Origin of the sequence: Streptomyces sp. NPDC006235 (assembly GCF_040613735.1) — a bacterium.
GTDB lineage: Bacteria > Actinomycetota > Actinomycetes > Streptomycetales > Streptomycetaceae > Streptomyces.
Genome location: NZ_JBEXSR010000005.1, coordinates 229980 through 286130, shown reverse-complemented (window position 1 = coordinate 286130; position 56151 = coordinate 229980). Strand labels below are relative to the sequence as shown.

Genomic DNA, 56151 nt, shown 5'->3' with positions numbered 1-56151 from the left:
GAAGAGCCGGCCGGACGCCATCGGCTCGACCACGTAGTCGTGCATGTCCAGCACGCGCTTCTCGATCAGCCGCCCCTCGGTCAGCGGCGGCGCACCGGACGCCCCGAGCCGCTCCTGGAGCTCCGCCCAGACGCGCTCGTGCGGCCAGTTGTCCGGGTCGTCGCCCGGCGGGCACTGGAGGTAGTAGCGGGTCACCTCCGGGCTGCGGGGCATCTGCCCGGCGAACCCCCTGGCGTGACAGCCGAACAGCACGCAGTCGGCGGACGGCGGTGCTTCGGCGAGCAGGGCCAGCCAGCCGATGCCGTAGTCGTGCCGCACGACACGGACCCGCTCCGGGGGCAGGGCGGCCCGGGTCACCCCGCGCGCCCCGTCGCAGCCGGCCACGAAGTCGCAGTGCACGACGCGGTGTTCACCCGTCTCCGGGCAGGTGTAGGACACCGACGGTCGGTCGGAGTCGATGTCGTGCACCCGCACGTCCCGCACCCCGAAGCGGATCTGCCCGCCGCGGACGTCGGCGTACTCGCGCACCAGGTCGGTCACCAGCAACGGCTGCGGATAGACAAAGTGGTGACTGCCCGTCAGCTCGGCGTAGGGGAACCGGTACCGCTCGCCGTCGAAGCGGAACTCGCACGCCGTGTGCAGCTCCGCGCGGTCCAGCAGGTTCCGGGCGAGGCCCCGCTTCTCCAGGCCCCGCACGGCCCATTCCTCGATGACTCCGGCCCGGGGCCGCTGTTCGATGAACTCCCGGGTCCCCGTCTCCAGCACGAGGCAGTCCACGGCTGCGGCCCGCAGGACGTTGCCGACGGTCAGCCCCGCGGGACCGGCGCCCACGACGACGACCGGAACGCGGTGCGGGGACGGCGAGTCGGCGCCGGGGGCTGTCGAGGTCACCCGCACATTATGCCGACCCGACCGCCGGGCGAGGAGGATGCCGCAGCGGTAGTGTGGTGTGCCCTGACGACAGCGAGGATCGGTTGCCGCCATGACGGACCTGCTCCCCCTGGCGGCACTGTCCGCCGCAGCCCTCACCGAGGGCGTCAGATTCCTCTACGACCAGGCAGGCGAGCTGCTCAGAGCCCGCCGTGAACGCCGCGCGGAGCAGTCCGCCGCGGACACCCCCGCCGTCGTCGCCGAACCGGCCGTCCTGCCCGCGGCCGACTCCGCCGCCGTGGAGCGGCTCTCCGGGGAACTGCGCGCGCTGCGCGCCGATCTGCACGAAGTCGCCTCCGGAGTCGACGAGATCGACCCGACGGACGAGGCGCTGGTCCGGCGCGTCGACGCCCTGCGCCGCGTCCTGGAGGCCGTGTACGGCACCGCCGTGACGTTCGACGGGGAGACAGGAGCGCAGGACGTGCCGCGCACCCACGGACGGATCGACGTCGACGCCGTCGCCGGTTACGTCGCGGCCGTCCGGGCCGACCGGCCCTCCGGGTGGATCAAGGGCGACGTCCGGGCCGGGCGGGTCGAGGCGGGCGGCGAGGCGATCGGCGTCGACCTCCGCGACCAGCGGTGACGGCTCCGGCCACGGGCGCCGGCGGCAGCGGTCCCGGACTGCACTTCCAGGACCTGATCACGGACCGCGCCGCGGCTTTCGTACCGCGACCCTGGCTGGCCGGCGACATCGAGCGCTGCCTGTCGGACGCCACCACACGCCTCGTGCTCGTCACGGGCGAACCGGGGGCGGGCAAGACCAGCCTGCTCGCCGGCCTGGCCCGTGCTCACCCCGAGTGGCAGCACTACTTCATCCGCAAGGACAGCCGGACCGCGCTCGCCGGCAGCGACCTCCAGTCGTTCCTGCTCACCATCGGTCACCAACTGGCCCTTGCCCGGCCGGAGTTGTTCGAGCCCCAGCGGCTGGAGGTCACCGTCGACCAGCGCATCGGCACGGTGGAGGCGGGAGCCAGGGCGGTCGGCATCCGCATCGACGACCTGCGTGCCTCCCCGTTCCACCGGACCGCGTCCCTGCGCGTCCGGCAGGACGTCCTCCGGGTGTCGGGCAGCGCCCTCGGCGTCGAGATCGGGACCGCGACCGTGGAGCCGCGACTGCTCGAACCGGCAGTCCTCGCCCACCTCGCGCTGATCGGTCCCGCGCAGGTGCTGCTGTCCGACGCGCCGGACGAGCGGATCGTGCTCCTCGTCGACGCCCTCGACGAGGGCGCCCACGAACCCGGCGCGACCCTGCTGGACTGGCTCGCCACGGGCCCGCAACTCCCGGCGAACGTACGGGTCGTCGTCACCTCGCGCCCGCACGCCGCGCTCGACCGGCTCCGCTCCGCCCGCGGCGCCGGTCTCGCCGAGATCACCATCGACCCGTCGTCGCCGCAGGTGCGGGACGACCTGCTCGCCTACGCCGACCAGGAACTGGCGCCGGAGACGGTCGCCAAGGCACTGCGCGCGAACGGACGCGACCCGGTGGAGTTCGCCCGCGCACTCGTCCGGCGCGCGAGCGGCAACTTCCTGTACGTGGCGATGTATCTGAGGGCCCTGCGCCAGGCGATCGACCAGGACGACGCACCGCTCACCGCCCGTCTGACCAAGGCCGACGCCGTTCCGGACGGCCTCCACGGCCTCTACGCGTTCTTCGTCGAGACCGCGCGCACGGACCTCGAACGCCTCGGCATGCTCGACATCAGCGACCCCCTGACCCCCACCGACCTGGTCACTCCCGCCTGGGAGGGAGCCGCCCAGCCCCTCCTCGGCGTCCTGACCGTCGCGCGCGAGCCACTGACTCCCGAACAACTGCGCACGCTGGCCGGGGTCCGGGTCTGGCCGCGTGCCGTTCTCTCGGTGCTGGGCCGGATCCGCTGGCTGCTGTCCGTCCGGAACGGCCGGTACGCCTTCTACCACTCGTCCGTCGCCCAGTTCCTGACGGATCCCCAGGTCGCCCGGGAGCACCCCGGCTGGGGCGTCGCCGAGCAGGAGTGGCACGAGCGCATCGTGCGCCACTACCGTGCCGGGGCCCCGTCCTGGGCGGACGTCGACTGGCCGGCCGTGGACCGGTACGGCCTGGCCCACCTCGCCCACCACCTCGTACAGTGCCGGCCCGCGATCGCCGCCGAGGCGCCGGACCTCGTGTGCCCGGGGCTGCGTCTGGCCGGCCGGGCCGCGTTCGGCTCCGACCGGTACTTCACCAGGGTCGTCGAGACGGCCGCCGACCACCTCCTCGACGGCGCTCCCACACCGTCGGACACCCCGACGGTGCTCTTCCTGGCCACCGTACGGCGCCAGTTACGGCGGGCGACCTCCATGGCGGCGCCCGCCGTGTACGGCCTGCTGGCCCGGCTCGGCCGGGTCGACGAGGCCATGACGCGGCTCAGCGCGCTGGCGCCCTCCGGACAGCTGGTGGCCGCCCTGCTCGAGGTGCACCGCCACACCGCGCACCCGGTGCGCCGGGCGGCCGTGCGCGAACTGCTGGGCGAAGCCGCGTCCGTGGCGCCGCTCGACCCCCACGGCCTGACGCGGCCCTTCGTGGAGGAGGCGGCACGCAGGCTCGCTCCCCACGACCTGCGGCTCGCCCTTCACCTCTGGGAGCGGGCCCAGCACGAGGCCTGGAAACCGGCTCCGCCCGACGACGTGCTGCGGGCCGCGGCCGACGAGGCCGGCCACGGCGACGCCATCGAACTCGTGGCGCAGATGAGCTCCGGGCGTTGTGGCGCCTACCTCGACCTCGCGGACCGGGCCCACGGCGGTGACCGGGACGAGCTGCTGGCGTGGACCGGGCGCGCCCTGCGCCACGCCGCTCCCGCGGAACGTCTGACGTCCCTCGTGCGCCTCGCCGGCACCCTGCGGGCCACGCGCCCCGAACACGCCGACCGCCTCACCGAGGAGGCGCTGCGCGAACTGGCCGAAGCCTGGCCCGGGGAGGACGGCGCGCTCGCCCAGGCGGTGGCCGAGGCGGCCGAACACGCCGCGGGACCGTACCCGGCGCTGTCGCGAGAGCTGCTGCGCCGTCTGGACACCGTGGAGGTGACGGGGCTCGTCGTCGACGCCTTCTTGCACGCCGCACGCGTCTGGGCGGCCCTCGGCGACGTCCGCGCCGCGCACCGGATGATCGACCGGGTCCTGCGCTTCGGCAACGGAGTCTGGTACGCGAAGAAGGCCGCGAAGGTACTCGCCGCCTTCGACGGCGAGGCGGCGACCGCGGTGATCGACGCCGCCTGCGCCCGTTTTCCCCCCGAGCCGTCGCTGCGGGACATGATCACCCGGCTGCACCACGACGGGAACCTGGAGACGCTCGCCGAGGCCCTGGCCGACCGCGCCCCGGAGCGGGCCGTGGCCTACGCCCGCGCGATCGCCACCACCGAGTGGCAGCCGCTCTCCAAGGACCGCTACTCGGCCCTCGCGCTCGTCGCCCACCGGCGCGCCGACGCAGGCGACCTCGCCATGGCCCGCGCGATCCTGGACGAGTCGCTGCACGCCGCCGAGGAGGTACCGCCCGTGGCCGACCCGCCGCTGTGGGGCTTCTACCACCTGGCGGGGGAAGGGGGCGCCGCGGCCCGGGGGAACGCCGTCAGCGACCCCGTGGCCGAGCTCCCCATGGTGATGAACCACACCAACGACTGGCAGCGGCTCGTCGAACAGCGTTTCCACAGCGACCCGTCGGACGTCCTGCGCGCCATGACGCCCAGTACCTGGTCGGTCGGCCACCCGTACTCCTGGGCCCGCACGATCCGCTGCTTCGCGGAGGCCGTCGCCGTACGGGACCTGGACCGCGCCCGCACGCTCGTGCACGCCCTGACCGATCCCGGCGAGCGGGTCATCGGACTCGCCGGGCTCTTCGGGACCGCCGCCGCCGGAGCGGACCGGGCGGTGGCCGACCGGCTGTGGGCCGAGTTCGGACAGGCGTACGCCGCGATACCCCGGTACGAGTGGAACCTGCCGCAGCAGCAGGACGGGCCCCTGGCCTATGTCCGCCCCGACCACCGCAGCAGATTCGAGGCCGCGGTGCGGCTCCTGCCGTGGGAGGCCGACCCGGCCATGGCCTTCCTCGGCGCCGACGGCACTCCCTACCTGCTGTCCATGTTCCACTTCGCCTTCGGCGCCGACGCCTCCCGCCGCTACGCGGTCGACGTGCTGAACGGCCGGCAGCCCTACCCGCCGTTCGCCCATACGCACCGCTCCCTGCTCCGGATGCCCCTGGACGTCCACGGACCGCTGCTCACCGGTGTGATGCTCGCCCCGGCCCTCGTCAACGAGCACCTCGCGACCGCGTCCGGCGCGCCCCCGGCCGTCGCGTCCCCGCCGGTCCTGGAGGACGAGCTCTACGCGGCCTACGTGGACATGGCTCTCCTCGGCCCGGAGGCCGGCGCGGCACGCCTGCGGCCGCTGCTGGATTCGCCGAGGCTTCCGGCCGTGGCGGCGCTGGTGGCCCGCACGGCCGAGATCCACGGTGCGGGCCATCCGGCCGTTGCCGTGCTGTGCGCCGACGTCGTGGCCGCGGCGGAGCGGGCCGAACCCGCCCGGCAGGCGGTGACGTTGCTGCAACTGGCCCGGTCCCCGGCCACGGCCGGCCTGGTCGACGCGGAGGACCTGCTGGAGCGGACGCTCGCCCTCTCCGCGGATCCCTGGGAACGCGTGGAGCGCGACGAAGCGCTGCGCGAGCTGTTCGCCATCCTCCTCGGCAGGTCTCCCGCGACCGCGCTGCGACTGCTGTACGACCGGACTGCCGACGCCTGGGCCATGGTGACGGCGATGCTGGAGAACGCCGTCGTCCCGCTCCTCGATGCCCTGGGACCGGACGCTCCGCTGCTGCTCCACCGGGCCCTGCGGCGTGCCGTGGCCTGCGTGTCGGCGCGGGGCCGCACGGACGTGCCGTCGATCGACGGTGTCCGTACGGCCCTCGGCGACTGACTAGGGCAGGCGGTCAGTGGACGGTCACCTCGGTGACGGCCACCTCCCCGATGCTCCGCTCGATCTCCTCCGGGCGGGACGCCGACGCCCGGGCCCAGTAGTAGATCGCCAGGGAGAACACCGTGATGACCGCCATGTCCCACCACAGTCCGATGTGTCCCTGGCCGCCGAAGCCGCCCTGCCAGGAGATGACGCCCATGCCCAGCAGGTAGGCCGGCAGCCACTGGGCGGCCCTCCAGTCGAGCCGGGGCGCGTCGGTCAGGCCCTTGCGGGTGGCGTACCAGGCGTATCCGCCGAGCAGGACGTAGCCGAGGACGATGGCCACACCGAGCCGCCACAGCGTGTCCCAGGTCGACCAGTAGATGATGAGGTTGGCCACCACGAAGGACAGCGGGGAGACGACGTTCCCGCCGGGCAGCCGGTAGGGCCGGGCGCGGTGCGGCAGCCGGTCGGCGAAGACGCCGTACGCCAGCGGGGCGCCCGCGTACATCAGCACGCTCGCCGAGGTGATGAAGCCGACCAGCTGCTGCCAGCTCGGGAACGGCAGGAAGCAGACCACGCCGGTCACGAAGGACACGATCAGCCCGAACCACGGCACGCCGCGCGCGTCGGTGCGCGTGAAGATCTTCGGCGCGTAGCCGTTGCGGGCCAGACCGTACGAGACGCGGGAGGTGGCGGTGGTGTAGATCAGACCGGTGCCGCCCGGGGAGACGACCGCGTCCAGGTACAGCACCACGCTCAGCCAGCCCAGCCCCAGCAGGGTGGCCAGTCCCGCCCAAGGGCCGCTGATACCGGGGTAGTCGAGCTTGGTCCAGCCGTGCGCGAAGGAGGCCAGCGGCAGGGCGGCGATGAAGACGATCTGGAGCAGGACGTAGATCCCGGCTCCGATGGCGACCGAGCCGAGCGTCGCGCGGGGCAGGTCACGGGCCGGGTCGCGGCTCTCGCCCGCCAGCTGGATCGCCTGCTCGAAGCCCAGCAGGGCGAAGATGATGCCGCTGGAACTGACGGCGCTCAGCACGCCGTGGGCGCCGAACGGGGCGAAGCCGTGCTCGGTGAAGTTGCCCGGGTGGAAGTTGCCCGCCGCGATGATGAAGATGGCGGCCAGCGGCACGGCCACCTTCCACCAGGTGGCGGCGCTGTTGGTGTGCGCCAGGAGCCGCACACCGAGGAAGTTGATCACGACGAAGACCGCCATGAGGAGCACGGCGACGACGAACCCGCTGGTCGTCAGTGTGCCGTCCTTGGCGTGCTGGAAGCCCTGCGCCCAGTGCCAGTGCCCGGCATAACCGATCATGGCCTCGACCTCGATCGGTGCCACGGTCGCCGCCTGGAGCCAGGAGAACCAGCCGAAGGACATGCCGGCCAGTCCGCCGAACGCGTAGTGCGGATACCGCGCCGTGCCTCCCGCGACCGGGAACATGCCGCCGAGTTCCGCGTGCACCAGGGCCAGCAGCACGATCCCGACCGCGCCGATCAGCCACGACAGGATCGCCGCGGGGCCGGCCGCCACGACCGCCTTCTCGGCTCCGTACAGCCACCCGGAGCCGATGATGGAACCGACCGACGCCCACATGAGCCCGATCAGTCCGACGTCCCGGCGCAATCCGCCGGGCCCCCCTTTTACCCCCGCTGCTGCCTGGTCGACGCTCACCATGAATCAAGGGGCCTCTCGTAAAAGAACTCGGTGAGTTCTGCGAGCAAGAGGCCTCAGATTAGGAATCGGTCAACCGGCGGCAGAAGGCGCGTTGTGCAGCCTTGACCGGGCGCGGGCATTTCCTGGAAAGCGCTTCAGGAATTCTGTACGCGGTGATGAGGAAGTCGTGGGATCTCGATCGCCGGGCAGCGGTCCATCACCATCTCCAGGCCCGCGGCACGGGTCCGGTCGTAAGCCGCCTCGTCGATGACGCCGAGCTGGAACCACACGGCCCGCGCGCCCTTCGCGACCGCCTCGTCCGCCACCGCTCCGGCGAGATCGCTGTTCACGAACACGTCCACGACGTCCACGTCGAAGGGGATGTCCGCGAGACTGGCGTACCCCTGCTCGCCGTGCACCGTCTCCGCCTTCGGATGCACGGGCACGACGCGCTTGCCGTAACGCTGGAGCACCTCGGCCACGCCGTAGGCCGCGCGCCGCTGGTTCGACGACAGGCCCACCACGGCCCAGGTGTCGCCGAGCTCGGTGAGGATCCTGCGGACCGTTGCCTCGTCGCCGTACACCGGTGGCCTCCTGGAGAGTCGCGGAAGAACTGTTGTCCGCACAACGACGTACGGTGCGCGGTGATTCCCGCGCAGTCCCCGTGATAGCTTGCCGAGGCCAGTCGAACCCATGTAGGTGGGTCAGGGAATCCGGTGCGAATCCGGAACTGACGCGCAGCGGTGAGGGGGACGGGCGGGGCCTCGGCCACTGGACGTCGCGTGTGACGTCCGGGAAGGCGCTCCGCACCGGACGAACCCGAGTCCGAAGACCTGCTGGCGGCCCCCGCGGCCGTACGCGGCGGGGGAGCACCGTACGACCGGGCTCCGCGATCGAGCCCTCGACGACTGAGGACTGGTTTCCGTGCCCCTCGCCCCACCCGCCCGTGCCACCGTCCTGCTCGCGGCCGGCGCCCTGCTCCTGGCCGGCTGCGGCGACCCGCCGGCCACCACGACGAAAGCCGCCGTCACGCTCGACAACTGCGGCCACGAGGTGCGCGTCGAGGCCCCGCCGAAGCACGCCGTCTCCCTCAACCAGGGCACCACCGAGATCCTGCTCTCCCTCGGCCTCGCCGACCGTCTCGCGGGCACCGCCACCTGGACCGACCCCGTGATGAAGGGGCTGGCGAAGGCCAACGCGAAGGTGCCGCGCATCGCCGAGAACAACCCGTCCTTCGAACGGGTCCTGGACACCGGCCCCGACTTCGTCGCGGCGTCCTTCGTCTCCACCCTCGGCCGGGGCGGCGTCGCCACCCGCGAGCAGTTCGAGAAGCTCGGCGTCCCCACGTACGTCTCCCCGTCGGACTGCGCCGGCAAGGACAACTCCGGTGACGGGGACGGCGCGCGCGACAAGGCGCTGGGCATCGACACCATCTACGGCGAAGTGCGCGACCTGGCCACCGTGTTCGGGGTGCCGGAACGGGGCGACCAGCTCGTGGCCTCCCTCCAGCGGCGCATGGCGAAGGCCACGCGGGGCGTCCACGCCTCCGACGTCACCCTCCTGTACTGGTTCGCCAACTCCGAGTCGCCCTACATGGCGGGCTGTTGCGGAGCGCCCGGCATCATCACCCGGGCCCTCGGGGCGAAGAACGTCTTCGACGACACGCACGAGGAGTGGCCGCAGATCAACTGGGAGACGGTCGCCGAACGCGACCCCGACGTCCTCGTCATCGGCGACCTCACCCGCAAGTCGCAGACCGCCGAGTCGGCCGCGAAGAAGATCGCCTTCCTGGAGTCCAACCCGGTCACCAGAAACATGGACGCGGTCAGGCACAAGCGGTACGTGCTGCTCAGCGGTCAGGCCATGAACCCGACCATCCGCACGGTCGAGGGCGTGGAACAGGTCGCCGCCAAGCTGCGCGCGTTCGGGCTCGTGAAGTGACCGTCCGCGGGCTCGGGTTCGGCGCCGCTGGGGTCCTGCTGCTGGCCGTCTCCCTGGCCCTGGCGATCACCGTCGGCCCGGCCGACATACGGATCGCGGACGTCTGGTCCGCAGTGGCGGCCCATCTCGGACTCGGCAGCTCGGACCTGACGCCGATCCGCGACGGGATCGTCTGGCAGCTGCGGCTGCCGCGCACGCTGCTCGCGGCCGTGTGCGGGGCCGGACTGGCCGTCTGCGGGGCGGTGATGCAGTCGCTGCTGCGCAACCCGCTCGCCGACCCGTTCGTGCTCGGGGTGTCCTCCGGCGCCTCCACCGGCGCGGTCGTGGTCGTCGTCCTGGGCGTGGGCGGCGGCGCCGTCTCGGTGTCCGCGGGCGCGTTCCTCGGCGCCCTGGTGTCCTTCGCCCTGGTGCTGCTGCTCAGCCACACCCTCGGCGGCACCACCGACCGGGTCGTCCTCGCGGGCGTCGCCGCCATGCAGCTCTTCTCCGCGCTCACCTCCTTCGTCGTGATGACCGCCGCCGACGCCGAGACGACCCGGGGCGTGCTGTTCTGGCTCCTCGGCTCGCTCGGCGGCGCGGGCTGGACCGACGTGTGGCTGTGCCTGGCCGTCCTTGCCGTGGCGCTGGTGGTGTGCCTGTCGTATGCCCGTACCCTCGACGCCTTCGCCTTCGGGCAGGACGCGGCGGCCGCGCTCGGGGTGTCCGTGGCCCGCACCCGCCTGGTGCTGCTGTGCGTCACGGCCCTGCTCACGGCCGCGCTGGTCAGCTCGGCCGGGGCGATCGGCTTCGTCGGACTGGTCCTGCCGCACGCCGCGCGGGCCCTGGCCGGTCCCGGGCACGCCCGGCTGCTGCCGGTCACGGCCCTCGCCGGAGCGGTGTTCCTGGTGTGGGTGGACACCCTCGCCCGTACGGTGCTGGATCCCCAGGAGGTGCCGGTGGGAGTCGTGACGTCGCTGATCGGGGTGCCGGCGTTCGTGGTGGTCCTGTACCGGACGCGGAGGGTGCGGTGAGCGGGGTGGGCGCGGCGAAGAGCGGTGCCGGGTTGCGGGCCGACCGGGTCGGTCGCCGTGCCGACGGGCGTCTCATCCTCGACGGTGTCGTCCTCGCGCCCGAGACCGGCTCCACCGTCGGCGTCCTCGGTCCCAACGGCTCCGGCAAGTCCACGCTGCTGCGGCTGCTGGCGGGGCTGCTCACGCCGACCGCCGGAGTCGTCACCCTCGACGGCACGCCACTGGGCGACCTGCCCCGCCGCACCGTCGCCCGCCGCCTCGCCGTGGTCGAGCAGCAGTCCGGCACGCAGGTCGAGTTGACGGTGGTGGACGTCGTACGGCTGGGCCGCGTGCCGCACCGCCGTGCCTGGACGCCCGGCTCGGCGGACGACGAACGGGCCGTGCGCGAGGCCCTGGAGCGCACCGGCCTCGCCGACCGCGCCGACCAGCCCTGGCACACCCTCTCGGGCGGCGAACGCCAGCGAGTGCAGATCGCCCGCGCGCTCGCCCAGGAACCCCGCGAACTCCTCCTGGACGAGCCGACGAACCACCTCGACATCCACCACCAGCTCGGTCTGCTCGCCCTGGTCACCGGCCTGCCGGTCACCACCGTCGTCGCCCTCCACGACCTCAACCTCGCGGCGATGTACTGCGACGAGGTCGTCGTCCTGAGCGCGGGGCGGGTCGTGGCGGGTGGCCCTCCCGGCGATGTCCTGACGGAGGAACTCATCGCCGAGGTGTACGGCGTACGGGCCGCCGTCACCCGTGACGGCCCCCAGCAGCGGCCGCATGTGCGGTTCCTGGGGACGGTGGGCTGAGGGGCCGGGCGAGCCGGCGGGCTGGTGGCCGGCGGGCTGGGCGGGCGATTCACGCCACGGTGGTTCAAGCGACCGGGTGACGGGCGGCCGGGCGGCGGACGGCCGGTGCGTTGTGGGCGGGGCGTTCGCGTCACGGTGGCCAACCGGCCGGCGTGTCTGGCCGGGCACTTCTGGGCGCGGTGGTCGGGTTCGGCGGGTGGGGCGTCGGTGGGGTCGGCTTCCGCCGTGGTGGCCTGGCCTGGTGGGTGGGCTGTTGGTGGGCGGCTTCCGGCGTGGTGGTCGGGTTCGATGGGGGCCTCGCCGGTGGCCCGGTCCGGCGAGTGGTTGGTGGTGGGCGGTTCAAGGGCGGCGTGGCCCGACAGACCGGCGCGCCGGTCGTGGGGCGATGCCCGCCCAGGTGACCTGGTCCGTCCGGCACGCCATTGGTGGGGTGTTCCCGCCACGGTGGCCGGAAAAAGCCGCACATGCCTGCGTGTGCCCGCCCACCCGGCCTACGCTCGCCTCGTGCTGCGCATCATCGACGCCCGGACCGGCGAGCCGGTCGACGCCGCCCCGGCCCGCCGGGGCCTGACCCGTGTCGAAGTGCACGCGCCCGGCTCCGATCTGACCGATCTGCGGGTGCTGCTCGTGGCGGACCTGCTCGTGCGGGCGCTGGAGCTCGGCGGCACACCGGTGTGGGCCCTGCTGACCGGCGGGCGCCGCCGGGCCGAGCTGCGCGCGGACGCCACGGCCCTCGGCATCCGCCCCTTCGAGGACAGCCCCGATGTCAGCGCCGGACTCGGCGAGGCCCAGGTCGTCCATGTCACCGCCGAGGGCGGGGCCACCCCGGACGGGGTGCGGATCGCTGTCGCGCCTGTGGAGACGGCCGGACCGGCCACGTCGGTCGGCGCGTCGGTGGGATCGGACCTGCCGCTGAGCGAATCGGCGACGCGCGAGTCGGTGACGTCGGGCCCGCCGGCCGGTGAGCCGGCGGAGTCGGACCCGCCGAGCGGCCAGTCGGTGGGACCAGGACCGCTGGGCGGTGTCGAACCCGCCGTCCTGCGCCTCGCCCTGTTCACCCGGCACCACAACGCCCCCGTCCGGCTGGAGGCGGACGTCCTCCGCGAGGCCGAGGCCACCCTCGCCCGGTGGCGCGGCGCGGTCGCCCGCTGGGCCCGGCGGGCCTCCCGGCCCGTGCCCGACGACGTGCGCGGGCGGCTGCGCGCCGCCTGGGACGACGATCTGGACATGCCCCGGGTGCTGGACGTGCTGCGAGACGTGGAGAACGAACCGGACCTGCCGGACGGTGCCCGGTTCGAGACGTACGCCTACGCCGACCGGCTCCTCGCCCTCGAACTCACCCGCGACCTGGGAGCCCCGTCGTGATGGAGCGCGCCGGAGCCGGCCCGCTGCGCCGCCTGGTCGTGCTGCGGCACGCCAAGTCCGCCTGGCCCCTGGACGTCGCCGACCACGAGCGCCCGCTGGCCCCGCGCGGCCGCCGCGACGCCCCCGCGGCCGGGCGGGCCCTGGCCGAGGCCGACTGCCTGCCCGACCTCGCGCTGTGCTCCACCGCCGTACGCGCCCGCCGGACCTGGGAACTGGCCGCCGCCGAGTGGGGCACGCCCCCGCCGGTCCGGTTCGACCGGCGCCTGTACGCCGCGAGTCCCGCCGGTCTGCTGGCCGTCGTGCAGGAGGTGTCCGCCGAGGTGGAGACACTGCTGCTGATCGGGCACAACCCGGGCCTGGAGGAACTCGTCCTGGCGCTCGCCGGTGACGGCCTCGACGACACGCTGGAGCGGCTCCGCACCAAGTTCCCGACGTCGGCCGTCGCCGTCCTGACCTGGTACGGCACGTCCTGGCGGACCCTCACCCCGGGCACCGCGCTGCTCACCTCCATGACCGTGCCGCGGGGCGAGAAGAAGTAGCCACGGGCCGGTCCGGCCCGTCCCCGGGACCGCGCATAGGGTGGCCGGATGCAGGACGAATACCGCACGGTCGCCCGCGCCGGCGTGCACGAGACCGAGGTCAACCGCTCCCGCTTCCTGTGCGCCCTCGCCCCGGCGGCCACCGAGCAGGAGGCGCAGGACTTCATCGCCACGGTCCGCAAGGAGCACGCCGACGCGTCCCACAACTGCTGGGCCTACGTCATCGGCGCCGACGCCTCCGTCCAGAAGGCGAGCGACGACGGCGAACCCGGCGGCACCGCCGGCGTCCCCATGCTCCAGATGCTGCTGCGCCGCGACATGCGGTACGTCGTCGCCGTCGTCACGCGCTACTTCGGCGGGGTCAAACTCGGCGCGGGCGGACTCATCCGGGCGTACGGCGGGGCGGTCGGTGAGGCTCTGGACACCCTCGGCACGCGCACCCGCCGCCGGTTCCGGCTGGCCACGGTCACCGTCGACCACCAGCGGGCCGGCAAGCTGGAGAACGACCTGCGGACCACGGGGCGCGAGGTGCGGGACGTCCGCTACGGGGAGGCGGTCACGATCGAGATCGCCCTCCCGGACGCCGATGTGGAGGCCTTCCGGGCGTGGCTCGCCGACGCGACCGCCGGAACGGCCGGCTTCGAACCGGGCGGGGAGGCGTACGGCGACGCCTGACGCACGGTCGGCCTCGCGCACGGCACCCGGGAGCCGGCCCGGCGCGTGCCGGACCGGCTCCCGCGGACGGTGGCTATCGGCCGGTGTCGGTGACTGCGGGAGCCTCTGCGCCGGTGGGTTCTTCTACGCCGGTGGGCTTCTCCACGTCTGCGGGCTTCCCCACGCCTGTGGGGCCTCGGCCGCTCTCGGCGCCCGCGCCCGCCGCTTCCACGCCCGCGCCCGCCGTTTCCGCGCTCGCGGGGACGCGGCCCAGCCGGACGGCGAGCAGAGCCGTGCCGACGGCGAGTGCCGCGAGGACGGAGGCGGTGAGGTCGAAGGCGTCCGCGAAGTCCGCCATGCCGGTGTCCGGACCCGGTGCCTGGGGATTGGTCCCCAGGAAGCCGCGGTACAGGGCCCCGATGACGGCTACCCCGAAGGCCATGCCCGCCTGGGTGACGGTGTTCAGCACACCCGACCCGGCGCCCGCGTCGTCCGGGTGGACCCGGGAGAGGACGGTGTCCACCAGCGGTGCGACGACCAGGCCCTGCCCGAATCCGGAGACCCCCATCACCGCGGCGAGCCCGATCGCCTGGCTCGTGCTGTCCAGGCCGGTGACGGCGGGCACGGCGGCGAGACCGGCCGCCATGACCAGGCCGCCCGCCACCGACACCCCGATGCCGAACCGGGCGGCGAGCCTGCGGCAGGCCGCGGAGGCGGCGATGAAGCCGAGGCCGAGCGGCACGAAGACCATGCTCGCGGCCAGCGGCGTCAGCCTGAGGCCCGACTGGAGGTGGTAGGTGAGGACCAGGAACAGCCCGGCGTTGCCGGAGAAGAACAGCAGTACCGTGCCCATGCTGAGCGGGAAACCCCTGGCCCGCAGCAGCCGGCTCGGCAGCAGCGGGTCGTTGCCCCGGGACTCCGTCCGGCGCTCCCACCGCAGGAAGGCCACGGCGCCGACCGCGCTGAGGGCGAAGCAGACGTACGTCCACCAGGGCCAGCCGTGTTCACCGCCGAGGATCAGCGGGATGAGCACGAGGGGCAGCAGCACGGCGGTGAAGACGGCGCCGGTGATGTCGAGCCGGGGCAGATCGGCGCTGCGGCTCTCGGTGACGGCGGGCACGGCCGCGCACAGGATCGCCGCGCCGATCGGCACGTTGATCAGGAAGATCATGCGCCAGCCCAGGCCGGCCACGTCGAGGTCGAGCAGCAGACCGCCGCCGACGAGGCCGGCGATGACACCCGCGCCGATGGAGGCACCGTAGGCGCCGACGGCCCGGGCGCGGTCACGCTCGTCCACGAAGACGGCCCGGATGAGCGAGAGCACCTGCGGAGTCATCACCGCGGCCGACAGGCCCTGGAGCACCCGGGCCGCGATCAGCGTGGCCGGGCTGGGCGCGAGCGCGCACAGCAGGGACGTCAGGGTGAAGGTGGCCACGCCGTACTGGAAGGTGCGCTTGCGGCCGATCCGGTCGCCGAGCCGGCCGCCGGTTACCATGCCCGCTGCGTAGGCGATCACGTAACCGTCGATCACGAACTGGAGTTGGCCGAACCCGGCGTTCAGGTCCGCCTGGATGCCCGGAGCCGCGACGTTCACGATGAACATGTCGATCTGGCTCATGAACATCGCGAGCAGGACCACGGTGAGTCCCGCCCAGTCCCGCCGGGAGGCTCGGGGCGGGCCGGTCGCGGTGGCGGTCCCGGCCTCGCCCCCTGCCGTCGGACTCGCTTTCCGTGTCTCTGTGCGCATCTCACCACTCGGTTTCGAACGTGCGCTGAAGCGCGCTCGTTTAGTGCTAAATTCAGGTCTAAATGTAGCAGGTCAGTGTGGAGGGTGAGCCCATGACGGCATCAGAGGACAGCGATCGCCGGCCCGCGGGGGAGGACCCGGCGGACGCCATCGCGGCTGCCTGGAGCCGCGAGCGGCCCCAGACTCCGGTCGGCTCCATCGGCGTGGTCACGAGAATCTGGCAGCTCGCCAAGCACTTCGGCGACGACCGGCGGCGGGTCCTCGCTGAGGCGGGAGTCGATCCGGCCACGCTCGACCTGCTCAGCGTGCTGCGCCGCAGCGGGCCCCCTTACACCCTGAGCACCCGGGACCTGGCCGGGCACTCCCTGGTGACCGCGGGCGCCATCTCCCAGCGGGTCGCGCGCGCCGAGCGCGACAACCTGGTGACCCGTCGCCCCGCCCCCGGCCGCAGCCGCGCCGTGCTGGTCGAACTGACCCCGGCGGGACACGCGTTGGTGGAGCGCACGGTCGACAAGGTGCTCGCCCGTGAGGCGCAGCTGCTGGAACGCCTCGGCCCGGAGCGGCGCGAGGCACTCGCCGAGTTGCTGCGCGAACTGCTCGACGACGTGCAGGACGAGCTGAACGTGCGGGGTGTTTCCCACGTGGGGCACGAGGGCCTCGACCCCGCGGGGCAGGGCTGAGCAGGACCGTCGTCGGCAAGCGAGCCGGACCGTCGTCGGCACGGCTCTCCCGGGTGTCCTCGGGGGAGCCGTGCCGCGTCCGGTACGGCTCAGTATCCGTATGCGCTGGGCGCGTTCTGGCCGCCGTCCACCGGGATGTTGGCGCCGTTGACGGCCCGCGCCCCGTCCGAGAGCAGGAAGGCGATCACCTCGGCGACGTCCCGCGGATCGACCAGGCGGCCGCCGGGGAACTCCATCTCGAACTCGCGGTAGGCCCGCGGGTCCTCGTCCCGGAGCCTCGCCCAGCCCTTGCCCTCGATCAGCATGGAACCGGGTGACACACAGTTGACCCGGACACCTCGTGGCCCCAGCTCGCGGGCCAGGGACGAGGCGATGTGGATCTGCGCGGCCTTGGCCGCCGCGTACTGCGCGGGCGGTGCGGGCTTCCAGCCGGAGACGGAGGAGACCAGCACGGCGCTGCCCCCTGTCCCGGCCAGGTGATCGGCGGCCTCGCGCAGCGCGATCGCCGGATGGGTGACGTTGAGCCGGCACGTCAGGTCCCAGTCGGACGCTTCCGTGCCGCGCAGATCCGCGCCGCGCGCGCCGCCCGCGACGGTCACCAGGCCGTCCAACCGGCCCAGCCGGGCCGCCGAGTCCCGCACGAACGCCGCGAGGGCGGACTCGTCGAGCACGTCCAGCCGCGCGGTGTGGAGGGAGCGCCCGTACCGGGCACGCACCTCCTTGGCCACCGCCTCCAGCGAGGCGGCGTCACGGCCGCACACGGCGAGGTCGCACCCCTGCGCGGCGAGCCGGAGCGTCGTCTCCCGCCAGCCCGCGGCTGCCGCCGGTCACGATCACCGCCCGCCCGGCCGACCCGGGCGCGCCGGACGCCCGTGCGGCGTTCCGCTCGTTCGTGACACTCACGTCGCTGGTGTCCGTGCCGTCGGGGCCTCCTGTTCCGCCTGGGCGATGCGTGTCGTTCAAGCCGTGCTGCTCCTCTCCTCGCTCTTGAGCCCCCTGCGGCGCCGTGTTCAGCCCGTCCTCGCGGGGTCGCGCACGACGTACGCCGAGAGGATCTCGTCGATGCGGTCCAGTACCGCCTGCTCCAGGCGTACGCCGGAGGCCTCGGCGTTCTCCTTGACCTGCTCGGGGCGGCTCGCGCCGATGATGGCCGCGGAGACGGACGGGTTCTGCAGGACCCACGCGATCGCGAGCTGGCTCATCGTCAGGCCGAGGTCCGAGGCGACCGGGCCCAGCTCCTGAACGGCACGCAGGGCTCCCTCGTCCTTCAGCCAGTGGCCGACCAGCATGTCGACGAAGCCCTTGCCGGCCTCGGTGCCCGCCCGGGAGTCCGAGGGCGCCGCGGTGCCCGGCCGGTACTTGCCGCTCAGGATGCCCTGGGCCAGGGGCGACCAGACGACCTGCCCCAGGCCCTCCCGCTCGCAGGCGGGCACGACCTGCGACTCGATGACCCGCCACAGCATCGAGTACTGCGGCTGGCTGGCGACCAGCGGGACGCGCAGCTCCCGGGCGAGGCCGGCCGCGCGGCTGATCTGCTCGGCGGTCCACTCGCTCACCCCGACGTAGAGGACCTTGCCCGAGCGGACCAGGTCCGCGAAGGCGAGCATGGTCTCCTCCAGCGGAACGGCCGGGTCGTAGCGGTGCGCGTAGTAGACGTCGACGTAGTCGGTGCCGAGACGGCGCAGTGACCCCTCGCAGCCCTCGATGACGTGCTTGCGGGACAGGCCGCGGTCGTTGGGGCCGGGGCCCACCGGGTGGCAGACTTTGGTGGAGAGCACCAGGCCCTCGCGCCGCTGACCGGCGAGCGCCTTGCCGAGCACGGTCTCGGCGCGGGTCTCGGAATACACGTCGGCCGTGTCGAACGTGGTGATGCCCGCGTCGAGCGCGGCCCGCACGCAGGCGTGCGCCGCCTCCTCGTCGATCTGGGCACCGTGGGTGATCCAGTTGCCGTAGGCGATCTCGCTGATCACGAGGCCGCTCTGGCCGAGCCGGCGGAACTCCATGTGCTGTGTCCTCTTCTCTGGTTCTCTGCGGTTCTGGTTGGCGGTTTCTCTCGGGGGTCTCGGGTGCCGCGGCGGTGCGCGGGCGGGGGCGGCGGGACGGCCTGCGCGGCGCCTCACAGCAGTGCCGCCGTGCGGGCCACCACCTGGCGGGCCTGACGCGGGCTCAGCCGCGGGTCGCAGGCCGACTCGTAGTGGGGCAGCGGCGTGGGCGAGGCCAGTTCCGCCGCCGTGTCGACGCACTCGGTGACGGGGCAATGGGCCGTCTCCAGCATCAGACCGGCCGGCCGCAGGCCGTGGGCGTGCAGGGCCGACACGAAGCCCTCGATCTCCGTCATGACGTCGTCGACCGCACGGCTCTTGTGGCCGGCGCCGTTGGTCCGGGTGTTGCCGTGCATCGGATCGCAGAACCAGGCGACACCGGCGGCATCGTCGCCGAGCGCCCTCAGCACGGAGGACAGCCGCGGGACGATCTGCTCCCGGCCCATGCGCATGATCAGGGACAGCCTGCCGGGTCGGCGCGGGTCACCGAGCATCCGCACGTGCGGATCTCCTCGGGCGATGCCTTGGGGCCGATCTTGACGCCGACCGGGTTGCTGACCGACGCCGCGAACTGCACGTGCTGGTGGTCCGGTTGGCGCGTCCGGTCGCCGATCCACAGGAAGTGGCCGGAGGAGCCGTAACGGCCCCCGCCCGCGTCGGAGCACACCAGGGCCTGCTCGTACTCCAGGAGGAGCGCCTGCCGGCGTTCCAGTACGCCAGCAGCAGCCGGGACGGCAGCGCGGCGCGGGCCGCCGGGGTGGGCTCGGGGGCGTTGACCGCGTCCCCGCGGTAGACGGGCAGCCCCGTGCCGTCGGAGAGGGTCTCGGTCGGGTTCGAGCGCGGTTTGGCGTACTGCCCGGCGATCCGCCCCATCCGGACAGTGAGAAGACCGCAGGCGCCCGTGAACTCGTCCGCCAGCCGGCGCAGTTGGTCGGCCTTGGCGAGGACGGTCTCGGGGTTGGCGTCGGTGAACCCCTCGGCGCACTCCCCGGCCTGGAGCACGAAGACCTCACCCCGGGCGGCCCGCCCGAGTTCGGCGGTGAGGTCGGTGCAGGCAGTGGCGTCCACCAGGGGAGGCCTCGCCTCCAGGGAGAGCAGGACGTCCTTGAGTTCGTCGAGCGAGGCCCACTCGGGCTGCTGAAGGGCCCGGGCCGGCAGCAGCAGTGTAGGTGTAGCCGCCCCCGGAACAGGCCAGCCGGTCGACCGAGGAGCTGAGTTCGTCCAGCTGCCCGCGCTGCGCCAGCAGCCGGGTGAACTGCAGGGCCACGCCGGGGGCGACGAAGACGGTCGTGGGGCGGAAGGTCCGCCACATCGCCTCCAGCCGGTCCCAGCCGGTGATGCCGGTGGCGAACGGGTAGGCCCGGATGTGTGCGAGGTCCAGGTACTCGCAGACGCCGGAGACCAGATCCGCCACCGGAACGACGTCGGACGGCAGGAGGATCACCACGCGTTCGTCGGCTCCGAGCAACGGACGCCATGCCTCGGCGACCGAGACGGTGTTCCAGATGGTGTCCTCGGCCAGGCGCGGGGTGGGCGTGGGCTGTCCCGTCGTGCCGGTGGTCTCGTAGTACTCCGAGGCCTCGGTGGGTGTCACGGCCGCATAGCGCAGGGGCTGCGCCTTGAGCGACTCTCGCGGCGTCACGGGCAGGTCCCGGAAACGCTCCAGGGAGAACTCCCCGATATCGTCCTGGTCCTCACCGGGGCCGTATGCCCTTGTTCCGCGCGCGCGTCGCCAGGCCGCGGAGAGCTTTCTGGCGTAGAAGTCACCGGCCGGGATGCGGCCCTGATTCTCCCGTATCTCGGCCTGTGCCTCACGAAGTAATGCCTGGCGTTTGTCGGTGTGCAGGATCACACGAACCTCGCTCATTAATCGCTTATCGCGCCCATGGCGTCGGTCTCCACGGGCAGCCTTGCGAGGGGTCGGGAAGCCACAGCTCAGGGCTTGTAGGCGGGACCGAGGAGCCCGACCCGCAGCGAACGTATAGCACTAAAGGTGGGCGGTGCAACCGCCCTTGGGTGGCTCAACCAGCCATATGCGACCGAAAATCGACGACCTCGGTTGTGACGTAAAGCGCCTACTACTCAGTACGTTGCCCGAGTTGATTTTCCGGCCTAGTCTCGACGAGCGCCGAGGTGAATCCGGCAGCGTTTTGAAGTCGCGGTTAATCGAACCCGAACAGCAGGTTTCACTCCTAGTCGGAGCGCATACCGCACGCCGTTTTCCCCGGCAGTCCGCAACCCTCATCCGAATCCGGTTGGAGCTTTCTCATGTGCGGAATCGCAGGCTGGGCCGACGTCGGCCATGACCTCACCCAGGAGGTGGACGGCGTCGAACCCATGGTGCGGACCATGGCCTGCCGAGGCCCCGACGCCGCCGGAATCCACGCCGGTTCGCACGCGGTCCTCGGACACCGCCGACTGGCGATCATCGATCTCGAAGGTGGCAGGCAGCCGATGACGGCCCCCGCGGAGCCGGACACATCGTCGACGCGGGCGCGCTCACCCGCATGCTCGACCTCCCGCAGGGCCACTACCACGCCCAGCTGCACCGCAACCGCCTGGAGACCGCGCTGTACCTGGACCGGTGGACGCGGGAGTACGGCATCGCGCCGGAGTGACCTCTTCCACGGCATTCGTGCGGACATTTCCCCTGATTCGATGCCCGATCAGTGGTCCATCCCGAGGTTCGTGAGGGACCAGGGGCCCGCACGGGTTAGCGTGGTGGCTGCTGACAGAGAGCCGGGCCGGCTCGTGCGGGTCGTGAAGCGGTAGCAGGGGGAGTCATGCAGGTCGGAGCGGCGTCGTGAGACTGCTGCACACGTCCGACTGGCACCTCGGCCGGTCGTTCCACCGGGTGAACATGCTCGCCGCCCAGGCCGAGTTCATCGGCCACCTCGTCACGGCCGTGCGGGAGCGGGCCGTGGACGCGGTGGTGGTGTCGGGGGACGTCTACGACCGGGCCGTGCCGCCGCTCGCCGCGGTCGAGCTGTTCGACGACGCCCTGCACCGCCTCGCGGACCTCGGCGTGCCGACGGTGATGATCTCCGGGAACCACGACTCGGCCCGCCGGCTGGGCGTCGGCGCGGGCCTCATCGGGCGGGCCGGCATCCACCTGCGGACCGAGCCGTCGGCGGCCGGTACCCCCGTGGTGCTGGCCGACGCCCACGGGGACGTCGCCTTCTACGGCCTGCCCTACCTCGAACCGGCCCTGGTGAAGGACGAGTTCGGCGTGGAGAAGGCCGGGCACGAGGCCGTGCTCGCCGCCGCCATGGACCGGGTCCGCGCCGACCTCGCCGCGCGAGCGCCCGGCACGCGTTCCGTCGTCCTCGCGCACGCCTTCGTGACCGGCGGCGAACCCAGCGACAGCGAACGGGACATCACCGTCGGCGGCGTGGCCGCGGTGCCCGTCGGTGTCTTCGACGGCGTCGACTACGTGGCGCTCGGGCATCTGCACGGCTGCCAGACCCTCACCGACCGCGTCCGCTACTCCGGCTCCCCGCTGCCCTACTCCTTCTCGGAGGCCGCTCACCGCAAGAGCATGTGGCTCGTCGACCTGGCCGCCGACGGCTCGATCGAGGCCGAGCGCCTCGACTGCCCGGTGCCGCGCGCCCTGGCCCGGATCCGGGGCACCCTGGAGGACCTGCTCGCCGACCCGGAGCTGGCACGGCACGAGGAGGCCTGGGTCGAGGCGACGCTCACCGACCCGGTCCGCCCGGCCGACCCCATGGCCCGGCTCACCGAGCGGTTCCCGCACACCCTCAGCCTCGTCTTCGACCCCGACCGGACCGAGGACGACCCCGAGGTGTCGTACGCCCGGCGCCTGGCCGGCCGCAGCGACCAGCAGATCGCGGAGGACTTCGTCGCCCACGTACGCGGCGCCGGACCCGACGCGCACGAACAGGACGTACTGCGGGACGCGTTCGACGCCGTGCGCGCCGACGAGACCGTACGGGAGGTCGCCCGGTGAGGCTCCACCGGCTGACGGTCACCGCCTTCGGGCCCTTCGGAGGCACCCAGACCGTCGACTTCGACGAGCTGTCCGCGGCCGGGCTGTTCCTGCTGCACGGACCCACCGGCGCGGGCAAGACCTCCGTCCTCGACGCCGTGTGCTACGCCCTGTACGGCTCGGTGCCCGGCGCCCGGCAAGGCGGGGCACAGGGCACGGCGCTGCGCAGCGACCACGCCGCACCGGCGACCCGCACGGAGGTCACCCTCGACCTCACCGTGGCCGGACGCCGCCTGGAGATCACCCGCCAGCCGCCCTGGGAACGCCCCAAGAAGCGCGGCACCGGCACGACCCTCGACAAGGCCCAGACCTGGCTCCGCGCGTACGACGCCACGGCCGGGACCTGGAAGGACCTCAGCCGCTCCCACCAGGAGATCGGCGAGGAGATCACCCAACTGCTCGGCATGAGCCGGGAGCAGTTCTGCCAGGTCGTGCTGTTGCCGCAGGGCGACTTCGCACGGTTCCTGCGCGCCGACGCCGAGGCCCGCGGCAAGCTGCTGGGCCGCCTGTTCGACACCCGCCGCTTCGCCGACGTCGAAAAGCGCCTGGCCGAGCGCCGCCGCGCCACCGAGGCCCAGGTCCGTGACGGGGACGCCGCACTGCTGGCCGACGCCCACCGCATGCAGCAGGCCGCGGGCGACGCCATGCGCCTGCCGGACCTGGCACCCGGCGAACCGGGACTCGCCGAAGCCGTGCTGGGCGCCGCCGCCGTCGCCCGCAGCACCGCCCGCGAACAGCTCACCGTCGCCGAGTGCACGCTCGCCGCCGCCGAGTCCGCGCAGGCCGCCGCCGGCCGCACCCTCGACGAGGTACGCGAACTCGCCCGGCTCCAGAGGCGGTTCACCGAGGCGCGGGAGCGAGCGGCGCGCCTGGAGGAAGGAGCCGGCGCCTGCCGGGAAGCGCAGGCGCTCATGGAGCGGGCCCGCAAGGCCGAGGCGGTCGCGCCCGCCCTGGACCTGCGGGAGACCGCCGAGGCCGAACACCGGCGGGCGGCCGCCGCCGAGGCACGCGCGCGTGCCCAGCTGCCCGAGACCTTCGCCGACGCCGGCGCGGCAGGACTCGCGGCAGCCGCCCGCCGGGCCGCCGAGGAACTGGGCGGACTGGACTCGGCCCGCCGCGCCGAACGGCGTCTGGCCGAACTCCTCGACGAGCGCGCAGGCCTGGACCGCCAGGAGCGCGCCGACGCCGACGTCCTTCAGGAAGCGGACGCCTGGCTCGACGGCTGGGAGGAGACCCGTACCGCCCTCCAGGCCGGTGTCGACTCCGCGCAGCAGGCCGCCTCCCGCGCCGAACAGCTCGCCGTACGGCGTGAACCTGCGCGGCAGCGGCTGAAGGCAGCCCGGTTGCGCGACCAGCTCGCCGAGGACACGAACCAGGCCGTCGAGCAGGTCCGCACCGCGCAGGAGGAGGCGCTGCGCGCCCAGCAGCACTGGCTCGACCTCAAGGAACAGCGCCTGACCGGCATCGCCGCCGAACTGGCCGCGCACCTCACCGACGGCGAGCCCTGCGCCGTCTGCGGCGCCACCGAACACCCCGCCCCCGCCCGCAAGGTCGCCGGGCACGTCGACCGCGAGGCCGAGGAGCAGGCCCTCGCCGCCTACCGCCGCGCCGACGAGCAGCGCGCCGAGCACGAGCGGCGCCTCGGTGCCGTACGCGAGGCCTTGGCCGCCGCCACCGCCGAGGCCGGTGACACGCCCACCGAGCAACTCGCCCGTGAGGCCGAGGCGTTGGAGGAGCAGTACGCGCAGGCCCGCCGGGGCGCCGCCGAGCTGCACGCCGCGCAGGAGCGGCTGCGGCAGGCCGGGCACGAACACGAGCGGCGCGTCGCCGCCCGGCAGGAAGCCGCCGTGCGCAGCGCCGCCCGGGTCGGACACCGGGAGCGACTGGAGAGCGAACGCGCCGCCCTGGAGGAGGAACTGGACCGGGCGCGGGGCGCCCTGGACAGCGTCGCCGCCCGGGCCGCGCAACTGGAGCGCCGGACCGCGCTGCTCACGGACGCCGCCGACGCCGCCCGCGCCGCCGAGGACACCGCCCAGCGGCTCAAGGACGCCGATGCCCGGCTCGCCGACGCCGCCTTCCGTGCCGGCTTCGACACCCCGCGGGACGCGGCCGCCGCCCTCCTCGACGCCTCCGCCCACCGCGAACTGCAACGCCGCCTGGACGCCTGGCAGAACGAGGAAGCCGCCGTACGGGCCGTCCTCGCCGAGGCCGACACCACGGCCGCCGCCCGGCAGCAGCCCGCCGACCTCGCGTCGGCGCGGCTCGCCGCCGACACCGCGGCCCGCCGGCTGCGCGAGGCCGCCTCCGCGCACGACGCCGCAGCCCGGCGCTGCGCCGAACTCGACCGGCTCTCCGCCCGGGCGACCGCCTCCGTGCGCCGGTTGGCGCCGCTGCGCGAGGAGTACGACCGGGTCGCCCGCATGGCCGGCCTCACCGCCGGTACCTCGGCCGACAACGAACGCAGAATGCGCCTGGAGTCGTACGTGCTGGCGGCCCGCCTGGAACAGGTCGCCGCCGCCGCGACCGTACGGCTGCGGCGCATGTCGTCCGGCCGCTACACCCTGGTCCACTCCGACGACCGCACCGGACGCGGCCGCAGCGGACTCGGACTGCATGTCGTCGACGCCTGGACCGGCCGCGAACGGGACACGGCGACGCTGTCGGGCGGCGAGACCTTCTTCGCCTCGCTCGCCCTCGCCCTCGGCCTCGCGGACGTCGTCACGGACGAGGCGGGCGGGGTGCGGCTGGACACCCTCTTCATCGACGAGGGCTTCGGCAGTCTCGACGACCAGACCCTCGACGAGGTCCTCGACGTCCTCGACTCCCTGCGCGAACGTGACCGCAGCGTCGGCATCGTCAGCCACGTGCCCGACCTGCGGCGGCGGATCCACGCGCAACTCGAGGTCGTCAAGGGCAGGTCCGGGTCGGTGCTGCGGCAGCGCGGTGTGGGCTGAGATCAGCCTGCTGACCCCCCGGACTTTTGGGGAAGTTGACCCTGTAGGTTCTTGCGCCATGGTGCGATACGCGGAGCCGGGCGTCGTGGAGTGGGTGGAATCGGGCGGCGGGCCGCTGATAGCGGTGCCGGAGACGGTTCTGCCGTTCTGGGCGGGTGCCGACGGCGAGGAGACGGCGTCGGACTACGACCGGGCCTGTGAGGTGGACGGGCACGTCGGGCTCCTGCCGGTCGGCGACTGCACGGCGCTGGTGCTGGGTGACGAGCCTGCCTCGACCGCGTATCTGCCCGACCAGGGGATGTTCGTCCGGTGGTGCGCGGGGAATTCCGAGGACGAGTTGCTGGCGAGTGTGCCGGTGGCTGTCGATGCGGCGGAGTGGGAGCCGGAGGTTGTCTGGGAGGTGCCAGGCGCTGTGCTGCTGTTTGACGCGGCGTGGCCTGGGGCTTCGGGGAGTGAGCGGGTTCGGGTGGGTCTGGAGCCGGGGCGCTACGCGGTTCGGGCGGCTCGGGTGGAGCCAGGGCCTGAAACATGGCTGGGCTTGGTTCAGTTGCGGTTGCTTGCGCCTAGGTGACCGTGGGGGTGTTGGCTGTTCGGCGTGTGCGGGTTGATTGTGGCTGGTCGCGCCCACGCGGCGGAGCCGCACATCGGCACAGCCCCGCGCCCCTGGAGGGGCGATATTCGCGTGCATCAGTCATTGGGCCCGGCCACGATGATCGTATGCCTCTACTTCCTCAGCCCGGTCCCGAAGAACTGCGCCGTGATCCCCTGCCCTTGCGGGGGCGTACTGCCCTGGTGACCGGGGCCAGTCGGCGTGGGGGGATCGGGCATGCCGTGGCCCGGCGGCTTGCCGCCTACGGAGCCAGTGTCTATCTGCATCACCATGTGCCGCACGACGCCGACAAGCCCTGGGGCGCGGACCGTCCCGAGGACGTCGTCGCGTCCGTGCGCGAGGCGCTCGGGGATCCGGGGGCCCGGGTCGTCGACGGCCCCGGTGACCTGGGTGATCCGTCCGTGCCCGGCGAACTCGTCGGCAGGGCCGCCGAAGCGCTCGGCGGGCGGCTCGACATCCTCGTCGCCAATCACGCGCAGAGCGGGTTCGACGGCTCCCTGGACGAGATCGACACGGCGATGCTCGACCGGCACTGGGCGGTCGACACCCGCTCCGTGATCCTGCTGATCCAGGCCTATGCGCGGTTGCGGTCCGCACTGCCGCCGCGCAGCCCGGGCGGACGCGTGATGATGATGACCTCCGGCCAGGACATCGCGGGCGGCATGCCCTGGGAGCTCGCCTACGCCCTCCAGAAGGGCGCCCTCGCTTCCGTCACCCGCTCCCTGGCGACCGCCCTCGCCGACCACGCCGTCACCGTGAACACCGTCAACCCGGGACCGGTCGACACGGACTACATGACCGGCGAGGACTACGAGGCCGTCGCGGAGCGCTTCCCCGCCGGGCGGTGGGGCATGCCCGACGACCCGGCCCGCCTCATCGCATGGCTCGCCACGGACGAGGCGGAGTGGGTCACCGGGCAGGTCATCGACTCCGAGGGCGGCTTCCGCCGCTGACTGCCCCTGGAGACTGACTTCCCCTAGAGCCGGGACAGTTCGTCGACCAGGTCGTCCAGGCCCAGCGAACCCTGTGAGAGGGCCGCCATGTGCCAGGCCTTCGGGTCGAAGGCGTCACCGCGCCGGGCGCGGGCCTTCTCGCGGCCCAGGAGCCAGGCCCGCTCGCCGAGCTTGTAGCCGATGGCCTGGCCCGGCATGGAGAGGTAGCGGGTCAGCTCGCTCTCCACGAAGTCCGCGGGCCGGCTGCTGTGCGAGCCGAAGAACTCCTGCGCCAGCCCGGGCGTCCAGAGCTCGCCCGGGTGGAAGGGCGAGTCGTCCGGGATCGTCAGCTCCAGGTGCATGCCGATGTCGATGATGACGCGCACGGCACGCATCATCTGCGCGTCCAGGTAACCGAGCCGGCGCTCCGGGTCCGTCAGGAAGCCCAGCTCGTCCATCAGCCGCTCGGCGTACAGCGCCCAGCCCTCGGCGTTGGCGCTCACCATGCCGACACTCGCCTGGTAGCGGGAGAGGTTCTGCGCCACGTGCTTCCACTGGGCCAGCTGGAGGTGGTGACCGGGCACACCCTCGTGGTACCAGGTCGAGACCAGGTCGTAGACGGGGAAGCGCGTCTCGCCCATGGTCGGCAGCCAGGTGCAGCCCGGGCGCGTGAAGTCGTCCGACGGCGGCGTGTAGTAGGGGGCCGCGGCACTGCCCGGAGGAGCGATGCGCGACTCCACCCGGCGCACCCGCTCGGCCAGGTCGAAGTGGGTGCCGTCGAGCGCGTCGATCGCCTCGTCCATCAGGGACTGCAGCCAGTCGCGGACCTCGTCGACGCCCTCGATGTGCGTGCCGTGCTCGTCCAGGTGCGCCAGCGCCACCCACGGCGTGGCGGCACCCGGCAGGATCTTCTCGGCCTCCGCCTTCATCTCGCCGAGGAGGCGGTGGTACTCGGACCAGCCGTACGCGTACGCCTCGTCCAGGTCGAGGTCCGTGCCGTTGTAGTAGCGCACCCAGCGCGCGTACCGCTCCCGGCCCACCACGTCCGGCGCGCCCTCGACCGCCGGTGCGTACACGTCCCGCATCCAGTCGCGCAGCCGCACGACCGCCTCGGTGGCCGAGCGGGCCGCCGTGTCCAGCTCGGACCGCAGCGCCTCGGGGCCGGCGGCCGCGTACGTCTCGAACCAGCCGCGGCCCTCGCCGTCGGCGTCCGCCCACTCGCCGAGCTGCTGCACGAACGTGGCCGTGGCACGCGGCCCGCCGTACAGCTTCCGCTCCAGGCCGAGCGCCAGGGACTCCCGGTACCCCTCCAGCGCGGCCGGGACCGCCCGCAGCCGCTCGGCGATCGCCGCCCAGTCCTCCTCCGACTGCGCCGGCGTCACGGTGAACACCTGCCGCACCGCATGGGCGATGGAGCTCAGGTTGCTGACGGACCGCAGACCCTCCTCGGCCTCGTGCACGCCGAGTTCGGCGTTGAGCCGCTCACGCAGCAGCCGCCCGCAGCGGCGCTCGATGTCACTGTCCGCGCCGGGCAGCCGCTCCGCCTCGTCCAGCCGGGCCAGCGTCCGGCGCGCCAGCTCCGCGAGCGCCTCCTGACCCGCCGGCGAGGTGTCGGGCAGCCTGCTCGAACTCTCCTTGACGCCGAGGAACGTGCCGGTGATCGGATCGAGGGCGACGAGCTCGTCGACATAGGCGTCGGCGACCTCACGGGGCAGCGGGCTCTTGATCTCAGACATGCCGCCCATCCTCGTACGCGCGGCAGCGCACGTCATCCGGATTGAGCCGAGGGCGAAGGCGGCAGCAGCGGCCCGCACTCCCACTGCTGGAAGATCAGCCGGGTCTCCACCCGCGCCACCTCCCGCCGCGAGGTGAACTCGTCCAGCACGAGCCGCTGGAGGTCGGTCATGTCGGCGACCGCGACATGGACGAGGTAGTCGTCCGGTCCGGTCAGGTGGAAGACCGTCCGCGACTCCGGCAGGGCGCGGATCCGCTCCACGAACGGCCCCACCAGCTCCCGCCGGTGCGGCCTGACCTGCACCGACAGCAGCGCCTCCAGGCCCCGCCCCAGCTTCGCCGGGTCCAGCTCCAGCCGGTGCCCGAGGATGACGCCCGAGCGGCGCAGCCGGGTCACCCGGTCCAGACAGGTCGACGGCGCCACCCCGACCTGCGCTGCGAGATCCCGGTACGTCGCCCGGGCGTCGTTCTGCAACAGCCGCAGCAGGTGGAGATCCACCGGGTCCAGTACGACCGATTCCGCCATCGGCCGAACATAACACGGGGTTCCCGCCCATGAGCCCGGTCGCTGTTCACCCTTCCGTCATGGACACAGCGAGCATGGGCGCCCACGACGACGTACGCACCGCACCGAGAGCACTCGCCACCGAGGCCGTCCACGCCGGGCGGGACGACCTCGCCCGGCAGGGTCTGCACGCCCCGCCGATCGACCTGTCCACCACCTACCCGTCGTACGACAGCCGGGGCGAGGCGGCCCGGATCGACGCGTTCGCGGCCACCGGCGCGGACCCGGACGGCCCGCCCGTCTACGGGCGGCTGGGCAACCCGACCGTCGCCCGCTTCGAGACCGCGCTGGCCCGCCTGGAGGGCACCGAGGCGGCGGTCGCGTTCGCCAGCGGCATGGCCGCCCTGAGCGCCGTCCTGCTCGTGCGCGCCTCCATGGGGCTGCGGCACGTGGTGGCCGTACGCCCTCTCTACGGGTGCAGCGACCATCTGCTGACCGCCGGGCTGCTGGGCTCGGAGGTGACCTGGACCGACGCGGCCGGAATCGCCGGGGCACTGCGTCCGGACACCGGGCTGGTCATCGTGGAGTCCCCGGCCAACCCCACCCTCGCCGAGGTCGACCTCCGGGCCGTCGCACACGCCTGCGGCTCGGTGCCGCTGCTCGTGGACAACACCTTCGCCACGCCGGTGCTCCAGCGCCCTGCCGAACAGGGCGCACGGCTGGTGCTGCACAGCGCCACCAAGTACCTCGGCGGCCACGGGGACGTCCTGGCGGGCGTGGTCGCCTGCGACGAGGAGTTCGCGGGCCGGCTGCGGCAGGTCCGCTTCGCCACGGGCGGCGTCCTGCACCCCCTGGCCGGCTATCTGCTCCTGCGCGGCCTGTCCACCCTCCCCGTCCGGGTACGGGCCGCCTCCGCCAACGCCGCCGAACTCGCCCACCGCCTCGCCGCCGACCCGCGCGTAGCCCGCGTGCACTACCCGCGCATCGGCGGCGCGATGGTCTCCTTCGAGATACACGGCGACCCCCACGAGGTCATCGCCGGTGTCCGCCTCATCACCCCGGCGGTGAGCCTCGGCAGCGTGGACACCCTCATCCAGCACCCGGCCTCCATCAGCCACCGCATCGTGGACGCGGGCGACCGCAGGGGGGCCGGGGTGAGCGACCGCCTGCTGCGCATGTCGGTGGGCTTGGAGGACGTGGACGACCTCTGGTCGGATCTCGACCAGGCGCTGAAGCGTCCCCATAGGGGCGCGGGGCTGTATTGATATGCGGCTCCGCCGCGTGGGCGCGACAAGCCACGACGAACCCGCACCCGCCGACACACAGCCCCTCCTACGGCGCTGAGGCACTCCCCGACTCACCCGCGCCGGACGCAACCGGCTCACCCAGCCGCGCGGTGATGACCAGGGTCCCCTCCTCGACCTGATAGTCGAGGGGGAGGCCCAGCCCCCGCATCGCCGCAACCATCCCCGTGTTGGACGCCTGCGTCACGGCATACACACTCCTGCAACCGCCTTCCGCGGCCATCGCGACGAGCCGCCCCAGCAACTCCCCGCCGACACCGCGCCGCTGCCACGCGTCCTCGACGATCACCGCGACCTCCGTCTCGTCCCCGTCCCACAGCAGATGCCCGAGCCCGACGAGCCGCCCGGAGGCCGTCTGCACGGCGAGGGTCCGGCCGAAGCGTGGACTGAGCAGGTGGTTGAGATAGCGGTCGGCGTCACCGACCGGCCCGTGGTAGCGCAGCCGGAGCGTGCGGTCCGAGCACCGCTCGTGCATCGCCCTGGCCGCCTCCAGATCACGCGTGTCGGCGCGGCGTACGGTGATGTCGCTGCCCTCGGCCAGCGTGAGCACGTCCCGGCCGTGCGGGACGCGCGGCCCGAGCCGGGCGTCCAGTTCGACCAGGGCCCTCGCCCGCGCGAACTCGGTCGGTGTGAAGGGCAGATAGGGCCGCTCCACCGTGATCACGCCGCCCTCCGGGGCGCGCAGGCGCATCACCGTGTCGTCGAGGGCTCCCTCCACCGGGACGCCGTCGGACGCCCGCCCGCCGCCGGCCGGTGCGGGCTGGGAACGGATCGTGCACCGGCCCAGCAACTGGCGCAGCGCAAGGGGCAGTTCCGCGGCGTCCAGGGCGGTCCGGGCGGCGAGTCCGAGGATCCGGGTCGGCGCGTCCACCAGGTCGTGGGCGTCGGCCCGCTCGATCCAGGTGTCGGCGCCGCCGGCCGTCCGGACCGCCGCGGCGATCCCGGAGGCCGGCAGTTCGCCCGGGGCGCGCAGCAGGAACTCGTCCACCGTGCCTTCGGCCAGCGGATGCGTCTGGAGGCTGAGGATGTCGACCCGCTGCCCGGCGAGGGCCGTGCACAGGGTCGCGAGTGATCCCGGTTCGTCCTTCACCGTCGTCCGCATCCGCCACAGCGTGCTCGTCCCGTGCGTGTTCGCCCCCGGCACCGGCTCCGGTACCGAGGACCCGGTATCGCCCGACGGCGGCGCGTGTTCGTGGCGTCGTGTTCGCCAGGTGTGGAAGGCCGTCGTGACCCGCTGCCAGGAGGTGGCGGAGCGGCAGTCGTTCTTCAGGTCGGTCACTTCAGTCACTTTTCGTGTCATGCACCCACTGTGACGGAATGGTGTTGCGTGATCGCGAACGCTTTGTGACCGGCGGGTAAAGGGGGCAGTGTGCCCCCTTTATCGACGCTTCAAACGTTGCGCTCCGGACTACTGGCCGACCAATCCCGGCTGGAGCGTCTTCGTGAACAGCACGGTGCCGTCCTGCTCGCGCAGACGGACCGTCAGCTCGCCGCTGCCGCCGTCGATGTCGACCTCGCCGAAGAACTGGTAGCCGTCGGCGGGGGAGACGTTGGCGGTCGTCGGCGCCTTGAGGAACACCCGGTCGGGACCGAAGGTGCCGTCGAGCGTGTTCGCCGGAAACGCACCGGCGTTGAGCGGGCCCGACACGAACTCCCAGAACGGCTCGAAGTCGGTGAACGCGGCCCGCGACGGCTGGTAGTGCTGTGCCGAGGTGTAGTGGACGTCGGCCGTGAGCCACACCGTTCCGGTGATCCGGCGGTGCTTCACGAAACGCAGCAGCTCGGCGATCTGGAGCTCACGGCCCAGCGGGGCGCCGGGGTCGCCCTGGGCGACCGCCTCGATGTTGGGCTTGCCGTCGCCGCTGTCCGGGACGACCAGGCCGATCGGCATGTCGGAGGCGATGACCTTCCACACCGCGCGGGAGCGGGACAGCTCGCGCTTGAGCCACTCCAGTTGCTCGCGGCCGAGGATGCCCTGAGGGTCGGCGGGCTGGTCGCCCGGCGAGTTGGCGTTGCGGTAGGTGCGCATGTCCAGGACGAAGACGTCCAGCAGCGGGCCGTGGTGCTGGACCCGGTAGACACGGCCGTCGGGGCGGCGCAGCGTGGAGATCGGGAAGTACTCCGAGAAGGCGCGGCGGGCGCGGGCGGCGAGCACGTCGACGTTCTTCTCGGTGTACCGGGTGTCACCGAGGATCTCGCCCGGGTACCAGTTGTTGGTGACCTCGTGGTCGTCCCACTGGATGATGGACGGGACCCGGGCGTTGAAGGCCCGCAGGTTCTCGTCCAGCAGGTTGTACCGGAAGTTGCCGCGGAACTCCGTCAGGGTCTCGGCGACCTTCGCCTTCTCCTCGGTGGTGATGTTCCGCCAGGTGCGCCCGCCGGGCAGGGCCACGGTCTCGGTGAGGGGGCCGTCGGCGTAGATGTTGTCACCGCTGCAGAGGAAGAAGTCCGGGTCGAGGGCGGCCATCGCGTCGTAGATCCGGTAGCCGCCGAGTTCCGGGTTGATGCCCCAGCCCTGGCCGGCCAGGTCGCCCGACCAGACGAACCGTACGCCGTCGCGGCGCTTGCCGGACGCCGTGCGGAAGGTGCCGTTGACCGGTTCGCCGGTGCGGCGCGGGTCGTCCGGGTCGGCGAGCAGCACCCGGTAGTGGATCTGCTCGCCGGACGGCAGACCGTGCAGCCGGGTCGTGCCGGTGAAGTCGGTGCCCGGGCCCAGCAGCGGGCCGTGCCATCTGCGCGGGTTGCGGAACGACTCGGTCGCCGACGTCTCCACGATCATCCGGGCGGGCCGGTCGGACCGCACCCACACCAGCCCGGAGTCGCGGGTCACGTCTCCCGCCTGCACACCCCACCCCGCTGCGGGGCGCCCCGACCGTGCGAAGGCGGGTGCCGCGCCGAGGGCGGTGGGCAGGGTGAGGGCCGCCGATGCGGCGAGGGAGCCCCGCAGGACGCTGCGGCGCGCGGGGAACGGACGGTGTGACATGGATGCGCCTCCAGGGACGGGATCCGGCCAGTGTGCACAGCCACACCTACTGGCACGCCGCGGCGCACACACGAACCCCAAGTGAACAACTGACCCCGGGGGGAGGGGAACCGGCGGGAGCCCGTGAGCCGCGCCGGTGGATCACCTCGTGGCCGCGTCCGCCATCAGGCGTACGCCCTCGTGGATCCGGGCCGGAGGGACGTGTGCGTAGCCCAGCACGAGCCGCACCTGCTTCGGTCCGTCGGGCTCCTCCCGCGCCGGACTCGGGTGCGCGTAGGCCGACAGGGGGTGTACGGCCACTCCGGCCGCTGTCACGCGGGTGAGGAAACGGTCCTCGGGGCCGTAGCGCTCCGGCAGGGTGGCGATCGCGTGCAGGCCCGCGGCGATGCCCGAGACCCGGGAGCCGGGGAAGTGCTCCCCCAGGGCGGCCGTCAGGGCGTCACGGCGCTCGCGGTAGGCGCGCTGGCAGCGGCGCAACTGGCGGTCGTAGTCGCCGCGTTCCAGGAACCGGGCGAAGAGCGCCTGGTCCAGGGTCGGGTGGCCGAGGTCCATGGTGCGCTTGCGTTCGACGATCTCCTCCGCCCAGGACTCCGGCACCAGCAGCCAGCCCAGCCGCAGTCCCGGCGCCAGGGACTTGCTGACCGAGCCCGTGTAGGCGACGTGGTCCGGGTCGAGGCCCTGGAGGGCGCCGACGGGAGCGCGGTCGTAACGGAAGTCGCCGTCGTAGTCGTCCTCCACGACGATGCCGTCCACGCACCGCGCCCAGTCCAGCAGTTCGGCGCGACGGCGGGCCGAGTAGGCGATGCCGGTGGGGAACTGGTGGGCCGGCGTTGTCACCACGGCCCGTACGCCCGACGCCCGCAGCGGCTCCAGGGCGATTCCCCCGCCGTCGACGGGCAGCGGCACGGCGGTGACCCCGGCCGAGGCGTACAGCGCGTCGTGCTGGGGGCTGCCCGGGTCCTCCACACCCACCGAGCGCACCCCGCGCGCGTGCAGCGCGAAACCCAGCAGCGTCACCGCCTGGGTCACCCCCGAGACCACCACGATCCGCTCCGGGTCGGCCACCACACCCCGCCGGCGGGCGAGCAGTCCGGCCAGCGCGGTACGCAGCCGGGGCAGCCCGCGCGGATCGGGGTACCCCAGCTCCTGGTGCGGCAGTTCCGCCAGCACACCGCGCTGCGCGGCGGCCCACGCCGAGCGCGGGAACAGCGACAGGTCCGGCGTCCCGGGCACGAAGTCCGCCCGGGCGCCGCGGGGGCGGGGAGCGAGGTCGTGCGCCCGTGCCCGGGACGCCCGTACGGCCGAGCCCACCCATGTCCCGGCGCCCCGGCCGCTGCGCAGATAACCCTCGGCCGTCAGCTGCTCGTACGCCTCCGTGACGAGCCCGCGCGACACCCCCAGGTCCGCCGCGAGATCCCGGCTCGACGGCAGCCGCGTGCCCGGCGCGAGCCGGCCCGAGCGGACCGCCTCGCGCAGCGCCGCCTGGAGGGAACGGCCACGGGTGCGGGCCGGCGCGGAGGCCGCCGGGAGCAGCAGCTCCCAGGCGGGCGACACGGGCTCGTCGCGGTCCATGCGGTCCATGCGGTCCATGCGGTCAGTCTTCCGGATCCGCGGCCGGGTTTTCCGCCGGCCCGGGTACCCCGCCGGTCAGCGGCTGCCGTCGAGGACGACCCGGGCGACCAGCGCCGGGTCGTCGTTCATCGGGACATGGCCGCAGCCGGGCAGCCGTACCAGCCGGGCGCGGGGGATGATGCTCTTGGCCCGCACGCCCTGACGGGGGATCAGCAGCCGGTCCCGGCTGCCCCACGCCACGGTGACCGGCGTGCCGACGATGTCGTCGGTGAACTGCACGGTCCTGCCGGAGCGGAGGGTCTCAAAGAACCCCTGCGCCCGGGCCAGCGCGAGCGTCTCGGCGACCACGGCCTCGGGCGAACGACGGCCCGGGCGGGCGTAGATGGTGCTCGTCAGCAGGGTGCGGCCGATCGCCGGGCGGGCCAGCCGTTCGACGACGGGCAGCGGCATCCGCTGGGCTATCTGCCGCATCGTCATCAGCACCGTGAAAGCGTAACGGCGCTCGACATCGTTCCAGAACCCCGCGGGGGACAGGGCGGTGACGGAGCGGACGAGCTGAGCCCGGGCCAGGTCCAGTGCCAGCAGGCCGCCCAGCGAGTTGCCCGCCACGTGCGGCCGTTCGATCCGGAGCGCCCCGAACAGCGCCGTGAGGACGGTGTTCATGGTCGGCAGGTCGTGCGCCATGCCGTCCGGGAGAGCCGGTGACTCCCCGCACCCCGGCAGGTCCACGGCGATCACGTCCCGCTCGGCGGCCAGCGCGGGTATCACCGGGTCCCACACCTGCCGGTGGTGGCCGATGCCGTGCAGCAGGAGCAACGGTTCGCCGCTGCCCTGACGCGTGTAGGACAGGGTCACGCTCTGCTCGCCCTGTGCGGAGGCGACGTTGAAGGAGACGGTGGCGGAGGACATGCGGTGCTCCTAGGCTGTACTCGCTGACGGACGCGATAGACAGCTTGTCAGCAATTGCTACCGGCGGGTAGCCCCGAGGTGTCGCCACTTTCCCGGCCACGACCGGCCGGGATACGGGCGATTTCGCCTGGACAGGGCAGAACCGGTGGGCTGGGATGGAACCCGTGACCACCGAGACCGCGACCGACGTCTTCGAAGCGCACCGCCCCGTCCTGCTGGGTGTCGCCTACCGCATGCTGGGCCGCGTCGCCGACGCCGAGGACGTGGTGCAGGAGGCCTGGCTGCGCTGGTCGGGCAGCGACCGCGGCGACGTACACGAGCCGCGCGGCTACCTCGTACGGATCACCACCCGCCTCGCCATCGACCGGCTGCGCCAGATCAAGGCCCGCGGGGAGACCTACGTCGGCCCCTGGCTGCCCGAGCCGTACGTCACCGACTTCGGTGACACCGTGCCGGACACCGCGGAGCGGGCCGTGCTCGCGGACTCCGTCTCGCTCGCCGTCCTCGTCGTGCTGGAGTCGCTGTCGCCGCTGGAGCGGGCGGTGTTCGTGCTGCGCGAGGCCTTCGGCTTCCCGTACGCCGACATCGCCGCCATGCTCGACCGCGGCGAACCGGCGGTGCGCCAGCTGGCCGGGCGAGCGCGCAAGCACGTCGAGGAGCGGCGGCCGCGCTACGACGTCGACCCGGTCCAGCGGCGCGACCTCACCGAACGGTTCCTCGCCGCCGCCGCGGACGGCGATCTCGAAGGGCTGATGGAGCTGCTCGCCCCGGACGTCCGGCTCGTCGGCGACAGCGGCGGCAAGTCGCGGGCGCCGCTGCGGGTTCTGCAGACCGCGGACAAGGTGGGCCGCTTCCTCGTCGGCGCCGCGCAGAAGGGCGTCCCCGACTTCTCCCTGCGCTTCCTGGAACTCAACGGGGGCCCTGCCGTGCTGGTCCTGTCCGGCGACAAGCCCGACTCCGTCTTCCAGGTGGATGTCGCCGACGGCCGCGTCCAGGCGGTCTACATCGTCCGCAACCCCGACAAGCTGCGCTCGCTGGCCGCCCTGTAGGCGGCCCCGAGGGAGCCCTGCGACGGCGGCGCATGCACGTCCCGTGAACGTTCCCGGCCATTGGTCTTGACCAAGGATCAGGGCCGCCCTATGGTCGCAGAGATAGTGAAACAACCTTTAAAAAACAAGGGCGCTAAAACGCTGCCGACCACGGCGATTGCGGAGGACAGGGTGGGGACCACGCAGCTGGAATCGGTGCCGGAACCGAAGTACTGGCATCTCAAGACCGTGCTCAGTGAAGCGCTCGACTCGGAGTTCTCCGTGGGGGAGATCCTCCCCAACGAGCGCGACCTCGCGGCCCGCTTCGGCGTCGCCCGCGCCACGCTCCGCCAGGCCCTGGAGCAGCTCGAACTGGAGGGCAGGCTGCAGCGCCGCCGCGGTGTCGGCACGACCGTCGCGCCGCCCCGCATGGGCGTCTCCCTGGGCACCGGCCCGCACACCTGGCCGGGCGGCCCGGAGGACGCCTGGCAGCCCGTCGACTGCACGGCGGCGGTGCCGCCCGCGGCGGTCGCCGAGGCGCTCGAGACCGGTCTGGAGGAGTCCGTGCACATCGTGCGGCGCTCCCGGGTCTCGCAGGGCCGGCCTGTCGCCGCCGAGCTGCTCTACATCCCGCAGTCCTCGGTGCACGAGCTCTCCGGCATCGACGCGCCGTCCGGGTCGGCACGCGCGCGTGCGGTGCTGCGCGAGCTGCAGCGGCTGGAGCTGGACCGGCAGGAGAACGCGGTGGAGCTCGGCTCCGCCGGGGCCGACGACGCGAAGGAACTGGACCGGCTGCCGGGGGCGCCCGTGCTGGTGGTGACGACGCGGTTCGTGGCCGCGGGGTGTGTGGCCGCGTTGTCCGTCGCGACGTATCGCGCTGACACGTGTCGGTTGACCTTCGGGGATGCGGGGGGTGTGGAGATCCACGCCGGGCCGGAGCGGCGGGCGTCTTGAGCCTGGCGCCGTAGGGGTGCGGTGCGTAGGGGGCTGCGCGTGCGTTGTGGCTGAGCGCGCAGTTCCCCGCGCCCCTTGAGGGGCGTTGGACTCAGCGGCGTGATGTGGTCGTGCCTTCCACGCTGAAGAGCTGCTCCTCCACATGATCCAGGGCCAGACGCAGGGCACCTGTCGCCACTGCCGCGTCTCCCAGGCGGGACAGGGTCACCTGCGGCGGGCGCAGGCAGTAGCGGGCCAGTTCCTGGCGGAGGGGGTCCAGTACGCCGTCCAGGCCCGCTGCCCAGCCGCCGATGACGACCAGTTCCGGGTCGAGGGCGAGGACCAGGGCCGCCACGTCGTGGACCAGGCGCTGGAGGAAGCGGTCGACGGCCGCGCGGGCCCGCTGGTCGCCCTCGCGGGCCCGCGCGAAGACCTCGGCGACGGCCTGTTCGTCCAGGGGATGGAGGGGTTCGTCCGTGGTGGACAGCAGTGTCTCCGGCGTCACCTCCCGGCCGAGGAGATGCAGTGCGCCGATCTCGCCGGCCGCCCCGCCGTAGCCCCGGTGCAGCCGGCCCCCGATCAGTGAACCGGCGCCCGGGCTGAGCCCCGCGAGCACGAACACCACGTCGTCCGACTCGGTGGCCGCGCCCTTCCAGTGCTCGGCGACGGCCGCCGCGTTGGCGTCGTTCTCGACCAGGACCGGGCACTTGAACGACCGGCTGAGCCGCTCGCCCAGCCGCAGCCCCGTCCACCCGGGCAGCGCCGTGCTCAGCCGCACCGTGCCATCGGCCTCGACGATCCCGGGCGTCGCCACGCCCACCGCGCGCAGCGAGCCGCGTGCCACACCGGCCCGGCGCAGCAGCTCGGCGACGGTTCCCCGCAGCCGCTCCAGCCGCTCGTCGGCCTCCGCCGTCTCGGGCACGTCCTTGGCCTGGGAGCCGATCACCCGGCCGTCCAGGTCGGCCAGCAGCGCGGCCACCCGGTGCGCGCCGATCTCCAGCCCCAGCAGATGCCCGGCCTCCGCCCGGAACCGGAACCGCCGCGCCGGCCGCCCCTGCCGCCGGGCGGCACCCTCCTCGGCCGCCTTCTCCACGACGAGACCTGCCTCGATGAGCCCTTCGACGACACCCTCGACGGTCGGCCGGGACAGCCCCGTCACCCGGGTGATCTCGGTCAGCGTCGCGCCGTCCGTGGCTCGCAGCGCGTGCAGCACCACCGCGGAGTTGATCCTGCGCAGCAGCGAGGGATCCCCGCCGGTCAGCCGCCCCACCGTCCGTCCTCCCAGCTCGTGCGCGTGTCTGGCCGGATCGTACTCGGCGCGGCGGACCCCGGCGAGCGCCAGGCACGGTGCCCGCCGATCACCCCGGCGCCACGAACCCCGACTCGTACGCCGCGATCACCGCCTGCGTGCGGTCCCTGGCTCCCAGCTTCGCCAGTACGGCGCTCACATGCGACTTCACGGTCTCGGTGCCCACGACCAGCCGAGCGGCGATCTCGGCGTTCGACAGGCCCCGCGCCATCAGCCGCAGGACCTCGCCCTCCCGCTCGGTCAGCTGGGCCCGCTCCATCGCCGCCCGCGCGGCCCGGTTCCCGCCGTCGTCGCCGTACTCGGCGGCCAGCTGCCGTACCGAGGCCGGGAACAGCAGCGACTCGCCCTCGGCGATCAGCCGCACCGCGTGCACGATCGCGGCCGGCCGGGCCCGCTTCAGCAGGAACCCGTCGGCGCCCGCCCGCAGCGCCTCGTAGACGTACTCGTCGTTCTCGAACGTCGTCACCACGAGGATCCGCGGCGGCTCGTCGACCGTCCGCAGCAGCGACCGGGTGGCCTCGATACCGTTCAGCAGCGGCATCCGTACGTCCATGGCGACCACGTCGGGCCGCAGTTGCCGCACGAGCGGGATCACCGCCGCCCCGTCCGCGGCCTCCCCCACGACCTCGATGTCGGGCTGGGCCTCCAGCACGGCCCGCAGACCCGCGCGCACCAGGGGTTCGTCGTCGACGAGGAGGACGGTGATCGGCATCGGACCAGCGTAGATCAACTCAACGGCAGCTCGACATGAACCTGCCAGTCACCTTCGTCGGGGCCGGTCCGGGCCAGCCCGCCGAGCAGGGCGGCGCGCTCACGTATGCCGCGCAGGCCGCTGCCCCGCCCGGGGCCGGGTACCGGCTCCGTCAGCGGGTTGCGTATCGCGAGGACGAGCATGGGGCCGGCGGCGTCCACGCGGACCCGGACGGGTACGGTTCCGGCGTGCCGCAGCACATTGGTCAGCGCCTCCTGGAGGATCCGGTAGCCCTCCCGGGACACCGGCCCGGGCAGGGTGTCCACGGGCCCGGTCACCTCGGCGTCGACCTTCGCGCCGGAGGCACGCGCGGACTCCAGCAGCCGGTCGGCGTCCACCAGGGTCGGTCTGCTGCTCACGGGTTTCCGCGACTCACGCAGCACGCCGAGCACCCGCTCCAGGTCCTCCAGGGCGGCCCGGCCGGTCTCCTCGATGGCGACCAGCGCCCGGTCCGTGAACTGCGGGTCACCGGCCGCCCGCGCGGCCCCCGCCTGCACGACGGCGACCGTGAGCGCGTGGCCGATGGAGTCGTGCAACTCGCGGGCGATGCGCGTGCGTTCCAGGAGCTGTTCGGTGCGCTCCTCCAGGGCCGCGAGACGCTCCGCGGGTGACGGGCCGAGGAGCCGCACGGCCAGCGCGGTGACGAGGTGGCCGGACCAGACCACGACCACGGCCAGCAGCAGGAGCGGCACGGGTGCGAGCAGGGCGTGCCACCAGTGGTGCTCCTCGACGCTCACGAATCCGTCGGCGGCCGGCTCGTGACCCAGCCCCGTCGTCAGCAAGTCGACCGCGAGGAGGGGCAATTGGACGGAGAGGTGGGCCACGATCCAGCCGAGGACCAGCCGCGCCTCCAGCCACACCACCGTCCGGCCGCGATCGGCCCAGGTGACCGACGGGGTGGTCACGATCTCCGCCGCCGCACCGCCTTGCCGATGGCCGGTCAGCAGCAGCCGGGCCTGAAACCCCTCCACGACCCGCGTGACCGGTACGAGGCCCGCGAACCCGAGCAGCACCGCGGCCGTGGCCTGGGTCCACCACGCCTGCTCGATGAAAATCCACAGCGACGGCCACACGACGGCCACGACGATGTGCAGCCACCGCTTGTACGTCACCGCCCGCGTCAACGGGCGCAGCATGCGGACCATGGCGTCATCGTGCCAGCCGCCACTGACAACGGGCCTCCCCCGCACGGGGGAGACGATCTCCACCGCCGGGGGAGGCCCGCACCCCGGCCGACCGGCCACGCTGCTGCCATGACCAGCATCGAAGTCCAGGACCTCACCAAGGAGTACGGCGGCAAACGGGCCGTGGACGGCCTCACCTTCCGCGTCCTGCCCGGCCGCGTCACCGGCTTCCTCGGCCCCAACGGCGCCGGGAAGTCCACCACGATGCGGCTGGTGCTCGGCCTCGACCGGCCGACCGCCGGCTCCGCCACCCTCGGCGGCCGTCCCTACGCGACACTGCGCGAACCCCTGCGACATGTGGGCGCCCTGCTCGACGCTCAGGCCGCGCACGGTTCCCGCACCGCCCGCGATCACCTCCGTGTCCTGGCGAGCAGCAACCGCATCCCGGACCGGCGGGTCGACGAGGTACTGGAGGAAACCGGCCTGGCGTCGGTGTCCCGGCGCCGGGTGCGGACGTACTCCCTGGGCATGCGCCAGCGCCTCGGCATCGCCGCCGCCCTGCTGGGCGACCCCGGAGTGGTCATGCTGGACGAGCCGTCCAACGGACTCGACCCGGAGGGCATCGTGTGGATCCGGCAGTTGCTGCGCCGGCTCGCGGGGGAGGGCCGCACCGTCCTGGTCTCCAGCCACCTGATGAACGAGACCGCGTCCTTCGCGGACCACCTCGTCGTCCTCGGCCGGGGCCGGCTGCTGGCCGACACCCCGATGCGGGACTTCATCCACGCGCGCGTGCAGCCCAGCGTCCGCATCCGCACCTCCGATCCCGCCGCCCTCCGCAGCGCCCTCGCCCGGCACGGCCATGACGCCGTGGAACACGGGGACGGTCACTGGACCGTGCACCACGCACGCGTGGACGACGTCGGCCGCATCGCCTCCGAAGCGGGTGTGCCGGTCCTCGAACTCGCCGCCGAGGAGGGCACGTTGGAACAGGCCTACTTCGACCTCACCTCGGCCGAAGCCGAGTTCACCACGCAGCCCCAGGAGGCCTGACCATGGAACTCGCCCCCGTCCTCCGCTCCGAGTGGCTGAAGATCCGTACGCTCCGCTCGCTGCCGGGAGCGCTCCTGGCCCTGTTCGCCTCGACCACGGCGTTCTCCGCGATCGCCGGCGTCTCCGAGACGTCGGACCCGGACTTCGACCCCCTGTACATGGCCCTGTCGGGTGTCGTGCCGGGGCAGATCGCGGCCATCTCGTTCGGGGCCATGGCCGTGTCGTCGGAGTTCCAGTCGGGCGCGCTGCGGCTGTCGCTGGCCGCGGTTCCGCGGCGCGGCCGGTGGTTCGCGGCCAAGGCGGCCGTCATCGCCGTACCGGCCCTGCTGGTAGGACTGGTGACCGCCCTCGCGGCCCTCCTCGCGGCCCGGGCGGGGCTCGGCCCGGCGGCCGACGGACTCGGCACCGGCGAGCAGGTGCGCGGCGTCGTGGGCTGCGGTGTCTACCTCATGCTGATGGCCCTGTTCGCCGCCGGACTCGCCGCCCTGCTGCACAGCGGCGTGGCCACGCTGTCGCTGCTGATCCCGTTCATCCTCGTCGTGTCGTTCGTGATCGGCGACGCGACGGGCACCGTCGCCGACTTCCTTCCCGACAAGGCGGGACAGCTGGTCCTGAGGGAGACGTACGACGGCACCCTCGGCCCGTGGTCGGGGCTCGCGGTGACCGCGCTCTGGGCGGCGGCCGCGCTGCTGGCCGGAGGGTGGAGCCTGCGCCGCCGGGATGCCTGACCGCGAGGCGGCGGGAACAGGTTGACGCGCCGCCAAGTGTCAGTGGCGCCGGGTTTACTGGACGCATGAACATCGCACAGCACATCGCCCTCATCGACGAGCTGTGCTACCGCCCCTTTCCGGCGGAGCACGGCCCGTCGGACGTCGGCGTCTCCGGACCCGGCCGGCACACCGCGGTGTTAGAGGCCGCACCCGACGACGACCCGGCGCTCCACGCGGTGACGGTCGACCAGTACGAGAAGGACCGGGACGCCGTCTACGAGCTTCTTGCCTCACGCTGGGGCGACACGTCCCCCTACAACCTGCAGACCGTCCTGCTGCGCACCGAGCGCGAGGAGATACCCCGGCCGTGGGCCGAGTTGAGCGCGTGCGCGAGCGTCGCGTACGTGTGGGAGGTGGAGGGCACGGGCCGCTGGGTCGCCGTGGCGGTCACCGACCGGGACACCTCGCGCGGGGTCCGGCTGCTGGCCCTGGTCACGGAGACGGACCCGCCGTAACGGAGTCGGGCCCGCCGTAAGGGAGACGACCCGCCGTGAGGGATCAGCCCTCGGCGGCTTCCCGCAGCCGTGCGAACTCCTCGGCCATCGTCTCGGCGGTCCAGTGCGCGTTCAGCCCGCTCGGATTGGGCAGCACCCACACCCGTGTGTCCCCGATCAACCGCGACTGCGGCCCGACCCGGGCCTTCCGGTCGTCGAACGCGGCGCGGTACGCCGTCACCCCGACCACGGCCAGCCAGCGCGGCCGCAGCCGCCCCACCTTCAGTGCGAGCTGTCGCCCGCCTTCCCGGTACTCCTCGGCGCTCAGCTCGTCGGCCCGAGCGGTCGGCCTGGCCACGACGTTGGTGATGCCGAGCCCGTACGACAGCAGTTCCTGCTGCTCGGACGGCTTCAGCAGCCGCGGCGTGAACCCGGAGCGGTGCAGTACCGGCCAGAAGCGGTTGCCGGGGCGGGCGAAGTGATGGCCCGTCGCGGCCGTCATCAGCCCGGGGTTTATGCCGCAGAACAGCACCCGCAGACCGTCCGCGACCACGTCCGGCACGACGCGGTCGCGGGCGGCCTCCAACTCCTCGGGCGTGAAACGGGGCATCGGGTGCGGCGCGTCAGAGGATCGCGCCGGGCGTGTAACCCGCGGCCTGGGGGTGCTGCTTCACGATCTCCTCGACCCGGGCGACGACGGCGGCGACCTGGTCGCCCGCGGCACCCGTGAAGGACAGCTTGTCGGCCATCAGCGCGTCCAGCTCGGCGCGGTCGAGCGGAATGCGCGTATCGGCGGCCAGCTTGTCGAGCAGTTCGTTGCGCTCGGCGCCCTGCTCGCGCATCGCGAGCGCGGAGGCCACGGCGTTCTCCTTGATCGCCTCGTGCGCGAGCTCCCGGCCCACGCCCGCCCGCACGGCACCCATCAGCACCTTGGTGGTCGCGAGGAACGGCAGGTAGCGGTCCAGCTCCCGCGCCACGACCGCCGGGAACGCGCCGAACTCGTCGAGCACCGTCAGGAACGTCTCCAGCAGACCGTCCAGCGCGAAGAACGCGTCCGGCAGCGCGACCCGGCGCACCACCGAGCAGGACACGTCGCCCTCGTTCCACTGGTCGCCCGCCAGCTCGCCGGTCATCGAGGCGTACCCGCGCAGGATCACCATCAGGCCGTTGACCCGCTCGCAGGAACGGGTGTTCATCTTGTGCGGCATCGCCGAGGAGCCGACCTGACCCGGCTTGAAGCCCTCGGTGACCAGCTCGTGCCCGGCCATCAGCCGGATCGTCTTCGCCAGCGACGACGGCGCCGCCGCCACCTGCACCAGCGCCGTCACGACCTCGTAGTCGAGCGAGCGCGGGTAGACCTGGCCGACCGAGGTGAACGCCTGCGAGAAGCCCAGGTGCGTGGCGATCCGCTGCTCCAGCTCCGCGAGCTTCGCGGCGTCCCCGCCCAGCAGGTCCAGCATGTCCTGCGCGGTGCCGACCGGGCCCTTGATGCCGCGCAGCGGGTAGCGGCCCAGCAGCTCCTCGACCCTTCCGTAGGCGACGAGCAGCTCGTCGGTGGCGGTCGCGAAGCGCTTGCCGAGGGTGGTGGCCTGCGCGGCCACGTTGTGCGAACGGCCCGCCATGACCAGCTCGCCGTACTCGCCGGCCAGCTTGCCCAGCCGTGCCAGGACCGCCACCGTACGGTCGCGCATCAGCTCCAGCGAGAGGCGGATCTGGAGCTGCTCGACGTTCTCGGTGAGGTCGCGGGAGGTCATGCCCTTGTGCACGTGCTCGTGCCCGGCGAGGGCGTTGAACTCCTCGATCCGCGCCTTCACATCGTGCCGCGTGACCTTCTCGCGCTCGGCGATGGAGGCCAGGTCGACGGTGTCGAGCACACGCTCGTAGTCGGCGAGCGCCGCGTCCGGCACCTCGATCCCGAGGTCCTTCTGCGCCCGCAGCACGGCGAGCCAGAGCTGCCGCTCCAGCCTCACCTTCTGCTCGGGTGACCAGAGCGTGGCGAGCTCGGCGGAGGCGTAGCGTCCGGCGAGGACGTTCGGGATGCGGGGCTTGGCGGGAGCGGAAGTCACGTCGAGGGATTCTACTGGCGGTTCCTGCAGGCCGGCGCGACGGGTGCGTTCGTGGGAACCTACAAGAGCCTGTCGGCGCCCCCGCCGCGAGCCCGCCGGCCACGCGCGCCGCCGCGGGAACCGCCTACGCCCGGTCCTCGTACGGCAGCAGCTCCGGCCGCTTCGGGGGGAGGCCGTCGCCCGAGGAGCGGCCCGTCAGGCGGCGGCCTATCCAGGGCAGCAGGTGCTGCCTGGCGAACCGCAGGTCCGCCGCGCGCCGCATGACCCAGCCGGGCGGCAGCGTCGTGGGCATCGGGGTGCGCCACTCGGTGTCCTCCGGCTCGTAGCCGAGCGCCTGCCACACCGCCTCCGCGACCCGGCGGTGGCCCTCGCCCGTCAGGTGCAGCCGGTCAACGTCCCACATGCGCGGGTCGGAGAGCGAGGGGGCGCCGTACAGGTCGACGACGATCGCGCCGTGCCGTGCGGCGAGTTCGTCGACGCAGGCGAACAGCTCCTCCATGCGCGGGCGGAACCGCTCCAGGACGGGGCCCTGGCGGCCCGGGCTGCGCATCAGCACGAGCTGTCGGCAGGCGGGGGCCAGCTTCTCCACGGCCTCCTCCAGGAGAGCGCGCACCCGGACCATGTCGCACTTGGGCCGCAGGGTGTCGTTGAGCCCGCCGACCAGGGTGATCACGTCGGCGCCCATGGCCGCCGCGACGTCCACCTGCTCGTCGACGATCTGCCGGATCAGCTTGCCGCGCACGGCGAGGTTGGCGTAGCGGAAGCCGGGCGTGCGGGCCGCCATCCGCGCGGCGAGGAGATCGGCCCAGCCCCGGTAGGTGCCGTCGGGCAACAGGTCCGACATGCCCTCGGTGAAGGAGTCGCCGACCGCGACGAGGCTGCTGTAGGTGGGGTTCGTGTCCATGGCGGCGGAAATAGTATCCCGTGCACATACCCAGCAGTCGGTCACCCCGTCCGGGGCGCCTGGGGGGCCGGGCCCTCACGCCCGCTGGCCGAACAGCTCCCGCAGGACGTCCTCCATGGTCACGAGGCCGGCCATCCGGCCGTCCGCCCCGAGGACGGCCGCGAGGTGCGTACGGCTGCCCCGCATCGCGGTGAGGACGTCGTCCAGCGGCGTGTGCTCCCGCACGCGCGCGATGGGCCGCATGTCCCGCAGCCGGAACGGCACCTCGCGGCCGGCGGCGTCCAGCGCGTCCTTCACATGCAGGTAGCCGACGATCCGGCGCCCCTCGTCCACCACCGGGAAGCGGGAGAACCCGGTCTCCGCCGACAGCCGCTCCAGCTCGTCCGGAGTGACGCCCACCCGCGCGTACACCACGCGCTCCAGCGGCAGCACCACGTCGCGCACGGGACGACGGCCCAGCTCCAGCGCGTCGTGCAGCCGCTCCTGGGCGCGGTCGTCGATGAGGCCGGCCTCGCTGGAGTCCTTCACGATCTGCGCGATCTCGGCGTCCGAGTAGGACGCGGCGACCTCTTCGCGCGCCTCCACGCGCAGCAGCTTCAGCAAGGTGTTGGCGAAGGCGTTCACCGTGAAGATCACCGGGCGCAGCGCCCGGGACAGCGCCACCAGGGGCGGTCCGAGCGTCAGCGCGCTGCGCACCGGCTCGGCGAGCGCGATGTTCTTCGGCACCATCTCGCCGAGCAGCATGTGCAGATACGTGGCCAGGGCCAGCGCGATCACGAAGGACACCGCGTGTCCCGCGCCCTCGGGCACGCCCATCGCGTGGAACACCGGCTCCAGCAGGTGCGCGATCGCCGGCTCGGCCACCACACCCAGCACCAGCGTGCACAGCGTGATGCCGAGCTGCGCGGCCGCCATCAGCGCGGACACGTGCTCCAGGCCCCACAGCACGCTCTTGGCGCGCCGGTCGCCCCGGTCGGCGTAGGGCTCGATCTGGCTGCGGCGCACCGAGATCAGCGCGAACTCGGCGCCGACGAAGAAGGCGTTGACGACGAGCGTCGCCAGACCGATCAGCAGCTGGACGGCGGTCACAGCTCCACTCCCTTCTCGTCGGGCTTCTCGTCGTCGAGCGGCGCGCGCAGCCGGACGCGGGCGGCCCGGCGTCCGGTGGCGTCCAGGACCTCCATCCGCCAGCCGGCGACCTCGAGGGTGTCACCGGCGGCCGGTATCCGGCCGAGCACCGTCGCCACCAGCCCGGCGAGCGTCTCGTACGGCCCCTCCGGGGCACGCAGCCCGACCCGTTCGAGGTGGTCCACCCGCGCGGAGCCGTCGGCCGAGTACAAGGCGTGCCCGGCCTCGTCCGTGCCGGCCGGCGCGAGGTCGGGCAGCTCGTGCGGGTCGTGCTCGTCGCGCACCTCGCCGACGACCTCCTCGACGATGTCCTCCAGGGTGGCCACGCCCGCCGTGCCGCCGTACTCGTCGATCACCACGGCCATCGTGCGCTTGCCGGAGAGCCGGTCCAGGAGCCGGTCGACGGTGAGGGTCTCCGGGACCAGCAGCGGCTCGCGCATCAGCTCGGAGACGAAGATCCGGGTCCGGCGCTCCGCCGGGACCGTCAGCACGTCCTTGACGTGTGCCGTCCCGACGACCGAGTCGAGGGTGTCGCGGTAGACGGGGAACCGGGACAGGCCGGTCGCACGGGTCGCGTTCGCCACGTCCTCCAAGGTCGCCTGCACCTCCAGGGCGACGACCTGAACCCGGGGCGTCATCACGTTCTCCGCGGTCAGGTCGGCGAGGTTCAGTGTCCGTACGAACAGCTCGGCGGTGTCGGCCTCCAGGACGCCCTCCTTGGCGGAGTGCCGGGCGAGCGCCGCCAGCTCCTGCGGGCCGCGCGCCGACGCCAGCTCCTCGGCGGGCTCCACACCGATGCGGCGCACGATCCGGTTGGCCGTGTTGTTGAGGTGCGTGATGAACGGCCGGAACGCGGCGCTGAACCAGCGCTGGGCGTTGCCCACCGTCTTGGCGACCGCCAGCGGCGACGAGATCGCCCAGTTCTTGGGCACCAGCTCGCCGACGACCATCAGGAACACCGTCGACAGCGCCGTGCCCAGCACCAGCGCCAGGCTGTGGGACGCCGACCGTGACACACCGATGTCCTCCAGCGGCCCGGCGATCAGGGCGGCGATCGACGGCTCGGCGAGCATGCCGACGACCAGGTTCGTGACCGTGATGCCGAGCTGTGCGCCGGAGAGCTGGAACGTCAGATTCCGTACGGCCTTCAGGGCGCCCTGCGCGCCCCGCTCGCCGCGCGCCACCGCCTGCTCCAGCTCGGCGCGTTCGACCGTGGTGAGGGAGAACTCGGCCGCCACGAAGGCGCCACAGGCGAGCGAGAGCAGGATCGCCGCCAGGAGGAGGAGCACTTCGGTCATCGGTTCACCCCCGTTCCATGGTTCTCCAGGACGGGGCGGAACGCGCGGTGTCGCGTACTGGGAGGCTCGCCCATGGGCGGACGCTCACAACCTTTCATGCTGAACCGAGTGGCCATCCAAGGGTAAAGGATGGGCAAAGTCCTGTGACCGGGGTGCTCAGCGGGGCTCGGCGGGCGCGGGAGCCAGACGGTACGCCCCCTCGTGTGCGACGACTCGGCCGGCGGTCGGCGGTGCGAAGTGGGTGCCCAGGAGGAGGGTGTCCGTACCGGCGAGCGCGCCGAGCAGCTCGCGGCGCGAGGCTTCCGCCTGTCCGGAGTCGATGTCGACGCAGGCGCCGATACCGGGGTGGGCGAGCTGGACGGGATGGTGGAGGCAGTCGCCGGTGATCAGGGCCGTCCGTCCCCGGCTGGTCAGTTCGACGGCGACATGGCCGGGGGTGTGCCCGGGGGTCGGCACCAGACGCAGTCCCGGGACGACGTCGAGGCCCTCGGCGGGGACGTCGAGGAGGTCGAGCAGCCCCGCCTCCTCCACCGGGATCACGGAGTCGCGGAACATCTGCCGGCGCGCCTCGTCCATGGCGTATCCGGCCCAGAACTCCCGCTCGGTGCGGGAGGTCAGGTAGCGGGCGTTCGGGAAGGTGGGCACCCACGCGCCGTTCACCTCCCGGGTGTTCCAGCCGACGTGGTCGGCGTGCAGGTGGGTGAGGATCACCAGGTCGACGGAGTCTGGGGGGAATCCGGCGGCGGTGAGGCGCTGAAGGTAGTCGGTGTCCAGGTCGTGCCAGGCCGGATCGGCCCGCTCCTTGCCGTTGCCGATGCCGGTGTCCACCAGGACGCGCAGCCCGCCGGCCGTGAAGGCGAAGCTGTGGCTGTCCGCCCGCAGGACGCCTTCGTCGTCGGCGAAGTGGGGCCGCAGCCAGTCCTGCCCGGCGACGACCTCGGGGGTGGCGTCGGGCAGCAGCCAGGCTCCGATGGCGGGCGGCAGCGGGATCTCGTCGATGCGTTGGACGGGGATGTCGCCCACGGTCCAGGAAGCAGGTGTGGTCAAGGGGTCCTCCTCGTACGTCCAGACTTAAAGCAATCTGTTTGCGTTAAGGCGACGGTAGAGCTTAGAGTCCACTAACGCAAACAGTTAGCTTTTATGGGGGGAGCCTCATGTCCCACCCCGCACTCACCCCGTCCGAAGCGGCCCACTGGGCCCGCCGCGCCGGACTCGTCCTGCCCGCCGACCGTCACGCTGCGGTCGCGGCCACCGCCGACCACATCCACTCCGTCGTGGCGGTCCTGAGGGAACTGGACTTCGCAGACACCCCGCCCGCCCCGGCCTACCGCATGGCAGCCGTGCAGGAGACGCACGACGCGGCCGCGAAGGAGACGCACGATGCGGCCCTGTGAACTGACGCTCGCTGCCGCCGCCGACGCGATCCGGGCGCGAGAGTTGTCCCCCGTCGAGCTGACCGACTCCGTACTGGAGCGCGTCGAGCAGGTGGAGCCGCGCCTGCGGGCCTACGTGACCGTCGACGCCGAGGGTGCGCGCCGGGCCGCGCGCCGTGCCGAGAGCGACATCGCGGCCGGCCGCCACCGCGGTCCCCTGCACGGCGTCCCGATGGGCCTGAAGGACCTCATCGACGTCGCCGGTGCGACCACGTCGGCCAGTTCCCGGGTGCGGTCCGGCCACCGCGCGCAGACCGACAGCGCCGTCGCCGCACGCCTGTCGGCGGCCGGAGCGGTCCTGCTCGGCAAGACCCACACGCACGAGTTCGCCTACGGGCTGACCACCCCGCAGACCCACAACGCCTGGGACCCCGGCCGGGTCGCGGGCGGCTCCAGCGGCGGATCGGCCGTCGCCGTCGCCGCCGGTGCCGCCACCTTCGCCCTGGGCACCGACACCGGCGGATCCATCCGGGTGCCCGCCGCGCTGAACGGGGTCGTCGGCCTCAAACCGACCTACGGCCTCGTCCCGCGTCACGGCGTCACCCCCCTGTCCTGGTCCCTGGATCACGTCGGCCCGATCGCCCGCACCACCGAGGACGCGGCCCTGGTCCTCGCGGCCCTGGCCGGCCACGACCCCCGTGATCCCGCGTCGCTGACCGCGCCCCCGGCGCACTACCGGCCGGGCCCGGACACGGACCTGACCGGACTGCGGATCGGTGTGCCGCGCACCTACTACTTCGACCACGTCGAGCCGGAGGTGGCAGCCGCCGTCCGGCGCGCGACCGGCCTGCTCCAGGCGCTCGGTGCGCGCCTCGTCGACGTCGAGATCCCCATGACCCGCTACATCCAGGCCACCCAGTGGGGCCTGATGGTGCCGGAGGCCACCGCCTACCACGAGACCAGCCTGCGCACGGTCCCCGAGCTGTACCAGGCCGACGTCCGGATCCTCCTCGAAGCCGGTGAACTCATGTCCGCGGGGGACTACCTGCGCGCCCAGCGCTCGCGCACCCTCATGCAGCGGGAATGGGCGCGCCTGCTGCGGGAGGTCGACCTGATCGCCGCGCCCACCGTGCCGATGACCGCCGTCCCGGCCGGTCAGTCCACGGTCACCTGGGCAGACGGCACCGTCGAGGGCGTCTCCGACGCCTATGTGCGGCTCTCGGCCCCGGCCAACATCACCGGCCTGCCCTCCCTGTCCGTCCCGGTCGGCCACGACGCGGCGGGCCTGCCGATCGGCATGCAGCTCATCGGCCCGCCGCTCGGGGAGGGCCTGCTGCTGCGGGTCGGATACGCCGGCGAACAGACCCGGCCCGCCCGCGCACTGGCGCCCGCGGCCTGAGCAGCACGGCGCCAGAAGCAATCGGTTCGCTTTATGGTGGGTTTCGTGAGCAGGCAGATGGTGCGCCCCGGTGGGCGCAGTGCGCGGGTCCAGGCGGCGGTGCACACCGCCGTGCGCGAACTCGCCCCGGAGGTCGGCCGGGACGCCCTGACCGTGCCGATGGTCGCCCAGCGCGCGGGCGTGACGCCGTCCACGATCTACCGCCGCTGGGGAGACCTGCAGGCGCTGCTGTCGGACGTGGCGGTGGAGCGGCTGCGGCCCGAAACCGAGCCCGCCGATCACGGCACCCTGGCGTCCGACCTGACGGCCTGGGCCGAGGAATTCCTCGACGAGATGGCCTCGCCGGCCGGCCGCGCCTACATCCGCGACGCCCTGCTCGGGGACCCGGACGGCGGCAACGCGGGCCAGTGCTCCGCCTACGCCGCCGAGCAGATCGACGTCATCGTCCGTCGCGCGTCCGAGCGGGGGGAACCGGCACCCGACGTCGAGACGGTCGTCGACCAGGTCGTCGCGCCCTTGATGTACCGCATCCTGTTCCGCCCGGACGGACTCGACACCGCCTACGCCCACCGCCTCGCGGCGGGAGTCCTCAGTCGGTGAGGGGCTTCACCCAGCGTCGCCACCGCTCCTCGGGCGCGTACCCGGCGGCTCCCCACGCGTGGTGCGCGGTCTCGTTGCGCGTGAGCACCATCGCGTCCGCGCGCCGCCCGCCCAGCGTGACGAACCGCTCCTCGGCCGCGGCGAGCAGCGCGGAGGCGATGCCCTGGCGGCGCTGGTCCGGATGCACGGCCAGCCGGTAGAGGTGGCAGCGCCAGCCGTCGAACCCCGCGATCACCGTGCCCACCAGCTCGCCGCCCCGCTCGGCGAGGATCAGGGCCTCGGGGTCGCGGGCGACCAGCCGCTCCACCCCCGTGCGGTCGTCACTGATGCTCGTGCCCTCGGCGGCCACCTTCCAGAAGGCCAGCACGGTGTCGAGGTCCTCGGGCGTCGCGGCCCGGATACGCAGATCGGTCATGCCATGATCGCATCACGCTGGACCGCTCCTGGTCGCACCATTTCAGAATCCGGACGTCAGGCCCCTCGCACCCGCTCCATCACCGGCGCGAACGTCTCCATGTAGGGCTCCAGGACGGTCAGATACGTGAAGCCGTAGCGCTCACGCCGGGCCAGGACCTGCTCTGTGAGCTCGTCCAGGGTGCCGACCAGGGAGACGGGGAGCTCCAGGACCTGGTCCACCGTCATGTCCGGGATGCGTTCGAGGAAGGGCCGGACCGCGGCCTCGCGGTCCTCGGTGCCGATCACCATCTGGAGGAGCAGGTTCAGCTCGGGCGGCTCCTCGCGGTGGTCCTCCGCGAACTTGAGGTACCGCGCCACGCGTTCGTCGAGTTCGTCCGCGGTGATCGGCGTCAACTGCCCGGTGTCGCTGCCCGGCACCGTACGCGCCCCGGTGAACGCCGCGATGTCGGCATGCTCGGCGCTCAGCCGCAGCATCCGGTCGCCGTTCCCGCCGATCAGCAGGGGCACCCGGGGCCGCTGCGCCGCCTGCGGCCGGTGCTCGTCCGAGCCCAGCAGCCGCTCCAACTCCTCGACCGTGCGCCGCAGGTGGTCGACCCGCTCGCCCGGCGAGCCGAACGGCAGCCCGGCGCTCTCGTGCTCCGCCCGCACGTAACCGGTGCCGAGGCCGAGCTCCAGACGGCCGCCGGTCAGCGCGTCCGTCGTGGCCACCTCGCGGGCCAGCAGCGCCGGGTTCCAGAAGCCCGCGTTGAGCGTGAACGTGCCGAGCCTCGGCCGCTCGGTGGCCTCGGCCGCCGCCACCAGAGCCGGGAAGGGCGCCGGCATGCCCAGATGGTCCGGGACGAGGATCACGTCGTACCCGAGTTCCTCGGCCCGGCGGCACTTGGCGCGCCACTCCTCGGCCGACGCGGGTTCGAGCAGGTTGACCCCGAAGCGGAACGGACGCGACATGAACTCTCCTCACACAGCAGCGACTTGAGTACCCGCCGCGATTCCATCACTCGTGCGCGATGGCCGCCAGTACGTTCATGCGGGAGGCACGCAGCGCCGGGAGCAGCGCCGCGACGACCCCCACCACCGCCGAGCCGATCACCACCGCGACGATCGTGGTCCACGGGATCGCGAGGGCCGTCATGCCCTGAAGGGCCAGCACCTCGTGGGTGCACACGCCCCACACCAGACCCAGCGCGAGCCCCAGGACGGCCCCGAACACAGCGATCACCACCGACTCCAGCCGGATCATCCGCCGCAGCTGCCGCCGGGCCAGCCCGATCGCCCGCAGCAGCCCGATCTCCCGGGTGCGCTCGACGACCGACAGCGCGAGGGTGTTGACCACCCCGAGCACAGCGATGATGATCGCCAGCCCCAGCAGCGCGTACACGAGGTACAGCAGGACGGCGATCTGGTCGTGCACCAGCTGCTTGTAGTCCGCCAGGTCCCGCACCTGCACCTGCGGGTAGGGGTCCAGGGTCCGCTCCAGGTTCGCGCGCAGGTCGTCGTCGCTCGTGCCGGTGGCGGCGTTGACGTACAGCGCGGAGTCCTGCCCGCCCGGCGCGTACCGCTCCAGCGTGGCGAGGCCGAAGTAGAGCCCGCCCTGCGTGCCGAATCCCTCGGCCGAGTCCTGGTCGGTGAGGGCGCCGACGGTCAGCTCGGCCCTGCGTCCGCCCGGGAACTCCACCGGGACCGTACTGCCCACCCGCACGCCGTGGTCGCGCGCGAAGTCCCGGTCCATGGCGAGGCGTCCGTCCGCGAGCGCCGCCGCCGAATCCCCTTGGACATACGTGATGTTGGCTACGTCGTCGAGCCGCGGATCGTAGCCCGCGGCGGTCGTCTCCACGCGGTCGCCGTCCGGGAGCCGCACCCCGACGGGCGTGAACCGCCCCCGCACGACGAGGCCCGCCCCCTCGGTGCCGCGCACCTTGTCGGTGACCTCCTTCGGGAACGGCAGGAAGTTGGTGTTCTGGATCACGAAGTCGGCACCCAGCGTCTTGTCGATCTGCTGGTCGAACGAGGCGGTCATCGACTCGCTCGCCACCGACATCCCGCCGACCAGGGCGAGGCCCACCATGAGCGCGGCCGCGGTGGCGCCGGTACGGCGGGGATTGCGCAGGGCGTTGCGCTGGCTCATCCGGCCGATCGACCCGAACAGGGCGGGGAAGGCACCGCCGAGGACGCGGATCACCGGGCGCACCAGCAGCGGCCCCGCGATCACGGTCGCGATCAGGGTGAGCACGATGCCGAGCCCCAGCAGGGACGCCGCCGACGACGTCCGCTCCGCCACCACGCAGCCCACGAGCGCCGCCGCACCGGCCGCCCCGACGACCGCGCCCGCCACCGCGCGCACCCGCAGCGGCCGGCCCACCCCGGCGACCTCGGCGTCCGAGAGCGCGGCCATCGGCGACACCCCGGCGGCCCGCCGCGCCGGCAGGTACGCGGCGACGAAGGTGACACCGAGACCGACGACGTACGCCGTCACGGGCGTCACCCAGCCGATGACCATCTCGCCGGCGGCGATGTTCATGCCGAGCAGACCCATCAGCTCGATGAGCCCGGCCGCGAGCCCGACGCCGGCGGCGAGTCCGAGCGTGGAGCCGACCAGACCGAGCAGGAGCGCCTCGGTGAGCACCGAACGGCGGACCTGGTGCCGGTCGGCGCCGAGCGCGCGCAGCAGCCCCAGCTCGCGGGTGCGCTGGGCGATCAGCATGGAGAAGGTGTTGACGATCAGGAACACACCGACCAGCACGGCGACCCCGGCGAAGCCGACCATCACGTACTTGATGACGTCGAGGAATCCGCCCAGCTGCTCGACGTCCGACTCGGCCTGCTCGTCGGCGGTCCTGAAGTCGTAGGTTCGGGCGCCGAGCGCGGCGGCCACGCGCTGCTTGAGCTGCTCGTCGCTGACACCGTCGGCGGCGTCGACCGAGATGCTGGTGGCGGCCCGCGGGCTGTCCAGCAGTTTCGTCTGCGCGGTGCGGGGGTCGAGGAAGACCAGTGCGGCACCGGGGTTGGTGGTCGTGAACGTGGCGATGCCGACGACTCTGACCTTGAACGACCCGGGCGGTGCGATCACGGTGAGGGTGTCGCCGATGCGTACGTCCTTGCGGTCGGCGGTCTCCGAGTCGAGCAGCGCCTGCCCGTCGCCGTGCGGGGCGTGACCGGAGGTCAGTTCGACGGGGCTGCGCTCGTTGGGGTTCCAGGCGGTGCCGAGCGTGGGAGCGCCGGTGGTCGGGCCGACGGGTTCGTTGTCCTCGTCGACGACGGTGAGGCCGTCCACGTCCACCTCGGCGCGTGCCGCCGCGACCCCGTCGACCCGCCGCACGCGTTCGGCGAGCGCGGCCGGCAGGGTGGCCGTCCGGCCGGAGGGCACGGCCTCGTCGAGGCCCTCCTTGGGGCTGACGGTGACATCGGCCGCGGTGGAGGCGAACAGCCGGTCGAACGTACGGCTGACGGTGTCCGAGAAGATCAGACTGCCCGTGACGAACGCGACGGACAGCAGGACGGCGAGTGCCGAGAGCAGCAGCCGCCCCTTGTGCGCCAGGAAGCTCCTCAGGGTCGCCTTGAGCACGGGTCAGTTCTCCTCGGGCGCCGCCGGGGCGTCGTCGAAACGGGTCCGGGTCACGTCGAAGCGCTTCATGCGCTCCAGGACGGACTCCGCGGTCGGCCGCCGCATCTCGTCGACGATCCGGCCGTCCCCGAGGAAGAGCACCAGGTCGGAGTGGGCGGCGGCGCCCGGGTCGTGCGTGACCATGACGACGGTCTGCCCGAGCTGGTCCACCGCCTCGCGCAGGAAGCCGAGCACCTCC

Annotated in this window: 50 protein-coding genes, 2 pseudogenes and 1 riboswitch (2 of these 53 running past the window's edge); of the genes and pseudogenes, 23 read left to right on the top strand and 29 right to left on the bottom strand. The window is 73.0% G+C overall.

The features are described from left to right. Positions 1–891, bottom strand: the 5' portion of a protein-coding gene (locus ABZ192_RS08910; protein WP_356923832.1) for a 4-hydroxybenzoate 3-monooxygenase. Its footprint begins 333 nt before the window's first position; 891 of the gene's 1224 nt are visible here — the first part of the coding sequence; it begins with the start codon at positions 889–891; the stop codon falls past the left edge of the window. 91 nt (positions 892–982) lie between these two features. Between ABZ192_RS08910 and ABZ192_RS08905 the strand changes: the two genes are divergently transcribed. Both ABZ192_RS08905 and ABZ192_RS08900 read left to right on the top strand, forming a co-directional pair. After that, positions 983–1513 (top strand): hypothetical protein, encoded by a 531-nt coding sequence (locus ABZ192_RS08905; protein WP_356923831.1) that lies wholly within the window; start codon positions 983–985, stop codon positions 1511–1513. Next, on the top strand, positions 1510–5850 hold the full coding sequence (locus tag ABZ192_RS08900) for a hypothetical protein (RefSeq protein WP_356923830.1): 4341 nt from the start codon (positions 1510–1512) through the stop codon (positions 5848–5850). Before ABZ192_RS08905 ends, ABZ192_RS08900 begins: the two co-directional genes overlap by 4 nt. A gap of 13 nt (positions 5851–5863) precedes the next feature. Here ABZ192_RS08900 and ABZ192_RS08895 read toward each other — a convergent pair whose 3' ends face one another. Both ABZ192_RS08895 and ABZ192_RS08890 read right to left on the bottom strand, forming a co-directional pair. Next, on the bottom strand, positions 5864–7504 hold the full coding sequence (locus tag ABZ192_RS08895; RefSeq protein WP_356923829.1) for an APC family permease: 1641 nt from the start codon (positions 7502–7504) through the stop codon (positions 5864–5866). Between the two features lie 134 nt (positions 7505–7638). Next, positions 7639–8067 (bottom strand): CoA-binding protein, encoded by a 429-nt coding sequence (locus tag ABZ192_RS08890; protein ID WP_356923828.1) that lies wholly within the window; start codon positions 8065–8067, stop codon positions 7639–7641. 81 nt (positions 8068–8148) lie between these two features. Then, a riboswitch (cobalamin riboswitch) is annotated at positions 8149–8339 on the top strand. Positions 8340–8407: 68 nt separating this feature from the next. Here ABZ192_RS08890 and ABZ192_RS08885 point away from each other — a divergent pair. From ABZ192_RS08885 to ABZ192_RS08860, 6 genes are all read left to right on the top strand, one after another. Beyond that, positions 8408–9424 (top strand): ABC transporter substrate-binding protein, encoded by a 1017-nt coding sequence (locus ABZ192_RS08885; protein ID WP_356923827.1) that lies wholly within the window; start codon positions 8408–8410, stop codon positions 9422–9424. Continuing rightward, complete coding sequence (locus ABZ192_RS08880) at positions 9421–10434, top strand: iron chelate uptake ABC transporter family permease subunit (RefSeq protein WP_356923826.1); 1014 nt, start codon at positions 9421–9423, stop codon at positions 10432–10434. Before ABZ192_RS08885 ends, ABZ192_RS08880 begins: the two co-directional genes overlap by 4 nt. Continuing rightward, entirely contained in the window at positions 10431–11231 is an 801-nt protein-coding gene (locus ABZ192_RS08875) for an ABC transporter ATP-binding protein (RefSeq protein ID WP_356923825.1), read from the top strand. Before ABZ192_RS08880 ends, ABZ192_RS08875 begins: the two co-directional genes overlap by 4 nt. A gap of 504 nt (positions 11232–11735) precedes the next feature. Further along, positions 11736–12596, top strand: a complete 861-nt coding sequence (locus tag ABZ192_RS08870; protein ID WP_356923824.1) for a hypothetical protein — start codon at positions 11736–11738, stop codon at positions 12594–12596. Beyond that, complete coding sequence (locus tag ABZ192_RS08865; RefSeq protein WP_356923823.1) at positions 12593–13135, top strand: histidine phosphatase family protein; 543 nt, start codon at positions 12593–12595, stop codon at positions 13133–13135. Before ABZ192_RS08870 ends, ABZ192_RS08865 begins: the two co-directional genes overlap by 4 nt. Positions 13136–13183: 48 nt before the next feature. Further along, complete coding sequence (locus ABZ192_RS08860; protein ID WP_356923822.1) at positions 13184–13810, top strand: YigZ family protein; 627 nt, start codon at positions 13184–13186, stop codon at positions 13808–13810. 73 nt (positions 13811–13883) lie between these two features. Here ABZ192_RS08860 and ABZ192_RS08855 read toward each other — a convergent pair whose 3' ends face one another. Further along, complete coding sequence (locus ABZ192_RS08855) at positions 13884–15536, bottom strand: MFS transporter (protein ID WP_356923821.1); 1653 nt, start codon at positions 15534–15536, stop codon at positions 13884–13886. A 92-nt stretch (positions 15537–15628) separates the two neighbouring features. Here ABZ192_RS08855 and ABZ192_RS08850 point away from each other — a divergent pair, with 92 nt between their 5' ends. Next, complete coding sequence (locus tag ABZ192_RS08850) at positions 15629–16216, top strand: MarR family winged helix-turn-helix transcriptional regulator (RefSeq protein ID WP_356923820.1); 588 nt, start codon at positions 15629–15631, stop codon at positions 16214–16216. An 89-nt stretch (positions 16217–16305) separates the two neighbouring features. Here the strand turns inward: ABZ192_RS08850 and ABZ192_RS08845 are convergent, their stop codons facing one another. From ABZ192_RS08845 to ABZ192_RS08820, 6 genes and pseudogenes are all read right to left on the bottom strand, one after another. Continuing rightward, positions 16306–16977, bottom strand: coding sequence for an SDR family oxidoreductase (locus ABZ192_RS08845; RefSeq protein ID WP_356923819.1), 672 nt, complete (start codon positions 16975–16977; stop codon positions 16306–16308). A gap of 249 nt (positions 16978–17226) precedes the next feature. Continuing rightward, positions 17227–18219, bottom strand: coding sequence for an aldo/keto reductase family protein (locus ABZ192_RS08840; protein ID WP_356923818.1), 993 nt, complete (start codon positions 18217–18219; stop codon positions 17227–17229). A 113-nt stretch (positions 18220–18332) separates the two neighbouring features. Beyond that, a complete protein-coding gene (locus tag ABZ192_RS08835) occupies positions 18333–18752 on the bottom strand; it encodes a 3-deoxy-7-phosphoheptulonate synthase (RefSeq protein WP_356923911.1) in 420 nt (139 codons plus the stop codon). Then, positions 18713–18925, bottom strand: a complete 213-nt coding sequence (locus ABZ192_RS08830) for a 3-deoxy-7-phosphoheptulonate synthase (RefSeq protein ID WP_356923817.1) — start codon at positions 18923–18925, stop codon at positions 18713–18715. Before ABZ192_RS08830 ends, ABZ192_RS08835 begins: the two co-directional genes overlap by 40 nt. A gap of 95 nt (positions 18926–19020) precedes the next feature. Beyond that, a pseudogene (locus tag ABZ192_RS08825) lies at positions 19021–19347 on the bottom strand (3-deoxy-7-phosphoheptulonate synthase); the annotation flags it as partial. Next, positions 19268–20125 (bottom strand): hypothetical protein, encoded by an 858-nt coding sequence (locus ABZ192_RS08820; protein ID WP_356923816.1) that lies wholly within the window; start codon positions 20123–20125, stop codon positions 19268–19270. The gene ABZ192_RS08820 and the pseudogene ABZ192_RS08825, both read right to left, overlap by 80 nt. Positions 20126–20526: 401 nt before the next feature. Between ABZ192_RS08820 and ABZ192_RS08815 the strand changes: the two are divergent. The 5 genes and pseudogenes from ABZ192_RS08815 to ABZ192_RS08795 all read left to right on the top strand — a co-directional run. Continuing rightward, a pseudogene (locus ABZ192_RS08815) lies at positions 20527–20733 on the top strand (asparagine synthetase B); the annotation flags it as partial. A gap of 328 nt (positions 20734–21061) precedes the next feature. Continuing rightward, positions 21062–22225 (top strand): exonuclease SbcCD subunit D, encoded by a 1164-nt coding sequence (locus ABZ192_RS08810; RefSeq protein WP_356923815.1) that lies wholly within the window; start codon positions 21062–21064, stop codon positions 22223–22225. Next, entirely contained in the window at positions 22222–25218 is a 2997-nt protein-coding gene (locus ABZ192_RS08805) for an SMC family ATPase (protein WP_356923814.1), read from the top strand. The genes ABZ192_RS08810 and ABZ192_RS08805 overlap by 4 nt, the downstream gene beginning before the upstream one ends. A gap of 58 nt (positions 25219–25276) precedes the next feature. Then, entirely contained in the window at positions 25277–25789 is a 513-nt protein-coding gene (locus ABZ192_RS08800) for an immunity 21 family protein (protein WP_356923813.1), read from the top strand. Positions 25790–25935: 146 nt separating this feature from the next. Beyond that, positions 25936–26781, top strand: a complete 846-nt coding sequence (locus ABZ192_RS08795; RefSeq protein ID WP_356923812.1) for an SDR family oxidoreductase — start codon at positions 25936–25938, stop codon at positions 26779–26781. Between the two features lie 23 nt (positions 26782–26804). On the opposite strand, the gene ABZ192_RS08790 is transcribed toward ABZ192_RS08795, so the two are convergent. Both ABZ192_RS08790 and ABZ192_RS08785 read right to left on the bottom strand, forming a co-directional pair. Continuing rightward, the gene (locus ABZ192_RS08790; protein WP_356923811.1) at positions 26805–28496 is read right to left on the bottom strand and encodes a DUF885 domain-containing protein; all 1692 of its coding nucleotides are present in this window, start codon (positions 28494–28496) and stop codon (positions 26805–26807) included. Positions 28497–28528: 32 nt separating this feature from the next. After that, a complete protein-coding gene (locus ABZ192_RS08785; protein ID WP_356923810.1) occupies positions 28529–29020 on the bottom strand; it encodes an Lrp/AsnC family transcriptional regulator in 492 nt (163 codons plus the stop codon). Positions 29021–29079: 59 nt separating this feature from the next. On the opposite strand from ABZ192_RS08785, the gene ABZ192_RS08780 reads away from it, so the two are divergent. Beyond that, entirely contained in the window at positions 29080–30264 is a 1185-nt protein-coding gene (locus ABZ192_RS08780; RefSeq protein WP_356923809.1) for a PLP-dependent transferase, read from the top strand. 67 nt (positions 30265–30331) lie between these two features. On the opposite strand, the gene ABZ192_RS08775 is transcribed toward ABZ192_RS08780, so the two are convergent. The 4 genes from ABZ192_RS08775 to ABZ192_RS08760 all read right to left on the bottom strand — a co-directional run bounded on the left by ABZ192_RS08775 (position 30332) and on the right by ABZ192_RS08760 (position 35767). Beyond that, positions 30332–31603 (bottom strand): GNAT family N-acetyltransferase, encoded by a 1272-nt coding sequence (locus tag ABZ192_RS08775; protein ID WP_356923808.1) that lies wholly within the window; start codon positions 31601–31603, stop codon positions 30332–30334. Positions 31604–31711: 108 nt separating this feature from the next. Beyond that, the gene (locus ABZ192_RS08770; RefSeq protein WP_356923807.1) at positions 31712–33286 is read right to left on the bottom strand and encodes an alkaline phosphatase D family protein; all 1575 of its coding nucleotides are present in this window, start codon (positions 33284–33286) and stop codon (positions 31712–31714) included. A gap of 141 nt (positions 33287–33427) precedes the next feature. Then, complete coding sequence (locus ABZ192_RS08765) at positions 33428–34858, bottom strand: PLP-dependent aminotransferase family protein (RefSeq protein WP_356923909.1); 1431 nt, start codon at positions 34856–34858, stop codon at positions 33428–33430. Between the two features lie 75 nt (positions 34859–34933). Then, entirely contained in the window at positions 34934–35767 is an 834-nt protein-coding gene (locus tag ABZ192_RS08760) for an alpha/beta fold hydrolase (RefSeq protein ID WP_356923806.1), read from the bottom strand. Between the two features lie 164 nt (positions 35768–35931). Here ABZ192_RS08760 and ABZ192_RS08755 point away from each other — a divergent pair, with 164 nt between their 5' ends. Together ABZ192_RS08755 and ABZ192_RS08750 are read left to right on the top strand one after the other, a co-directional pair. Then, on the top strand, positions 35932–36816 hold the full coding sequence (locus ABZ192_RS08755; protein ID WP_356923805.1) for an RNA polymerase sigma-70 factor: 885 nt from the start codon (positions 35932–35934) through the stop codon (positions 36814–36816). Between the two features lie 171 nt (positions 36817–36987). After that, a complete protein-coding gene (locus ABZ192_RS08750; RefSeq protein ID WP_356923804.1) occupies positions 36988–37749 on the top strand; it encodes a GntR family transcriptional regulator in 762 nt (253 codons plus the stop codon). 91 nt (positions 37750–37840) lie between these two features. On the opposite strand, the gene ABZ192_RS08745 is transcribed toward ABZ192_RS08750, so the two are convergent. The 3 genes from ABZ192_RS08745 to ABZ192_RS08735 form a co-directional block, all read right to left on the bottom strand. Next, positions 37841–38998, bottom strand: a complete 1158-nt coding sequence (locus tag ABZ192_RS08745; RefSeq protein ID WP_356923803.1) for an ROK family transcriptional regulator — start codon at positions 38996–38998, stop codon at positions 37841–37843. Positions 38999–39086: 88 nt separating this feature from the next. After that, entirely contained in the window at positions 39087–39749 is a 663-nt protein-coding gene (locus ABZ192_RS08740; RefSeq protein WP_356923802.1) for a response regulator transcription factor, read from the bottom strand. 14 nt (positions 39750–39763) lie between these two features. Continuing rightward, positions 39764–40933, bottom strand: a complete 1170-nt coding sequence (locus tag ABZ192_RS08735; protein WP_356923801.1) for a histidine kinase — start codon at positions 40931–40933, stop codon at positions 39764–39766. Between the two features lie 108 nt (positions 40934–41041). Between ABZ192_RS08735 and ABZ192_RS08730 the strand changes: the two genes are divergently transcribed. The 3 genes from ABZ192_RS08730 to ABZ192_RS08720 all read left to right on the top strand — a co-directional run bounded on the left by ABZ192_RS08730 (position 41042) and on the right by ABZ192_RS08720 (position 43187). Beyond that, the gene (locus tag ABZ192_RS08730; RefSeq protein WP_356923800.1) at positions 41042–41962 is read left to right on the top strand and encodes an ATP-binding cassette domain-containing protein; all 921 of its coding nucleotides are present in this window, start codon (positions 41042–41044) and stop codon (positions 41960–41962) included. A 2-nt stretch (positions 41963–41964) separates the two neighbouring features. Further along, a complete protein-coding gene (locus ABZ192_RS08725) occupies positions 41965–42690 on the top strand; it encodes an ABC transporter permease (protein ID WP_356923799.1) in 726 nt (241 codons plus the stop codon). A 65-nt stretch (positions 42691–42755) separates the two neighbouring features. Further along, complete coding sequence (locus ABZ192_RS08720) at positions 42756–43187, top strand: hypothetical protein (RefSeq protein WP_356923798.1); 432 nt, start codon at positions 42756–42758, stop codon at positions 43185–43187. 43 nt (positions 43188–43230) lie between these two features. On the opposite strand, the gene mug is transcribed toward ABZ192_RS08720, so the two are convergent. From mug to ABZ192_RS08690, 6 genes are all read right to left on the bottom strand, one after another. Further along, entirely contained in the window at positions 43231–43776 is a 546-nt protein-coding gene (mug, locus tag ABZ192_RS08715; protein WP_356923797.1) for a G/U mismatch-specific DNA glycosylase, read from the bottom strand. 13 nt (positions 43777–43789) lie between these two features. Beyond that, positions 43790–45232 (bottom strand): adenylosuccinate lyase, encoded by a 1443-nt coding sequence (gene purB / locus ABZ192_RS08710; protein ID WP_356923796.1) that lies wholly within the window; start codon positions 45230–45232, stop codon positions 43790–43792. Positions 45233–45356: 124 nt separating this feature from the next. Further along, positions 45357–46136, bottom strand: a complete 780-nt coding sequence (locus ABZ192_RS08705; protein WP_356923795.1) for an SGNH/GDSL hydrolase family protein — start codon at positions 46134–46136, stop codon at positions 45357–45359. A 75-nt stretch (positions 46137–46211) separates the two neighbouring features. Continuing rightward, a complete protein-coding gene (locus tag ABZ192_RS08700) occupies positions 46212–47225 on the bottom strand; it encodes a hemolysin family protein (RefSeq protein WP_356923794.1) in 1014 nt (337 codons plus the stop codon). Further along, positions 47222–48562: a hemolysin family protein gene (locus tag ABZ192_RS08695; RefSeq protein ID WP_356923793.1), complete on the bottom strand. Its 1341-nt coding sequence runs from the start codon at positions 48560–48562 to the stop codon at positions 47222–47224. The genes ABZ192_RS08700 and ABZ192_RS08695 overlap by 4 nt, the downstream gene beginning before the upstream one ends. 156 nt (positions 48563–48718) lie before the next feature. Next, the gene (locus ABZ192_RS08690) at positions 48719–49609 is read right to left on the bottom strand and encodes an MBL fold metallo-hydrolase (protein WP_356923792.1); all 891 of its coding nucleotides are present in this window, start codon (positions 49607–49609) and stop codon (positions 48719–48721) included. 107 nt (positions 49610–49716) lie between these two features. Between ABZ192_RS08690 and ABZ192_RS08685 the strand changes: the two genes are divergently transcribed. From ABZ192_RS08685 to ABZ192_RS08675, 3 genes are read left to right on the top strand one after another with little or no spacing between them, the layout of a single operon-like run. Further along, positions 49717–49956 carry a hypothetical protein gene (locus tag ABZ192_RS08685; protein WP_356923791.1) on the top strand — a complete coding sequence of 80 codons (240 nt, stop codon included), beginning with the start codon at positions 49717–49719 and terminating at the stop codon, positions 49954–49956. Beyond that, positions 49943–51334, top strand: coding sequence for an amidase (locus tag ABZ192_RS08680; RefSeq protein WP_356923790.1), 1392 nt, complete (start codon positions 49943–49945; stop codon positions 51332–51334). The genes ABZ192_RS08685 and ABZ192_RS08680 overlap by 14 nt, the downstream gene beginning before the upstream one ends. 57 nt (positions 51335–51391) lie before the next feature. Beyond that, positions 51392–51934, top strand: coding sequence for a TetR/AcrR family transcriptional regulator (locus ABZ192_RS08675; RefSeq protein WP_356923908.1), 543 nt, complete (start codon positions 51392–51394; stop codon positions 51932–51934). Here ABZ192_RS08675 and ABZ192_RS08670 read toward each other — a convergent pair. The 4 genes in view from ABZ192_RS08670 to ABZ192_RS08655 are tightly spaced (at most 56 nt apart) and all read right to left on the bottom strand, a layout consistent with a single transcriptional unit that may run on beyond the window. Then, a complete protein-coding gene (locus tag ABZ192_RS08670; RefSeq protein ID WP_356923789.1) occupies positions 51924–52349 on the bottom strand; it encodes a GNAT family N-acetyltransferase in 426 nt (141 codons plus the stop codon). The genes ABZ192_RS08675 and ABZ192_RS08670 overlap by 11 nt on opposite strands. A 56-nt stretch (positions 52350–52405) precedes the next feature. Continuing rightward, on the bottom strand, positions 52406–53299 hold the full coding sequence (locus ABZ192_RS08665) for an LLM class F420-dependent oxidoreductase (protein WP_356923788.1): 894 nt from the start codon (positions 53297–53299) through the stop codon (positions 52406–52408). A 46-nt stretch (positions 53300–53345) separates the two neighbouring features. Continuing rightward, on the bottom strand, positions 53346–55913 hold the full coding sequence (locus ABZ192_RS08660) for an FtsX-like permease family protein (RefSeq protein ID WP_356923787.1): 2568 nt from the start codon (positions 55911–55913) through the stop codon (positions 53346–53348). A 3-nt stretch (positions 55914–55916) separates the two neighbouring features. Then, positions 55917–56151, bottom strand: the 3' portion of a protein-coding gene (locus ABZ192_RS08655) for an ABC transporter ATP-binding protein (RefSeq protein ID WP_356923907.1). 581 nt of this gene lie beyond the right edge of the window; the window shows 235 of its 816 coding nt (coding positions 582–816); its start codon lies off the right edge, out of view; it ends in the stop codon at positions 55917–55919.

What these genes read in the sequence shown, in the direction of transcription:
- ABZ192_RS08905 (WP_356923831.1), top strand. Translation starts at nt 983, where the DNA reads ATGACGGACCTGCTCCCCCTGGCGGCACTGTCCGCCGCAGCCCTCACC.
- ABZ192_RS08895 (WP_356923829.1), bottom strand. Translation starts at nt 7,504, where the DNA reads ATGGTGAGCGTCGACCAGGCAGCAGCGGGGGTAAAAGGGGGGCCCGGC.
- ABZ192_RS08860 (WP_356923822.1), top strand. Translation starts at nt 13,184, where the DNA reads ATGCAGGACGAATACCGCACGGTCGCCCGCGCCGGCGTGCACGAGACC.
- ABZ192_RS08855 (WP_356923821.1), bottom strand. Translation starts at nt 15,536, where the DNA reads ATGCGCACAGAGACACGGAAAGCGAGTCCGACGGCAGGGGGCGAGGCC.
- ABZ192_RS08850 (WP_356923820.1), top strand. Translation starts at nt 15,629, where the DNA reads ATGACGGCATCAGAGGACAGCGATCGCCGGCCCGCGGGGGAGGACCCG.
- ABZ192_RS08840 (WP_356923818.1), bottom strand. Translation starts at nt 18,219, where the DNA reads ATGGAGTTCCGCCGGCTCGGCCAGAGCGGCCTCGTGATCAGCGAGATC.
- ABZ192_RS08835 (WP_356923911.1), bottom strand. Translation starts at nt 18,752, where the DNA reads ATGCTCGGTGACCCGCGCCGACCCGGCAGGCTGTCCCTGATCATGCGC.
- ABZ192_RS08820 (WP_356923816.1), bottom strand. Translation starts at nt 20,125, where the DNA reads ATGAGCGAGGTTCGTGTGATCCTGCACACCGACAAACGCCAGGCATTA.
- ABZ192_RS08800 (WP_356923813.1), top strand. Translation starts at nt 25,277, where the DNA reads ATGGTGCGATACGCGGAGCCGGGCGTCGTGGAGTGGGTGGAATCGGGC.
- ABZ192_RS08795 (WP_356923812.1), top strand. Translation starts at nt 25,936, where the DNA reads ATGCCTCTACTTCCTCAGCCCGGTCCCGAAGAACTGCGCCGTGATCCC.
- ABZ192_RS08790 (WP_356923811.1), bottom strand. Translation starts at nt 28,496, where the DNA reads ATGTCTGAGATCAAGAGCCCGCTGCCCCGTGAGGTCGCCGACGCCTAT.
- ABZ192_RS08785 (WP_356923810.1), bottom strand. Translation starts at nt 29,020, where the DNA reads ATGGCGGAATCGGTCGTACTGGACCCGGTGGATCTCCACCTGCTGCGG.
- ABZ192_RS08780 (WP_356923809.1), top strand. Translation starts at nt 29,080, where the DNA reads ATGGACACAGCGAGCATGGGCGCCCACGACGACGTACGCACCGCACCG.
- ABZ192_RS08775 (WP_356923808.1), bottom strand. Translation starts at nt 31,603, where the DNA reads ATGACACGAAAAGTGACTGAAGTGACCGACCTGAAGAACGACTGCCGC.
- ABZ192_RS08770 (WP_356923807.1), bottom strand. Translation starts at nt 33,286, where the DNA reads ATGTCACACCGTCCGTTCCCCGCGCGCCGCAGCGTCCTGCGGGGCTCC.
- ABZ192_RS08765 (WP_356923909.1), bottom strand. Translation starts at nt 34,858, where the DNA reads ATGGACCGCGACGAGCCCGTGTCGCCCGCCTGGGAGCTGCTGCTCCCG.
- ABZ192_RS08760 (WP_356923806.1), bottom strand. Translation starts at nt 35,767, where the DNA reads ATGTCCTCCGCCACCGTCTCCTTCAACGTCGCCTCCGCACAGGGCGAG.
- ABZ192_RS08740 (WP_356923802.1), bottom strand. Translation starts at nt 39,749, where the DNA reads ATGCCGATCACCGTCCTCCTCGTCGACGACGAACCCCTGGTGCGCGCG.
- ABZ192_RS08735 (WP_356923801.1), bottom strand. Translation starts at nt 40,933, where the DNA reads ATGGTCCGCATGCTGCGCCCGTTGACGCGGGCGGTGACGTACAAGCGG.
- ABZ192_RS08730 (WP_356923800.1), top strand. Translation starts at nt 41,042, where the DNA reads ATGACCAGCATCGAAGTCCAGGACCTCACCAAGGAGTACGGCGGCAAA.
- ABZ192_RS08725 (WP_356923799.1), top strand. Translation starts at nt 41,965, where the DNA reads ATGGAACTCGCCCCCGTCCTCCGCTCCGAGTGGCTGAAGATCCGTACG.
- ABZ192_RS08720 (WP_356923798.1), top strand. Translation starts at nt 42,756, where the DNA reads ATGAACATCGCACAGCACATCGCCCTCATCGACGAGCTGTGCTACCGC.
- mug (WP_356923797.1), bottom strand. Translation starts at nt 43,776, where the DNA reads ATGCCCCGTTTCACGCCCGAGGAGTTGGAGGCCGCCCGCGACCGCGTC.
- ABZ192_RS08705 (WP_356923795.1), bottom strand. Translation starts at nt 46,136, where the DNA reads ATGGACACGAACCCCACCTACAGCAGCCTCGTCGCGGTCGGCGACTCC.
- ABZ192_RS08695 (WP_356923793.1), bottom strand. Translation starts at nt 48,562, where the DNA reads ATGACCGAAGTGCTCCTCCTCCTGGCGGCGATCCTGCTCTCGCTCGCC.
- ABZ192_RS08685 (WP_356923791.1), top strand. Translation starts at nt 49,717, where the DNA reads ATGTCCCACCCCGCACTCACCCCGTCCGAAGCGGCCCACTGGGCCCGC.
- ABZ192_RS08680 (WP_356923790.1), top strand. Translation starts at nt 49,943, where the DNA reads ATGCGGCCCTGTGAACTGACGCTCGCTGCCGCCGCCGACGCGATCCGG.
- ABZ192_RS08675 (WP_356923908.1), top strand. Translation starts at nt 51,392, where the DNA reads ATGGTGCGCCCCGGTGGGCGCAGTGCGCGGGTCCAGGCGGCGGTGCAC.
- ABZ192_RS08670 (WP_356923789.1), bottom strand. Translation starts at nt 52,349, where the DNA reads ATGACCGATCTGCGTATCCGGGCCGCGACGCCCGAGGACCTCGACACC.
- ABZ192_RS08665 (WP_356923788.1), bottom strand. Translation starts at nt 53,299, where the DNA reads ATGTCGCGTCCGTTCCGCTTCGGGGTCAACCTGCTCGAACCCGCGTCG.